General features: G+C 71.3%; 47 protein-coding genes, 2 tRNA genes and 2 pseudogenes. 33 read left to right on the top strand and 18 right to left on the bottom strand.

Annotation, left to right across the window (positions count from 1 at the left end):
• The 10 genes from ACFF45_RS24395 to ACFF45_RS24440 form a co-directional block, all read left to right on the top strand.
• Positions 1-1604: ADP-ribosyltransferase (locus ACFF45_RS24395; protein WP_381348592.1), on the top strand; the 1604-nt coding region annotated here is incomplete at its 5' end.
• A gap of 42 nt (positions 1605-1646) precedes the next feature.
• Positions 1647-2048 (top strand): hypothetical protein, encoded by a 402-nt coding sequence (locus tag ACFF45_RS24400; RefSeq protein ID WP_381348593.1) that lies wholly within the window; start codon positions 1647-1649, stop codon positions 2046-2048.
• A 69-nt stretch (positions 2049-2117) separates the two neighbouring features.
• A complete protein-coding gene (locus tag ACFF45_RS24405; RefSeq protein WP_381348594.1) occupies positions 2118-3230 on the top strand; it encodes a DUF6508 domain-containing protein in 1113 nt (370 codons plus the stop codon).
• Between the two features lie 85 nt (positions 3231-3315).
• Positions 3316-3771, top strand: coding sequence for an HD domain-containing protein (locus ACFF45_RS24410; RefSeq protein WP_381348595.1), 456 nt, complete (start codon positions 3316-3318; stop codon positions 3769-3771).
• Positions 3772-3870: 99 nt separating this feature from the next.
• On the top strand, positions 3871-4170 hold the full coding sequence (locus ACFF45_RS24415; protein WP_381348596.1) for a hypothetical protein: 300 nt from the start codon (positions 3871-3873) through the stop codon (positions 4168-4170).
• A gap of 76 nt (positions 4171-4246) precedes the next feature.
• The gene (gene eccD, locus ACFF45_RS24420; RefSeq protein ID WP_381348597.1) at positions 4247-5602 is read left to right on the top strand and encodes a type VII secretion integral membrane protein EccD; all 1356 of its coding nucleotides are present in this window, start codon (positions 4247-4249) and stop codon (positions 5600-5602) included.
• Between the two features lie 58 nt (positions 5603-5660).
• On the top strand, positions 5661-7199 hold the full coding sequence (locus ACFF45_RS24425) for a MinD/ParA family ATP-binding protein (protein WP_381348598.1): 1539 nt from the start codon (positions 5661-5663) through the stop codon (positions 7197-7199).
• Positions 7200-7233: 34 nt separating this feature from the next.
• Positions 7234-11214 carry a type VII secretion protein EccCa gene (gene eccCa, locus ACFF45_RS24430; protein ID WP_381348599.1) on the top strand — a complete coding sequence of 1327 codons (3981 nt, stop codon included), beginning with the start codon at positions 7234-7236 and terminating at the stop codon, positions 11212-11214.
• A gap of 4 nt (positions 11215-11218) precedes the next feature.
• Positions 11219-12640, top strand: a complete 1422-nt coding sequence (locus tag ACFF45_RS24435; protein WP_381348600.1) for a DUF6177 family protein — start codon at positions 11219-11221, stop codon at positions 12638-12640.
• 278 nt (positions 12641-12918) lie between these two features.
• Complete coding sequence (locus ACFF45_RS24440) at positions 12919-13113, top strand: hypothetical protein (protein WP_189698436.1); 195 nt, start codon at positions 12919-12921, stop codon at positions 13111-13113.
• A gap of 76 nt (positions 13114-13189) precedes the next feature.
• On the opposite strand, the gene ACFF45_RS24445 is transcribed toward ACFF45_RS24440, so the two are convergent.
• Positions 13190-13260, bottom strand: a tRNA-Gly gene (locus ACFF45_RS24445).
• 176 nt (positions 13261-13436) lie between these two features.
• On the opposite strand from ACFF45_RS24445, the gene ACFF45_RS24450 reads away from it, so the two are divergent.
• The 5 genes from ACFF45_RS24450 to clpX all read left to right on the top strand — a co-directional run bounded on the left by ACFF45_RS24450 (position 13437) and on the right by clpX (position 18141).
• Positions 13437-13513, top strand: a tRNA-Pro gene (locus ACFF45_RS24450).
• Positions 13514-13681: 168 nt separating this feature from the next.
• On the top strand, positions 13682-15085 hold the full coding sequence (gene tig, locus ACFF45_RS24455) for a trigger factor (protein ID WP_381348601.1): 1404 nt from the start codon (positions 13682-13684) through the stop codon (positions 15083-15085).
• Between the two features lie 211 nt (positions 15086-15296).
• A complete protein-coding gene (locus tag ACFF45_RS24460; RefSeq protein ID WP_381348630.1) occupies positions 15297-15908 on the top strand; it encodes an ATP-dependent Clp protease proteolytic subunit in 612 nt (203 codons plus the stop codon).
• A 78-nt stretch (positions 15909-15986) separates the two neighbouring features.
• Positions 15987-16667 carry an ATP-dependent Clp protease proteolytic subunit gene (locus tag ACFF45_RS24465; protein WP_381348602.1) on the top strand — a complete coding sequence of 227 codons (681 nt, stop codon included), beginning with the start codon at positions 15987-15989 and terminating at the stop codon, positions 16665-16667.
• A 187-nt stretch (positions 16668-16854) separates the two neighbouring features.
• On the top strand, positions 16855-18141 hold the full coding sequence (clpX, locus tag ACFF45_RS24470; protein ID WP_196462744.1) for an ATP-dependent Clp protease ATP-binding subunit ClpX: 1287 nt from the start codon (positions 16855-16857) through the stop codon (positions 18139-18141).
• Positions 18142-18202: 61 nt separating this feature from the next.
• On the opposite strand, the gene ACFF45_RS24475 is transcribed toward clpX, so the two are convergent.
• Positions 18203-19186 (bottom strand): hypothetical protein, encoded by a 984-nt coding sequence (locus ACFF45_RS24475; protein ID WP_381348603.1) that lies wholly within the window; start codon positions 19184-19186, stop codon positions 18203-18205.
• A gap of 136 nt (positions 19187-19322) precedes the next feature.
• On the opposite strand from ACFF45_RS24475, the gene ACFF45_RS24480 reads away from it, so the two are divergent.
• From ACFF45_RS24480 to ACFF45_RS24530, 11 genes are all read left to right on the top strand, one after another.
• Entirely contained in the window at positions 19323-21974 is a 2652-nt protein-coding gene (locus ACFF45_RS24480) for a valine--tRNA ligase (protein ID WP_381348604.1), read from the top strand.
• 197 nt (positions 21975-22171) lie between these two features.
• Complete coding sequence (gene folC, locus ACFF45_RS24485) at positions 22172-23704, top strand: bifunctional tetrahydrofolate synthase/dihydrofolate synthase (protein ID WP_381348605.1); 1533 nt, start codon at positions 22172-22174, stop codon at positions 23702-23704.
• A gap of 7 nt (positions 23705-23711) precedes the next feature.
• On the top strand, positions 23712-24053 hold the full coding sequence (locus ACFF45_RS24490) for a DUF4233 domain-containing protein (RefSeq protein ID WP_381348606.1): 342 nt from the start codon (positions 23712-23714) through the stop codon (positions 24051-24053).
• A 68-nt stretch (positions 24054-24121) separates the two neighbouring features.
• A complete protein-coding gene (ndk, locus tag ACFF45_RS24495; RefSeq protein ID WP_381348607.1) occupies positions 24122-24535 on the top strand; it encodes a nucleoside-diphosphate kinase in 414 nt (137 codons plus the stop codon).
• Between the two features lie 324 nt (positions 24536-24859).
• Entirely contained in the window at positions 24860-25879 is a 1020-nt protein-coding gene (locus tag ACFF45_RS24500) for a rod shape-determining protein (RefSeq protein ID WP_006133575.1), read from the top strand.
• Positions 25880-26045: 166 nt separating this feature from the next.
• Positions 26046-27020 (top strand): rod shape-determining protein MreC, encoded by a 975-nt coding sequence (mreC, locus tag ACFF45_RS24505; protein WP_381348608.1) that lies wholly within the window; start codon positions 26046-26048, stop codon positions 27018-27020.
• 14 nt (positions 27021-27034) lie between these two features.
• Positions 27035-27712 carry a rod shape-determining protein MreD gene (mreD, locus tag ACFF45_RS24510; protein WP_381348609.1) on the top strand — a complete coding sequence of 226 codons (678 nt, stop codon included), beginning with the start codon at positions 27035-27037 and terminating at the stop codon, positions 27710-27712.
• Between the two features lie 116 nt (positions 27713-27828).
• The gene (gene mrdA / locus ACFF45_RS24515) at positions 27829-30108 is read left to right on the top strand and encodes a penicillin-binding protein 2 (RefSeq protein ID WP_381348610.1); all 2280 of its coding nucleotides are present in this window, start codon (positions 27829-27831) and stop codon (positions 30106-30108) included.
• Positions 30105-31304 (top strand): rod shape-determining protein RodA, encoded by a 1200-nt coding sequence (gene rodA / locus ACFF45_RS24520; protein ID WP_381348611.1) that lies wholly within the window; start codon positions 30105-30107, stop codon positions 31302-31304. The genes mrdA and rodA overlap by 4 nt, the downstream gene beginning before the upstream one ends.
• A 65-nt stretch (positions 31305-31369) precedes the next feature.
• Positions 31370-32872 carry a CYTH and CHAD domain-containing protein gene (locus tag ACFF45_RS24525; protein ID WP_381348612.1) on the top strand — a complete coding sequence of 501 codons (1503 nt, stop codon included), beginning with the start codon at positions 31370-31372 and terminating at the stop codon, positions 32870-32872.
• Between the two features lie 69 nt (positions 32873-32941).
• A complete protein-coding gene (locus ACFF45_RS24530; protein ID WP_381348613.1) occupies positions 32942-34867 on the top strand; it encodes a TIGR03960 family B12-binding radical SAM protein in 1926 nt (641 codons plus the stop codon).
• A 415-nt stretch (positions 34868-35282) separates the two neighbouring features.
• Here ACFF45_RS24530 and ACFF45_RS24535 read toward each other — a convergent pair whose 3' ends face one another.
• Both ACFF45_RS24535 and ACFF45_RS24540 read right to left on the bottom strand, forming a co-directional pair.
• A complete protein-coding gene (locus tag ACFF45_RS24535; protein WP_359845705.1) occupies positions 35283-35648 on the bottom strand; it encodes a hypothetical protein in 366 nt (121 codons plus the stop codon).
• Positions 35649-35662: 14 nt separating this feature from the next.
• Positions 35663-37327, bottom strand: a complete 1665-nt coding sequence (locus ACFF45_RS24540) for a helix-turn-helix transcriptional regulator (protein ID WP_512701200.1) — start codon at positions 37325-37327, stop codon at positions 35663-35665.
• A 215-nt stretch (positions 37328-37542) separates the two neighbouring features.
• Here ACFF45_RS24540 and ACFF45_RS24545 point away from each other — a divergent pair, with 215 nt between their 5' ends.
• The 4 genes from ACFF45_RS24545 to ACFF45_RS24560 all read left to right on the top strand — a co-directional run bounded on the left by ACFF45_RS24545 (position 37543) and on the right by ACFF45_RS24560 (position 40619).
• Positions 37543-37680: a hypothetical protein gene (locus tag ACFF45_RS24545; protein WP_356149248.1), complete on the top strand. Its 138-nt coding sequence runs from the start codon at positions 37543-37545 to the stop codon at positions 37678-37680.
• A 14-nt stretch (positions 37681-37694) separates the two neighbouring features.
• Positions 37695-38882 (top strand): cupin domain-containing protein, encoded by a 1188-nt coding sequence (locus ACFF45_RS24550; RefSeq protein ID WP_381348614.1) that lies wholly within the window; start codon positions 37695-37697, stop codon positions 38880-38882.
• Between the two features lie 29 nt (positions 38883-38911).
• Positions 38912-39784 (top strand): aldo/keto reductase, encoded by an 873-nt coding sequence (locus ACFF45_RS24555; protein ID WP_381348615.1) that lies wholly within the window; start codon positions 38912-38914, stop codon positions 39782-39784.
• A gap of 184 nt (positions 39785-39968) precedes the next feature.
• Positions 39969-40619, top strand: coding sequence for a hypothetical protein (locus tag ACFF45_RS24560; protein ID WP_381348616.1), 651 nt, complete (start codon positions 39969-39971; stop codon positions 40617-40619).
• Between the two features lie 91 nt (positions 40620-40710).
• On the opposite strand, the gene ACFF45_RS24565 is transcribed toward ACFF45_RS24560, so the two are convergent.
• The 14 genes from ACFF45_RS24565 to ACFF45_RS24630 form a co-directional block, all read right to left on the bottom strand.
• Positions 40711-41544, bottom strand: a complete 834-nt coding sequence (locus ACFF45_RS24565) for a recombinase family protein (RefSeq protein WP_381348617.1) — start codon at positions 41542-41544, stop codon at positions 40711-40713.
• A 133-nt stretch (positions 41545-41677) separates the two neighbouring features.
• A complete protein-coding gene (locus ACFF45_RS24570) occupies positions 41678-41959 on the bottom strand; it encodes a hypothetical protein (RefSeq protein WP_359845724.1) in 282 nt (93 codons plus the stop codon).
• Positions 41960-42598: 639 nt separating this feature from the next.
• Positions 42599-42958 carry a hypothetical protein gene (locus ACFF45_RS24575; RefSeq protein WP_381348618.1) on the bottom strand — a complete coding sequence of 120 codons (360 nt, stop codon included), beginning with the start codon at positions 42956-42958 and terminating at the stop codon, positions 42599-42601.
• Positions 42959-43364: 406 nt separating this feature from the next.
• Positions 43365-44939: a recombinase family protein gene (locus tag ACFF45_RS24580; protein ID WP_381348619.1), complete on the bottom strand. Its 1575-nt coding sequence runs from the start codon at positions 44937-44939 to the stop codon at positions 43365-43367.
• Between the two features lie 182 nt (positions 44940-45121).
• Positions 45122-45550, bottom strand: a complete 429-nt coding sequence (locus tag ACFF45_RS24585) for a gas vesicle protein K (RefSeq protein ID WP_381348620.1) — start codon at positions 45548-45550, stop codon at positions 45122-45124.
• The gene (locus ACFF45_RS24590; protein ID WP_381348621.1) at positions 45534-45740 is read right to left on the bottom strand and encodes a gas vesicle protein; all 207 of its coding nucleotides are present in this window, start codon (positions 45738-45740) and stop codon (positions 45534-45536) included. Before ACFF45_RS24590 ends, ACFF45_RS24585 begins: the two co-directional genes overlap by 17 nt.
• Positions 45737-46558: a GvpL/GvpF family gas vesicle protein gene (locus ACFF45_RS24595; protein ID WP_381348622.1), complete on the bottom strand. Its 822-nt coding sequence runs from the start codon at positions 46556-46558 to the stop codon at positions 45737-45739. Before ACFF45_RS24595 ends, ACFF45_RS24590 begins: the two co-directional genes overlap by 4 nt.
• Positions 46559-46562: 4 nt before the next feature.
• Positions 46563-47060: a gas vesicle protein gene (locus tag ACFF45_RS24600; protein WP_381348623.1), complete on the bottom strand. Its 498-nt coding sequence runs from the start codon at positions 47058-47060 to the stop codon at positions 46563-46565.
• Positions 47061-47103: 43 nt separating this feature from the next.
• Positions 47104-48237, bottom strand: a complete 1134-nt coding sequence (locus tag ACFF45_RS24605) for an SRPBCC family protein (protein ID WP_381348624.1) — start codon at positions 48235-48237, stop codon at positions 47104-47106.
• On the bottom strand, positions 48230-48673 hold the full coding sequence (locus tag ACFF45_RS24610; RefSeq protein WP_381348625.1) for a hypothetical protein: 444 nt from the start codon (positions 48671-48673) through the stop codon (positions 48230-48232). Before ACFF45_RS24610 ends, ACFF45_RS24605 begins: the two co-directional genes overlap by 8 nt.
• Positions 48670-48924, bottom strand: a complete 255-nt coding sequence (locus tag ACFF45_RS24615) for a gas vesicle protein GvpG (protein ID WP_381348626.1) — start codon at positions 48922-48924, stop codon at positions 48670-48672. Before ACFF45_RS24615 ends, ACFF45_RS24610 begins: the two co-directional genes overlap by 4 nt.
• Before the next feature lie 42 nt (positions 48925-48966).
• Positions 48967-49680, bottom strand: a complete 714-nt coding sequence (locus tag ACFF45_RS24620) for a GvpL/GvpF family gas vesicle protein (protein WP_381348627.1) — start codon at positions 49678-49680, stop codon at positions 48967-48969.
• 3 nt (positions 49681-49683) lie between these two features.
• Positions 49684-50142, bottom strand: coding sequence for a gas vesicle structural protein GvpA (locus ACFF45_RS24625; protein WP_381348631.1), 459 nt, complete (start codon positions 50140-50142; stop codon positions 49684-49686).
• 5 nt (positions 50143-50147) lie between these two features.
• Positions 50148-50450 carry a gas vesicle protein GvpO gene (locus ACFF45_RS24630; protein WP_381348628.1) on the bottom strand — a complete coding sequence of 101 codons (303 nt, stop codon included), beginning with the start codon at positions 50448-50450 and terminating at the stop codon, positions 50148-50150.
• A 105-nt stretch (positions 50451-50555) separates the two neighbouring features.
• Here ACFF45_RS24630 and ACFF45_RS24635 point away from each other — a divergent pair.
• The 3 genes and pseudogenes from ACFF45_RS24635 to ACFF45_RS24645 form a co-directional block, all read left to right on the top strand.
• Positions 50556-51672: pseudogene (locus ACFF45_RS24635) on the top strand (phosphatidylglycerol lysyltransferase domain-containing protein).
• Positions 51673-51720: 48 nt separating this feature from the next.
• Positions 51721-52452: a TIGR03936 family radical SAM-associated protein gene (locus ACFF45_RS24640; RefSeq protein ID WP_381348629.1), complete on the top strand. Its 732-nt coding sequence runs from the start codon at positions 51721-51723 to the stop codon at positions 52450-52452.
• 248 nt (positions 52453-52700) lie between these two features.
• A pseudogene (locus ACFF45_RS24645) lies at positions 52701-53315 on the top strand (Rne/Rng family ribonuclease); the annotation flags it as partial.

The raw sequence follows: 53315 nt of genomic DNA on the forward strand, positions 1-53315 counted from the left end.
ACATCAGCGCGGCGCTGAGGGGCGTCGGCACCATCGACATCCCCACCCTCCCGGACGGCACCGTCCACCTGCCCGACGGCCGCGTCCTGGACCCCGACGGCAACCTCGTCGCGCCCAACGGGGCCGTCGACACGACGCCGGTCACGCACGAGACCGGAGCGACGGTCCCGCACGGCACCACCGCGCCGACGCTGCCGGCCCACTGGACGGTCCAGGGCGGCCAGCAGCCGGTCTACGCGGGTGCGCACGCGGGCGACGGCGTGACGCACACGGTGGACACCACCGGCGGTGCCGGGCCCTACACCTCACCCGCCGCGCACACCGCCGCCACCGGCGGCCACGTCCCGGGCGGCTCCTTCGACGCGACACCCACAGCGACACCGTACGGCCACACCCCGTCGCCGTCCGCTTACGACTACGGGCCCCCTGCGTCCGCTTACGACTACGGGCCCCCTGCGTCCGGCTACGACTACGGGCCCCCTGCGTCCGGCTACGACTACGGGCCGCCTCCGGCGTCGTACGACCAGGCTCCGCCCGCGACGGCGTACGACCAGACGCCGACCGCGACGCCGCACACCGGCGGTGGTCACCCGGGTGGCACGCCGTGGTACCACCAGAGCGCGGGGGCCAACCCGGTGCACGACCTGCCGGGCACGACGCCGCACACCGGGGGGCCGGACGTGCCGGGCACCGGCGGCCACACCCCGGACGTGCCGCACGGCACGGGTCACGACGTGCCGGGTGCCGGCCACGCCGACGATGCCGTGCACGGCGCCGGCGACGAGGGCGTGGGTCACACGGACGACGCGGCGCACGCCGGCGGCCACGCGGACCTCCCGCAGGGCGTGGCGGACATCGGCGCGCACCACGGCACCGACGCGCCCGTCGCTCCCGGCCACCAGGGCACGGACGTGCCGGGGAGCGGGGCCACGGAGCCGTTCGAGTACAGGCCGACGATGTCGCGGGACGAGTTCGCACACCTCAGCGATGCCGAGAAGCATGCGGTGGCCGCGGCCGAACTGGCACGCGGCACGAACCCCGCGCCGAGCGTCAGCAACGAAGCGGGGCTGGCGTACGGCAACGCGTACTGGAACGACTTCCTGGACGATCTGCCCACCGAGTCGCGGGAGGCGCTGAGGACGTACAGCGGCAACGAGTACGACCTCATCAACAGCCATCTGCGCTTCGGTAACGACTTGGACGACTCGCTCAAGCACACCATCTCCGAGATGGACAAGGTCATGGACACCCGGCCTGTGCCCGAGGACGTCATGATCGTCCGCGGTACCGGGGTCGACCACATCAAGATCAACGGCCACCCGCTGAAATCGCCGCTGGACATGCAGGGCGGTGTCTTCGACGACCAGGCGTACACCTCCACGGCACTCGGCAAGACGCCGCCACCCCCGTTCGACGGCAAGCCCGTGTGGATGCACCTCCGGGTGCCGAAGGGCACACCGGCCCTCTGGATCGACCACCTCTCCAAGTACCCCGGAGAGCGCGAGCTGCTCCTCGCCCGGGGCTCCGAGTACAAGGTCACGCGCGCCTTCATGGACCAGGCGGGAAAGTGGCATGTGTACGGGGAGGTTCTGCCGAGGCCGTAGCCTTCGTCGCAGTTCAGCCCAGAGCAAAGGAATGTGAACACCATGAGCAGCGAACGACCGATCAACGAGCGTTTCAACGAAGACGTGCACTTCAACCTCGTGTCGCCGGGTCCGCCGCGATACCGGACCTACACCGACAAGCCGGTGCGGTACCTCACGGTGGTCGACAAGCAGGACGGCGTGGTGCTCGGTTACGTGTGGGCCAATGACGAGGACGACGCCGCCGCGTGGGAACCGCGCGAGGCCGCTGGACCTCGGGCGTTCTCCGAGGGCAGCATCTGGCATGCCAGGCTGGAGGGCGCCAAGGGGCGGGGCATCCTGCCGTCCCAGGCCCTCGCGGAGCTGTCTGCCGACCCGGAAGGCGTCAGAGGCCGTGTCCTGCCGGACTCCCTCATCGACGCCCCGAACGCGACCGTGGTCGAGGAACTCGCCAAGGGTGACTAGAGAACATCCGGCCGGCCCGGCTCCGGTCCCGGCCGTCGTGGAGGTGTGGGCCCCCAAGGCCTGAGTCGTATGTCCAGCCCCGTCCACTACGTCACCGTCTCCATCCCCGCCGACGAGATCATCGGCTACCTCTGGGCCGACGACACCACCGTCGACCTGATCCACCGGTCGGCGAGCAGCAGCGATGCCTACGAGGCGGGGGCGGAGTGGTACCGCAAGGCCCAGGACGCCCGTGAACGGGGCCTCGCCCCCCTCGGTGTCCTCACCCTGCTCAGCCGGGAACCCGGCGCCGGTCCGGTCACCGGCGCCACCGGCGTCGACGCCGTCAAGGACCTGGCCCGGACCGTCACCCCGGAGGACGACAGGCGTCTGCTCGATCAGCTCGACCGCGACAACGCGGCGGCCTGGCGCGAGCTCGGCGACGCCTACGACGCGCTCACGGACGAGGACCGGACCATCACGTGGGGCGGAGGCCGGACATCGGCCCGCGGCGTGACCCACGTGCCCTTCCCGCGCTACAGCGAGCCGCTGAAGCGCGTCGTCCGCGCCCTGTCCGGCGTCGGCGCCGTCACCCCCGAGCACCGGTGGGCCGACAACCCGCTGCCCGAACCCGCGCCGGACGGGCGGCTGTCCCCGGCGGACGCCGTGCGCGCCGCCACGACGATCGTGCGCGGGGAGCACTTCTCGGACGGCACGATCGCCCAGGCGGTCGGGAACGGCCTCCTCCACGCCGTCGTCACCGCCCTCCGCGCCTGGTACGCCGAACAGCGCGCCACCGCCCCCGGCGTGTGCAGGTTCTGCGGAGGTTCGCCCGCCGCCCACGTCGCCTTCCACGCCCACCGGGGGCTCGTGGTCTTCTTCGGTTCCCGGCGGACGGACGGGCCGATGTGCCTGACCTGCGGGCTGGCCGTGTACCGGGCCTACACCACCCACACCCTGTGCATGGGCTGGTGGAGCCCCCTCTCGCTGTTCGTGTTCGCGCCGTTGACGCTGGTCCGCAACCTCCTCGCGGTCCGCACGGTGAAGCGGCTCCCGGCGCCGGGGCCGGGGACGCTGGGGCCGCGCTACGACCCCGGGGTGCCCGTGCACCGCAGGCCGCGCGCCTACGTCGCCCTCGTCCCCGCGCTGTGGGTGCTGTTCATGGTCGTGACAGGACTGACGGGACTGACGGGAGGGGCGTGAAGCGCCGCGAGAGGCCGCCGCACCCGGGCTGTACGCCTGGCGCGTCCATGTCCTATGTTGCGGAAGCGAAGTCAGGGGGATCCGCATGCCGCAGGACATGAGTCTCGCCGAGGTGGAGGCCGTCGCCCGCGCCGCGCACGCCGGGCAGACGGACAAGGCCGGGCGGCCGTACGCCGAGCACCTGTCGGCCGTCGCCGAGGGGGTGCGTGCCCGGGGCGGGGGAGAGGAACTCGTCGCCGCCGCCTGGTTGCACGACGCCGTCGAGGACGGGGTGCTGACCGAGGAGTGGCTGGCGCGGGCCGCGCTGCCGCAGCGCACCAAGGACGTCGTACGGGCCGTCACCAAGCGGGCGGGGGAGGAGCCGGAGGCGTACGCGCGCCGGATCCTGGACACCCCGGGGGCCCGGCTGGTCAAGGCCGCCGACCTCGCGCACAACGCCGACCCGCGCCGCCTCGCCGAACTCGACGAGGCCACGGCCCAGCGGCTGACCCGTAAGTACGCCACCGTGCGCGGCCTCCTCGGCCTCACCCCTGACGACTGACGCCGTCCTCTGACGACTGATCACCCACGACGACCGACGACCACGACGACCGACCACCCACCACCCACGACGACCCCTACGGCACAGGACGACGACTGAATGGCACGGGACTACGACAGCCAACTGCTGGAGTCGGTGGCGGTGCGCCGACGCCGGATGCGCGACGCGCTGCTCTTCGGCGCGCAGCGCGCGCGGCGTACCGCCGACGAGCGGCTCGGCAAGATCTTCGCGGGCATCGCGATCGCCGCCGTCCTGTGCGCCGGCTGCATCGGCTGGTCCTTCGTCCAGTCCACCCTCGCCAAGCAGCGGGCTGAGGAGGAGCAGCAGCGCCAGCAGCAGGAGCAGCTGTACAACCCGTCGCCGAGCACGTCCGCCGGCGAGGGTGGGGAGGAGCAGTGAGCACGGTGTGCATGACTGACGTGAGCACGTCGCCCGGCGCCGATGGCCCGAACGGCACGATGATAGGTTCCGGTGAGTGGTGAGCACATCAACGACGTCCCGCACCCAACTGAGCCGGGTCACCCTGGTCGGTGAGCGACGACGCGCCGACATCGTCCTGCCCTCGGACACGCCGATCGGCCAACTGCTCCCCGACATCCTGCAGTTGCTGGACGACCGGGCCGCCACCCGGCCGACCACCCGGCAACTCATCAGCACCGACGGCTCGGTGCTGCCGCACGAGGCCACGCTGTCGTCGGCCGGGGTGCCCGACGGCGCCGTACTGCGCCTGGTGCGCACCCATGCCGCGCCGCCCGCGCCGGTGGTGCACGACGTCACCGACCAGGTCGCCGACGACCTCGACCTGCGCGCCTGGCGCTGGCGTCCGGCCGTGCGCCGGATCAGCGCCGGTGTCGCCACCTTCGCCTTCGCCGTCGCCGCGGCCGTGCTGGCCCGGCGGGAGTTCGCGCTGGAGTCCGTCGCGACCGCGCTGCTGGCCGCGACCGTGGTCTTCCTGATCGCCGGTGCGGTGGTGGCGAAGACCGGCGGCGGCAACCTGGGACTCGCCACCGCCCTGCTGCTCGCCTCCGGCGGGCTCGGCGTGCTCGCCGCGTGGACCACGGCCGACGCCCACGACTGGTCCGGCACCGCCCGGCTGGCCGGCGTCATGGCCGCCCTCGTGCTCACCCTGGTGCTGCTCGCCTTCTTCTCGCCCCTCGGCCGCGGCGGACTCATCGGCGCCGGGTCGGTCGCCGTCGTCACCCTCGTGTGGGAGGCCGTCGCCGCCCTCCAGGACCGGCCGGAGCGGCTCGGCGCCGTGATGGCCGTGTTCTCCGTGGTGCTGCTCGGGCTGCTGCCCCGGTTCGCGCTGATGGCCTCGGGCCTCACCGGCCTCGACGACCGCCGCTCCTCCGGCACCTCGGTCAGCCGGCACGAGGTCGGCAACGCGCTCGCCGCCACCCACCGCGGCCTCGCCCTCGCCACCGTGGTCACCGCCGCCTCGGCCGCCGCCGGCGGCTGGCTGCTGACCACGGGGGAGGAACCGGCCGTGTGGTCGGTGGTCCTGGCCTCCCTCACCGCGGTCGTCCTGCTCTCCCGGGCGCGGGCCTTCCCGCTGGTCGCCGAGGTGGTGGCGCTGTTCGGGGCGGCGGCCCTGCTCGTCGTGCGGCTCGCGGTGCTGTGGCTGGACCACGCCGGCGGCGTCGGTGCGCTCGTGCTGCTCGCCACCGCGGCGCTGCTGCCGCTGCTGGTCCTCGCGATCGAGCCGCCGGAGCACGTCCGGGTGCGGCTGCGGCGGCTGGCCGATCTGATCGAGTCCCTCGGGGTGATCGGGCTCTTCCCGCTCGCCGTCGGGGTGTTCGGCATCTACGGGCAACTGCTCAACAAGTTCTGAGGCTTCGAATACCAGACGCCGACGCGCGTCGCTCCGGGCGGGACGACGAGGCAGGAGCGTGGGGGAGAGAAAGGGCGACATGCCGAGCGGGGACAACTGGCAGGGCGACGTGCTGCGCGACCTGAGGGCCGGCGCGGCCGGGCAGCGGGCCGCACGGCAGCCCGGGGAAGAGTCCGGCGCGCAGCCGGACCGGACGCAGCCGCACCAGGAACAGCAGCAGCCGCAGCGGACGGCGGGACAGCCGGGACCGCAGCAGGTTCCGCCGCACGGCCCGGACCCGGCGTACGGCTACCCCCAGGTTCAGCAGCCGGGCCCCGGCCCCGCCTACGGCTACCCGCCGCAGCAGCAGGCCCCTCACGGCTACCCGCACCAGGGGTACACCGACCAGAGCGGCCAGTACGCGGCCCCGCAGCAGTACGGCGAGCAGGCCCCGCAGCGGTACGGCGAACAGGCCCAGCAGCAGTACGGCGAGCAGACCCAGCAGCGGTACGGCGAACAGGCCCAGCAGCAGTACGGCGAGCAGACCCCACAGCAGTACGCCGAACAGGCCCAGGCCCACGCAGCCCAGCCCCAGCCCGCGCCGTACGCCGACCAGGGCCACGCCCAGCCCCGGCCGCACCAGGCCGCGCCCGCCCCGCAGCCCGCGCCCGCCCGCCGCGCCCCCGCCTCCCGCACCACCCCCGACACCCGCCCGGCCGTCGACAAGCGGATCGCCGACGCCGGGCTCAAGCCCCGTCGCGGTGAGCCGTTCGCCGCCCGTGCCCTGCGCGCCGTACGCCGCACCGTCTCCTCCTCCGCCGCGCGCGAGGTCGCCGAGACGACCGCCACCGCCGAGGTGCTCCAGCAGGCCGTCACCACCGGCCGGCAGATCGCGGTGACGTCCATCCGGGGCGGCTCCGGCAAGACGACGGTCGCCGCCCTGCTCGGCACCGCCTACGCGCACTACCGGCAGGACCCGGTCCTGGTCGTGGAGGCGGACCCGGCGCTCGGCTCGCTGCCGCTGCGGCTCGGCGCGGAGAACCTGCGCTGGACCACCGGCGACCTCGCCGACGTGGTCGAGCCGCAGATGTCGCTGCTCGACGTCACCGGGTACCTGGTCCAACTGCCCGACAACGCCTGGCTGCTGCCCGGCAGCCAGGGCCAGGTCGGCGCCATGCTCGACACCCGCGCCTACGAACGCGTCATGGTGTCGCTGCGCCGCTACTTCGGGGTGACCGTCGTGGACTGCGAGACGCTGCCCGCCGAGGTCGCCCGTACCGCGCTGTCCGCCGCCCAGGCCCGGGTGCTGACCGTGCCCGCCACGCTGGAGGGCGTCGCCAGCACGCACGCGGTGCTCCAGTGGATGCGCGGACTGCCTCGGTCCATCACCACCTCGACGGTCGTCGTGCTCACCGAGACGGTGCCGCACACCGGCGTCGACCTGGACAAGGCCGCCGAGCCGCTGAAGGCGACCGGGGCCACCGTGCGCGTCCTGCCGTACGACCGGCATCTCGCGGCCGGCGGCACCATCCGCACCGACCTGCTCGCGCGGGCCACCCGGCAGGCCGCCGCAGGCCTGGCCGCGGAGGTCTTCCAGCTCTCCCAGCAGCGCCGTTGAGCTCCCCGGAAGGGAACCCCCAGAGGCAAGGACGATGAGCACCCGACTGATCCACCGCCCGGCCCGGACCACCCGGCCCCCGGCCGCCCCCGCGCCGCGCACCATCGAGGCCCCGCCCAACCTGCCCGACGGCAAGGCGGGTTCGGTCGCGACCTCGCTGCTGCCCGTCGCCGGTGTGATGTCGTCCGTCGTGATGATGACGGTCGTGCGCAACAGCCAGTTCGCGGCGCTGGGCGCGATCATCCTCGTCGTCACCGTCGTCGGCTCGCTGATCCTGCTCTTCTCCCAGCGCGGCAAGGCCCAGCGCACCCGCCGCACCCAGCGCGAGGCCTACCTCGCCTACCTGGAGGACCTGCGCGAGGAGCTGTCCACGGAGGAACGCGAGCGCCGGGAACGGGCCCAGGTGCTCAACCCGCCGCCGGACGCGTTGTACGACATCGTGCGTGACCCCGCCCGGCTGTGGGAACGGCGGCGCGTGGACGGCGACTTCCTGCGGGTGCGCGTCGGCACCGGCGAGATGCCGGTCCGCGACCTGAAGGTCGGCGACCAGGGCTCCTCCGTGCTCACCCCGCCCGACCAGTTCATGCTGAACGAGGCCTCCGCGCTGGTCGCCCGCTTCGGCACCGGCACCGAACTGCCGCTCACCGTCCCGCTGGACCGGGTCGGCAACATCAGCGTCATCGGCCGCCGCGAGGACACCCTCCGGGTCGCCCGCGCCCTGCTGGTGCAGGCCGCCGCCACCCACGCCCCCGACGACGTGGCGATGGCGCTGGCCGCGCCCGGCGACCGGATCGCCGACTGGGAGTGGGCCAAGTGGCTGCCCCACCTGCTCGACGGCGAGCAGTTCGACGGTCCCGTCGCGGCCCGCCGGATCGCCCCCTCCGTGCCCCAGCTGGCCCGGCAGATCGGCCCCGAGCTGCGCCGCCGCGCCTCCTACGCGGCCGAGGTGCGGCGCGGCCTGTCCGGCCGGGACGCCCTGGCCATGTCCTCCCGGCTGATCGTCGTCGCCGACGCGCACGGCGACGACGCGGTGGACCTGCCGCGCCCGGACGACGCCGTCGGCCTGCGCGACATGGGCGTCAGCGTGCTCCACCTGCTCGACGAGCGGGTGCAGGAACCGGGCCATGTCGGCGTGCGCATCACCGTCGACGGCGAACGCGTCGTCATCGAGGACCTGCGCGAGAGCGAGCCGATCGGCGCCCACGGCACCGTCGACGAGGTCGGCACCGCCTTCGCCGAGGGCCTCGCCCGGATGCTGGCCCCGCTCAGGCTCTCCGCCGACTCCATGGGCGCCGACGCCCCGCTGACCGGCCCGGTCGACTTCGCCGAACTGCTCGGCATCGACGACGTGGCCCGCCTGGACCTGGGCCGGCTGTGGGCGCCGCGCGGCGAGCGGGCGTTCCTGCGCGTGCCGATCGGCATCAGCGACTCCCGCGAGCCCGTGCTGCTCGACCTGAAGGAGTCCTCCGAGCTGGGCATGGGCCCGCACGGCCTGTGCGTGGGCGCCACCGGCTCCGGCAAGTCCGAGCTGCTGCGCACCCTCGTGCTCGCCCTGGTCGCCACCCACCCGCCGGAGGACCTCGCCCTGGTCCTCGTCGACTACAAGGGCGGCGCCACCTTCGCGCCCTTCGCCGGCCTGCCGCACGTGGCCGGCGTGATCACCAACCTGGAGAACCAGGCGGGCCTGGTCGAACGCGTCCACTCCTCGCTGGCCGGCGAGGTCAAGCGCCGCCAGCAGGTGCTCAAGGACGCCGGCAACGTCGCCGACATCGGCCACTACGCCGCGCTGCGCGCCGAGAAGCGCCCCGACCTGGAGCCGCTGCCGCACCTGTTCGTGGTGATCGACGAGTTCGGCGAACTGCTCACCGCCAAACCCGACTTCATCGACCTGTTCCTGTCCATCGGCCGGATCGGCCGGTCCATCGGCGTGCACCTGCTGCTGTCCAGCCAGCGCATCGAGGGCGGCAAGCTCAAGGGCCTGGACACCTACCTGTCGTACCGGCTGGGCCTGCGCACCTTCTCCGCCGACGAGTCGCGCACCGTGCTGGACACCACGGACGCCTTCCACCTGCCGCCGCTGCCCGGCTTCGGCTACCTCAAGGTCGACACCAGCCACTACGAGCGGTTCAAGGCGAGCTACGTCTCCGGCGCCTACAGCGGCCCCGTGCAGCGCGAGGCCGAGGACACCGGCCCGCTCGCGCTGCCCTACGCGGCCTACAACGCGCTCGGTGAGGAGTCCGCCGCGGCGCCCGAGGAGCAGCCGCAGATGCGGCGCCGCGAGACCGGCCCCACCGAGATGGGTGTGATGATCGAGCAGCTGGAGGGCGCGGGCGTCCGGCCCGTGCGGCAGATCTGGCTGCCCCCGCTGCCCGCCGCCACCGCCCTCGACAAGGTCGCCGGCCCCGTGCAGGTCGGCCCGCGCGGCATGCAGCTGGCCCGGCGCGGCGGCCCGCTGCGGGTGCCGCTCGGCGTCCTGGACGACCCCACCAAGCAGTGGCAGGGCGAGTGGTACCTGGACCTCACGCTGGCCGGCGGCCACGCCGCCGTGATCGGCGGCCCCCAGTCCGGCAAGACCACCCTGCTGCGCACCCTCGCCCTCTCCCTGGCGCTGACGCACACCCCGCAGGAGGTCGGCGTCTACGGCCTGGACCTGGTCGGCGGCGGCCTCCAGGCGCTGTCCGGGCTGCCGCACGTCGGCGGCGTCGCCGGCCGCGCCGACCGGGAACGCGCCGCGCGCACCATCGACTCGGTGCGGGCCATGCTCGACCAGCGCGAGGAACTCTTCCGCGTCCACTCCGTCGACTCGCTGGAGCAACTGCGCACCCTGCGCGCCGCGGGCCGCGTCACCGAGCTGGCCTCCACCGAGATCGTGCTGCTCATCGACGGCTTCGGCGCGCTCCGCGACGACTTCGAGGAACTGGACGACGCGGTCGCCGACATCCTCAAGCGCGGCAGCGGCTACGGCATCCACGTCGTCGCGGGCATGCTCCGCTGGAACGACGTGCGCATCGCCACCCAGTCCCAGTTCGGCACCCGCGTCGAGCTGCGCCTGAACGACCCGGGCGAGTCCAGCATCGACCGCAAGCTCGCCCAGACCCTCTCCCCGGAGGAGAAGGGCCGCGTCCTCACCGACGGCAAGCTGTTCGCGCAGGTCGCGCTGCCCCGCGCCGACGGCCTCGCCGACACCGCCGACCTCGGCGCGGTCCTGGAGCGCACCGCCCGCACGGTCCGCGCCACCTGGACCGGCGACGTGGCCCAGCCGGTGCGGGTGCTGCCGCACGTCCTGGAGCCGCGGCAGCTGCCCACCCCGGCCGCCGAACCGCGCCGGGTCCCCGTCGGCCTGGACCAGACCCAGCTCGCCCCGGTCCTGCTCGACCTGTTCCACCACGACCAGCACCTGCTGGTCATGGGCGACAGCGAGTGCGGCAAGACCAACCTGCTGAAGGTGATCGTCCAGGGCCTGATCGAGCGCTACGGCGACGACGAGCTCGTCTTCGGCGTCTTCGACCCGCGCCGCGGCCTGCGCGGCGCCGTCCCCGAGGAGTACCGGGGCGGTTACGCCTACAACGCCAAGCTGTGCGCCGGCCTCGCCGCCGGGATCGCCGCCGAACTGGAGAAGCGGCTGCCCGACGAGGGCGCCGACGGCGAGGACCTGGAACCGGGCAGCTTCTCCGGCCCGCGGATCGTGATCCTGGTCGACGACTACGACGTCCTGACCACCGCCGGCCAGCAGCCGCTCGCGCCGTTCGTGCCGTACATCCCCTCCGCCGTCGACATCGGCCTGCACTTCGTGCTGACCCGGCGCGTCGCGGGCGCCTCGCGCGGCCTGTACGAGCCGCTGCTGCAGAGCCTGCGCGAGTCCGGCGCGACGGCCCTGGTGATGGCCGGCGACCGCAGTGAGGGCCAGCTCTTCCCCGGCGTCTACGCCGGCCAGCAGCCGCCGGGCCGCGGCACCCTGCTGCGCCGGGGCGAGCCCACCCGCCTCATCCAGACCGTCTACGCGGGGACCAGGTGAACCCATGACCAAGGACGTCATCGCCCTCACGAAGAAGATGCCCGACCCGCTGAGCGTGCTCGCGGGCCTGTTCTCCGGCGGCCCCGGCAAGCTGGTCGGCGCCGAGGGCGGCGGAGCCGTGGTGCGGCTGTGCGACGAGCAGGGCCGCCCCCTGGTCTCCGTTGAGGCGCCCCTGCTCGTGCAGGTCCGGGGCGAGGCCGAGCGGCTGCTGGGGGCGTGCGAGCCGGAGGCGCCGTACTGGTGGACCGAGGCCCGCGCCACGACCGGCGTCAAGGAGGCCGAGGAACTCGCCGGGACGTTCGCCGCCCGGCTGGCCACGCTCGTCGGCGGCACCGCCTGGCCGCCGGAGGCCGCGCGGTCGATGGCCGTGGTCACGACGGACGGCGTCAGCGCCGTGCCGGTCCCGGCCGCCGCCCAGCCCGCCGTCGACGTGCTCACCGACAAGGTCGCCGTCGTCATCCAGGACCGCCCCGTGGTGGCGATGACCGCCTGGCTCGCGGACGCCTTCCGCGCCGCCGCCGAGGCCGGACGCGGCCTGCAGATCGTCACGCCCGCCGGCACCCGGATGTCCCCGGCCGTCCGCAACGCCCTGCCGGGCTGGCCCTCGCGCTGGGTGGTGCAGGACGAGCGGGACGGTTACTACGACGGCCTGTCCGGGGCGGTGCTGCGCTGGGACGACGGCCTCTTCGTGACCGTCGGGTCCGCCGAGGCGCCCCCCGAGGACCCGCGTACGCCGGTCGCCCGCACCTTCGGCGAGGAGATCGCCGACACCGGCGAACGGCAGCTCGCGGTCTCCTTCCGCACCGTCCACCCGGCCGACGACCGCCTGGTGCTCGGCGGCGCCGTGGAGGCCGTGTGGCGGGAGATCACCGGGGAGCCGCCGGCCGGCTGGGGCACCGAGGAGCCCGCCAACCTGCCCTGGTCGCTGCGCCAGCTGACCGACGTGGCCCACGAGCGGACGCCCGAGCCGACCTGGCTGGTGGTCGTCGGCACCCCCGAGCGGCCCGGTCTCGCGACCGTGCGCGTCACCCGCACCGAGGCCGGTGTGGAGGAGGACGTCACCATGGCGTTCGGCTACGGCCCCGGCGAGGAGGTGCCGGCCGACGCCGTGCCCGCCGCGGCGGAGGCCCTCGCCACCCGGCACGACCTCCAGTCCATGCTGGTCCAGATCCGCCGGGCCCGCCGCGACCTGTCCGTACCGGCCCGCTTCGAGGGCCCCGGCGTGCCGTACGCCTTCGTCCTGGGCGCCGAGGAGGTCCGGACGATGCCCGGCGACCGGGCCCGGCGCACCCCGCTGCCGGAGCCCCCGCGCGAACTCGGCCCGCGCACCCGCCCGGCCCTGTACTACCCGCTCCCCGGCGACCCGTCCGACCTGTCGGGCTGGCAGGACTTCGAGCGCCTCATGAGGCACCTCAAGGGCACCTGACCCGCAAGAGGCGGGGAACTGCGCCGCGGAGTCGATGTGTGGACATGGGAAAGATTCCGTCACCTTCCGGTGACGGCCGACCGGCGACCGCCCTGCGGGGCGCACGCGACAGGCGTGCGGGGCACGGCCGAACACGCCGGGGTGCGGCGCGGGTGTGGTCGGCGTTACGTCAGGCGCCGCATAGGGAGGGCCTGTTGGTGGCACGATGGTTCTGGCGGGGGTGCGCGGTCTGGTATCCCCCGGCCGGGAGAGCGGACCGACCGAGGGTGTGATCAGTTGTGGCCATTTCACTGTCAGTGGTGCTGCTGTTGGCGATCATCCTGGTGGTGATGATGCGAGGGGGCTCGATCAAGGCGGGTCCCGCCGTCGTGGCGATCCTCTTCGGCTTCTTCCTCGCCTCGACCGGCATGGCCCCGTCGATCAACCGCTTCCTCGACTCGATAGCGGAGACGATCAACTCGATCAGCTTCTGACGACCACCGGGCGGCCCAGGAACGCCGCGGGGCCCGGCGGGAGGACGAACCCCCCCGCCGGGCCCCGGGTCGGAAGAGCGGGCGACGGGAATCGAACCCGCGTAGCTAGTTTGGAAGACTAGGGCTCTACCATTGAGCTACGCCCGCACAGCGCGCGCCGCAGGTCGGTCGCCCGCGGCACTGGAGGCATCGTAGCGGGTCGGGCCCCCTCACCGCACACCCCTTCCGCCCGGGGCGGCCGCGGCGGCCCCGGCGCCGCGGCTCCCGCGGGAAATGCGGCGGCCCCGCTGCCTGCGGGCATGTAGCCTACGTCTCGCACCAGACGGGGTGTGGCGCAGCTTGGTAGCGCGTCCGCTTTGGGAGCGGAAGGCCGTGGGTTCAAATCCCGCCACCCCGACCAGTCACCCGATCACCCGGCGTGATCGCCTTTTGGGCCGTGTAGCCGCTGCCGTTACTATGCAAGCTGCACGCCCGTGTGTCTCATCACTGCAGTCCTCCGGGCGGCCAATCCGCCGGACCCGTCGGGTTCCGGCAGAACCTCAGAAGTCAGCCACAAGGAGACCGAACCGTGAAGAGCGCCGTGGAGAACCTGAACCCGACCCGGGTTCGGCTCACTGTCGAGGTGCCCTTCGAGGAGCTCAAGGACAGCCTCGACGCGGCGTACAAGAAGATCAACCAGCAGGTCACGGTGAAGGGCTTCCGCAAGGGCAAGATCCCCGCCCGGGTCATCGACCAGCGCTTCGGCCGGGGTGCCGTGCTGGAGGAGGCCGTCAACGACGCGCTTCCGAAGTTCTACACGGAGGCGGTCAACGAGGCCGAGCTCAACGTCCTGGGCCAGCCCGAGGTGGACATCACCGAGCTGAAGGACAACGAGCTGCTGGCCTTCACCGCCGAGGTCGACGTCCGCCCGGCCATCGAGATCCCGGACTACTCCGGCATCGAGGTGGAGGTCGACGCCGTCGAGGTCACCGACGAGGATGTCGAGAAGTCCGTCGAGCAGCTGCGTGAGCGCTTCGCGTCGACCTCCCCGGTCGAGCGTGCCGCCGAGGACGGCGACGTCGTCACGATCGACCTGGAGGCCAAGGTCGACGGCGAGGTCCTGGAGGACGGCGTCGCGAACGGCGTCTCCTACACCATCGGCTCCGGCGAGCTGCTGGACGGCATCGACGACGCCGTCAAGGGCCTGTCGGCCGACGAGGAGGTCACCTTCGCCTCCGAGCTCAAGGGCGGCTCCGCGGCCGGCCGCGAGGCCGAGGTCACCGTCAAGGTCACCCAGGTCGCCTCGCGCGAACTGCCCGAGCCGGACGACGAGTTCGCGCAGCTCGCCTCCGAGTTCGACACGCTGGACGAGCTGAAGGCCGACAGCCGCAAGCGGCTGGCGAACATGAAGCAGTTCGACCAGGCCACGCAGGCCCAGGAGCGCGTCCTGGAGAAGCTGCTGGAGCTCGTCGAGGTGCCCGTCCCCGAGAAGCTCCTCGAGGACGAGATCAACACCCGCAAGCACAACCTGGAGCACCACCAGCTCGGCCAGATGGGTCTGACCCTCGACAAGTACCTGGAGATCCAGGGCAAGACCGCCGAGGAGTTCGAGACCGAGACCCGCGAGGCCGCGGTCAAGGGCATCAAGACCCAGTTCGTCCTGGACGAGCTGGTCAAGCAGGAGAAGCTCAACGTCAACCAGGACGAGCTCACCGAGCACCTGATGCGGCGCGCGGCCTCCTCCGGCATGTCGCCCGACCAGTTCGCCCAGGCCGTCGTGGAGCAGGGCCAGGTCCCGCTCCTGGTCGGCGAGGTCGCCCGCGGCAAGGCCCTCGCGGTCGTCGTGGAGGCCGCCACGGTGAAGGACACCAACGGCGAGATCGTCGACCTGGACGACGAGGACGAGACCGGTGAGGCCGGCCAGGCCGGTGAGGCCGCGGCCGAGCAGTCCGCCGAGGTCACCGAGGGTGACAAGCAGGACGACGAGGCGTAAGCAGCCGCAGGAAGGGCCCCGGGACGATCACCGTCCGGGGCCCTTTTGCCTTACCCCCGGACCCGGCCCCCCATGAGGCCGCTACGCCCCCGGCGAACACCCCCGCCTCCGGGATTCGCCAAAGGGAGCAGCGCGTTAGGGTCCATGAATACGACACGTGAGACGGCCCCGCGCCGTCGCAAGACGAGCAGGTGGATACGTGACGAATCTGATGCCCTCCGCCGCCGGCGAGCCTTCCATCGGTGGCGGCCTCGGCGACCAGGTCTACAACCGGCTGCTCAACGAGCGGATCATCTTCCTCGGCCAGCCGGTCGACGACGACATCGCGAACAAGATCACCGCGCAGCTGTTGCTCCTTGCCGCCGACCCGGACAAGGACATCTACCTGTACATCAACAGCCCCGGCGGTTCGATCACGGCTGGCATGGCGATCTACGACACCATGCAGTTCATCAAGAACGACGTGGTGACGATCGCCATGGGCCTCGCGGCCTCGATGGGTCAGTTCCTGCTCAGCGCGGGCACGCCCGGCAAGCGCTTCGCGCTGCCGAACGCCGAGATCCTGATCCACCAGCCCTCCGCCGGCCTGGCCGGCTCGGCCTCGGACATCAAGATCCACGCCGAGCGGCTGCTGCACACCAAGAAGCGCATGGCCGAGCTGACCTCCCAGCACACGGGCCAGACGGTCGAGCAGATCACCCGCGACTCGGACCGCGACCGCTGGTTCGACGCCTTCGAGGCCAAGGAGTACGGCCTCATCGACGACGTCATCCCCACGGCTGCCGGCATGCCGGGCGGCGGCGGCACCGGGGCGGCCTCCTAGGGGTTGTACGGCCCCCTCCGGGTCCCGTATGCCGCCGAGAGCCCCCAGCCACCGCCCCAGCCCCTTTCAGGAGACACCGTGAACGACTTCCCCGGCAGCGGCCCCTACGCCCGTGCGCGCGCCGAGTACACCGGCCCGCAGGCCGAGTCCCGCTATGTGATCCCGCGCTTCGTCGAGCGCACCTCCCAGGGCATCCGCGAGTACGACCCGTACGCGAAGCTCTTCGAGGAGCGCGTGATCTTCCTCGGCGTCCAGATCGACGACGCCTCCGCCAACGACGTCATGGCGCAGCTGCTGTGCCTGGAGTCGATGGACCCCGACCGGGACATCTCGGTCTACATCAACAGCCCCGGCGGTTCGTTCACCGCGCTGACGGCGATCTACGACACGATGCAGTTCGTGAAGCCGGACATCCAGACGGTCTGCATGGGCCAGGCGGCCTCCGCCGCCGCCGTGCTGCTGGCCGCCGGCACGCCCGGCAAGCGCATGGCGCTGCCGAACGCGCGTGTCCTGATCCACCAGCCGTACAGCGAGACCGGCCGCGGCCAGGTCTCCGACCTGGAGATCGCCGCCAACGAGATCCTGCGGATGCGCTCGCAGCTGGAGGAGATGCTGGCCAAGCACTCCACCCAGTCGATCGAGAAGATCCGCGAGGACATCGAGCGCGACAAGATCCTCACCGCCGAGGACGCGCTGGAGTACGGCCTGATCGACCAGATCATCTCGACCCGCAAGATGAACAACGCATCGGTCCGCTGACGCGGATCCGGTAATGTACGCCGCTCCTTGGCACGGTGTGACACTGTGCGTGGCAAGGTGCACGTCAAAGTGAACCGTGCCAAGGGGGGCCCGAACGGGGGGCCCGGCAAGGTACCGTCGGACATAAGGCAGCACCAGGAGCCGCTGGACCAGTCCAGTCGTCTCCCAGGCGAAGGGGAAGCACACCGTGGCACGCATCGGTGACGGCGGCGATCTGCTCAAGTGCTCGTTCTGCGGCAAGAGCCAGAAGCAGGTCAAGAAGCTCATCGCAGGCCCCGGTGTGTACATCTGCGACGAGTGCATCGATCTCTGCAACGAGATCATCGAGGAAGAGCTGGCGGAGACCAGCGAGGTGCGCTGGGAGGAACTGCCCAAGCCGCGCGAGATCTACGAGTTCCTCGAGGGCTACGTGGTCGGCCAGGAGGCGGCGAAGAAGGCCCTGTCCGTCGCGGTGTACAACCACTACAAGCGGGTCCAGGCCGGCGAGAACGGCGGCGCCCAGGGCCGCGACGACGCGATCGAGTTGGCGAAGTCCAACATCCTGCTGCTGGGCCCCACGGGCTCCGGCAAGACCCTGCTGGCGCAGACCCTGGCCCGGATGCTGAACGTCCCGTTCGCCATCGCCGACGCGACGGCGCTCACGGAGGCGGGCTACGTCGGCGAGGACGTCGAGAACATCCTGCTGAAGCTGATCCAGGCGGCGGACTACGACGTCAAGAAGGCCGAGACCGGGATCATCTACATCGACGAGATCGACAAGGTCGCGCGCAAGAGTGAGAACCCGTCCATCACACGGGACGTGAGCGGCGAGGGCGTGCAGCAGGCCCTGCTGAAGATCCTGGAGGGCACGACGGCCTCGGTGCCGCCGCAGGGCGGCCGCAAGCACCCGCACCAGGAGTTCATCCAGATCGACACGACGAACGTGCTGTTCATCGTGGGCGGCGCCTTCGCCGGGCTGGAGAAGATCATCGAGTCCCGGGCGGGCGCGAAGGGCATCGGCTTCGGCGCGACGATCCGCTCCAAGCGGGAGCTGGAGGCCAAGGACCAGTTCCAGGACGTCATGCCCGAGGACCTGGTCAAGTTCGGCATGATCCCGGAGTTCATCGGCCGCCTGCCGGTCATCACCTCCGTGCACAACCTGGACCGCGAGGCCCTGCTCCAGATCCTGGTCGAGCCGCGCAACGCCCTGGTGAAGCAGTACCAGCGCCTGTTCGAACTCGACGGCGTGGAGCTGGACTTCGAGCGTGAGGCCCTGGAAGCCATCGCCGACCAGGCCATCCTCCGCCAGACCGGCGCCCGCGGACTGCGCGCCATCATGGAGGAGGTGCTGATGTCCGTGATGTACGAGGTCCCGTCCCGCAAGGACGTCGCCCGGGTCGTCATCACCGCCGACGTCGTCCACTCCAACGTCAACCCGACGCTGATCCCGCGGGACGCGCGGGGGCGGGGGACGGGCGAGCAGAAGTCCGCCTAGCTCGGCGCACCCGAAGGGGCCCCGGTCGACCGACCGGGGCCCCTTCGGTGCCGACGCGGCGTCAGGCCTTGACGCGCACCTCGGGGCGGAGCTTCGTGGTGATGTCGACCGCGACGTCCTTCGTCACGCCCTTGGTGGTGTCACCGGGGGAGACCATGACGAGGGTGCTGTAGTCGGCCCAGGCGCAGAACCAGTCCGTCTTCTCCTTCTTCGTCGTCGGGTCCGTCGCCTTGGCGGCCTGGCACTTCATGACGGCGCCGTCGATGTCGGCCGCCTCGGGCTCCCCGACCAGTTCGGTGTCGACGCCGCTGCCGGAGTCCTCCTGGGCGGTCTTCTCGAAGTTGGCGAAGAAGGTGTCGAGGGCGGCCTCGGGGTCCTCGATGTCTCCGTAGGCGCCGGCGAAGGTGAGGCCCTTGGCCGCGGCGAGCTCGCTCGGGTCGGGCGCGGTGCTCGGGTCGGCGGGGTCGTAACCGGTCAGGTCCGCCGTGGAGTACACGCCGATGAGGGTCTTGCCGTTCTTGACGCCGCTCTGCTCCAGCTCCGCCACGGACTCGTCGCCCGCGCTCGCACCGTCGTCGGAGAAACGCTGGTACTCGGTGAGCACGGTCGTGGGCGTGGTCAGCTTGTGGGCGCCGTCGTCCTCCAGGCCGCCCGCGCCGCCGCCCCCGGCGAGCACGAAGTACGCGCCCACCGCGATCGCCGCCACGACCGCCACCGCGCCGATGACGAGCCCGGTCTTCTTGCGGCCGCCGCCCGGCGCCGGCGGCATCGGGGCGCCGCCGTAGGGGGCCTGGCCGTAGGGGGCCTGACCGTAGGGCGGCTGCTGGCCGTAGGGAGGCTGGCCGCCGTACGGCGGGGTCTGCGGCGGCACGCCCTGCGGGGGCTGCTGGGGGTAGCCGTACCCCGGCTGCGGCGGGGTGGGCTGCTGGGGGTAGCCGTAGCCGGGCTGGGGTGCCTGCGGCTGCTGGCCGTACGGCCCCGGCTGGCCGTACGGACCGGGCTGCTGGGGCTGCCCGCCGTACGGGCCCGGCTGGTTGTAGCTCATTCCTGGGTTCCCCTCCAGATGCTTATGTGTTCCTGACATCCTGGCCCAGCCACGGGCCACGCACCGCATCGGGGTTGCCACCGTTACAAAGGAATCGGGTTTCGGGACCACGCGGTGACACCCCTAAACTGACCCCGTGACCGACAACGCTCAGCAGCAGCCACCAGCGCCCAGCACCGAACTGCCGACCCAGTACACGCCGGCCGAGGTAGAGGGGACGCTGTACGAGCGCTGGGTGGAGCGGGGTTACTTCGAGGCGGACGCGAAGAGCGACAAGCCGCCGTTCACGGTCGTCATCCCGCCGCCGAACGTCACCGGCAGCCTGCACCTCGGGCACGCGTTCGAGCACACGCTGATCGACGCGCTGACCCGCCGCAAGCGGATGCAGGGCTTCGAGACGCTGTGGCAGCCGGGCATGGACCACGCCGGCATCGCCACGCAGAACGTCGTCGAGCGGGAGCTGGCCAAGGAGGGCAAGTCCCGCCACGACCTCGGCCGCGAGGCGTTCGTCGAGCGCGTCTGGCAGTGGAAGGCCGAGTCCGGTGGCCAGATCTCCGGCCAGATGCGCCGCCTCGGCGACGGCGTCGCCTGGTCGCGTGAGCGCTTCACCATGGACGAGGGCCTGTCCCAGGCCGTCCAGACCATCTTCAAGCGGCTCTACGACGACGAGCTGATCTACCGCGCCGAGCGCATCATCAACTGGTGCCCGCGCTGCCTGACGGCCATCTCGGACATCGAGGTGGAGTACCAGGACGACGACGGCGAGCTCGTCTCCATGAAGTACGGCGAGGGGGACGACACCATCGTCGTCGCCACCACCCGCGCCGAGACCATGCTCGGCGACACCGCCGTCGCCGTGCACCCCGAGGACGAGCGGTACCGGCACCTGGTCGGCAAGCTCATCAGGCTGCCGCTGACCGACCGCTCCATCCCGGTCGTCGCCGACGAGCACGTCGACCCCGAGTTCGGCACCGGCGCCGTCAAGGTGACCCCGGCGCACGACCCGAACGACTTCGAGATCGGCCAGCGGCACGACCTGCCGGCCATCACGGTCATGGACGAGCACGCGGTCATCACCGCGCACGGCCCCTTCCAGGGCCTGGACCGGCTGGAGGCCCGCTCGGCGATCGTCGCCGCGCTGCGCGCCGAGGGCCGGATCGTCGCCGAGAAGCGGCCGTACGTCCACTCCGTGGGCCACTGCTCGCGCTGCAAGACCACCATCGAGCCGCGCCTGTCCATGCAGTGGTGGGTCAAGGTCGGCCCGCTCGCCAAGGCCGCCGGCGACGCGGTCCGCGAGGGCAAGGTCGCCATCCACCCGCAGGAGATGGAGAAGCGGTACTTCGACTGGGTCGACAACCTGCACGACTGGTGCATCTCGCGGCAGTTGTGGTGGGGCCACCGCATCCCGGTCTGGTACGGCCCGAACGGCGAGGTCGTCTGCGTCGGCCCCGACGAGGAGCCGCCCGCCGGCGAGGGCTGGCACCAGGACTCCGACGTCCTGGACACCTGGTTCTCCTCCGGCCTGTGGCCGTTCTCCACGCTGGGCTGGCCGGAGCGGACCGAGTCGCTCGCGAAGTTCTACCCGAACTCCGTCCTGGTCACCGGCTACGACATCCTCTTCTTCTGGGTCGCCCGGATGATGATGTTCGGCCTCTACGCGATGGACGGCACCCCGCCGTTCCACACCATCGCGCTGCACGGCATGGTCCGTGACCAGAACGGCAAGAAGATGTCGAAGTCCTTCGGGAACGTCGTCAACCCGCTGGACTGGATGGACAAGTACGGCTCCGACGCCCTGCGCTTCACCCTGGCGCGCGGCGCCAACCCGGGCGTGGACGTGCCCATCGGCGAGGACTGGGTCCAGGGCTCGCGCAACTTCGCCAACAAGATCTGGAACGCCACCCGCTTCGCGCTGATGAACGGCGCGACGGTCGAGGGCCCGCTGCCGGACGCGTCCAGGCTGTCGTCCACCGACCGGTGGATCCTGTCCCGGCTGAACTCGGTGGTCGCCGAGGTCGACGCGCACTACGAGGACTACCAGTTCGCGAAGCTCTCCGACGCGCTGTTCCACTTCGCCTGGGACGAGGTCTTCGACTGGTACGTCGAGCTGTCCAAGACCACCTTCCAGGCGGGCGGCGAGGCCGCCGAGGTCTCGCAGCGCGTCCTCGGCGAGGTGCTGGACGTCACCCTGCGCCTGCTGCACCCGGTGGTCCCCTTCGTCACGGAGACCCTGTGGACCACGCTGACCGGCGGCGAGTCGCTCGTGGTCGCCGAGTGGCCGGCCGCTGTGCGCGTTCCCGGTGCCGACGCACCGGGCGGCTTCCGCGACGCGGACGCCGAGCGGGAGATCGAGACCCTCCGGTCCGTGATCACCGAGGTCCGCCGCTTCCGCGCCGACCAGGGCCTCCAGCCCGGCCAGCGGGTCCCGGCCCGGCTGGGCCTGGACGGCACGGCGCTGGCCTCGCACGAGGCGGCCATCCGCCAGCTGCTGCGGCTCCAGCCGGAGGGCGAGGGCTTCTCGGCGACGGCGACCCTGCCGGTGGCGGGCGCCGAGGTCGCCCTGGACCTCTCCGGCGTGATCGACGTGGCCGCCGAGCGCAAGCGGCTCGCCAAGGACCTCGCCGTCGCCGAGAAGGAGAAGGCGCAGGCCACCGCCAAGCTCGGCAACGAGGCGTTCCTGTCCAAGGCCCCGGAGCCGGTGAAGGAGAAGATCCGCACCCGCCTCGCCAAGGCGGAGGAGGACATCGCCCGGATCGCGGCACAGCTGGAGAGGCTGCCGCAGGCGTGAAGCCGTGACGGAGGGTCCCCGGCGCCACACGGCGCCGGGGACCCTCCGTCAGCGACGCCCGGTGCGCCGTCGGCGCCGGGACCCTCACGTCCCTCAGGGGCGCGGGGAACTGCCCGAGCAGTCACCCCGCACCCGCACCCGCACGACCGGACAAGCCACCCCCGCCTCCGCCGGCGCGGCTCCGTAGACTGGGCCCCGTGAGCGACATCCCCGGCACCCCCGACACGCCCGACCCCTCGGACCCCCTCGACTCCTTCGACTCCTTCGACGAGATCATCGAGGCGGAGACGACCCGCGACCCCGACCTCGCGGTGATCGAGGCCGGCAGCCGCACCCTGCGGACCCAGGGCGCCCCGCCGGAGGCCGCCGTGCCGGCCCGTCCCGAGGACCCCGAGGTCGACAAGGCGCTGCGGGAGGTCGAGGCGGAGCTCGCGACGCGCTGGGGCGAGACCAAGCTGGAGCCGTCCGTCACCCGCATCGCCGCGCTGATGGACGTGCTGGGCGAGCCGCAGCGGACGTACCCCTCGATCCACATCACGGGGACCAACGGCAAGACCTCCACCGCCCGCATGGTCGAGGCCCTGCTGGGCGCCTTCGAGCTGCGCACCGGGCGGTACACCTCGCCCCACGTGCAGTCCGTCACCGAGCGGATCAGCCTGGACGGGGCGCCGATCTCCGCCGAGCGGTTCGTCGAGACGTACCAGGACATCAAGCCGTACGTCGAGATGGTCGACACCCGGCAGGAGTACCGGCTGTCCTTCTTCGAGGTGCTGACCGGGATGGCGTACGCCGCCTTCGCCGACGCGCCGGTCGACGTCGCCGTGGTCGAGGTGGGCATGGGCGGCAGCTGGGACGCCACCAACGTCATCGACGGTGACGTGGCCGTCGTGACGCCGATCGACCTCGACCACACCGACCGGCTCGGCGGGACGCCCGGCGAGATCGCCGGGGAGAAGTCCGGGATCATCAAGGCCGGCGCCACCGTGATCATGGCCCAGCAGCCGGTGGACGCCGCCCAGGTGCTGCTGAAGAAGGCCGTGGACGTCGACGCGGCCGTGGCCCGCGAGGGCCTGGAGTTCGGGGTCGTGGCGCGCCAGGTCGCCGTCGGCGGGCAGCTGCTGACGCTGCGCGGGCTCGGCGGCGAGTACACCGAGGTGTACCTCCCGCTGCACGGCGCCCACCAGGCGCACAACGCCGCCGTCGCGCTGGCCGCCGTGGAGGCGTTCTTCGGCGTCGGCGCGCAGCGCCCCCAGCCGCTGGACGTCGACACCGTGCGCAAGGCGTTCGCGGCCGTCGCCTCGCCGGGCCGGCTGGAGGTCGTACGGCGCTCGCCCACCGTCGTCCTGGACGCCGCGCACAACCCGGCGGGCGCCCGGGCCGCCGCCGAGGCGATCGGCGAGGCCTTCCAGTTCAGCCGGCTCATCGGGGTCGTCGGCGCCAGCGGCGACAAGAACGTGCGCGGGCTCCTCGAGGCTTTCGAGCCGGTGTTCGCGGAGGTCGTCGTCACCCAGAACTCCAGCCACCGCGCGATGGACGCCGACGAGCTGGCGGGCATCGCCGTCGAGGTGTTCGGTGAGGAGCGGGTCCAGGTGGAGCCGCGGCTGCCGGACGCGCTGGAGGCGGCGATCACGCTCGCCGAGGAGGAGGGCGAGTTCGCGGGCGGCGGCGTGCTCGTCACCGGATCCGTCATCACCGTCGGCGAGGCCCGACTGCTCCTGGGAAGGGGCTGAGTCCCCCATGCGTACACTCTGCGCTTCGACCCTGATCGGCGAGTTCTTCGTCATCGGCTTCGCCGGACTGGTCGCGATGAAGGATCCCGACCTGGCCGCGTCGACGGTCTGGACGGTCAGCGGCATCGCCATGTTCCTCTGCCTGGTGCTGTGCGGCCTGGCCACCCGGCCGGGCGGCGTGGCGCTGGGCTGGGCGCTGCAGCTCGGGCTCGTCGCCGCCGGTTTCGTGGTGCCCACGATGTTCTTCCTGGGGGCGATGTTCGCCGCGCTGTGGTGGGCCTCCGTCCACTACGGCAGGAAGATCGACGAGGCCAAGGCCCGCTTCGCCGCGCAGGCTGACACTGCGTGACGTACGCCCGGAAGGGCCCTGTAGCCTCATCACCCCGCACATCGCGTGATCCGAGAAGGAGCCTCGTCGTGACCCAGCGCACCCTCGTCCTGCTCAAGCCCGACGCCGTCCGTCGCGGCCTGACCGGCGAGATCATCAGCCGTATCGAGCGCAAGGCCGGCTGGCGGATCACCGCGCTGGAGCTGCGCGCCCTGGGCCAGGAGACCCTGGAGCAGCACTACGGCGAGCACCAGGGCAAGCCCTTCTACGAGCCGCTGGTGGAGTTCATGTCCTCCGGCCCGGTCGTGGCGCTGATCGTCGAGGGTGAGCGGGTCATCGAGGGGCTGCGCGCGCTGGCCGGCCCGACCGACCCGATCGCCGCCGCGCCCGGCTCCATCCGCGGCGACTACGGCGTGATCGTGCGTGAGAACCTCATCCACGCCTCCGACTCCGAGGAGTCGGCCGAACGCGAGGTGAAGATCTTCTTCCCCGGCCGGGCCTGACCCGTCGCCGAAGAAGCGGAGCGAGTTCACCGCAGGGTCCTTCTGAGGGACCGTCACCTCCGCACACCGCCTGACCTGGGACGGCCGCTCATTTCCGGCCGTCCCGCCGCATATCCGTGCCGATCGGGGGAACGAGTGCCCCCGATGGCCCGTCTCCACAAGCGGGGCGGCGCGCCATCTGATGACAATGGCGAAGACCCTCGCGCAGTGTTCGCGAAGGCGCGTCTACGATGGAAGCCTTCACGTCACAGCACCCACCTCGCCGACCTGAAAAGCTTTCAAAAGCTCCGCGGGTAGGCCAGACGAATCCTGATGGGGAACTCAATGTCGTTCATCGGCCGTGACATGGCTGTCGACCTCGGGACCGCCAACACGCTGGTGTACGTCAGGGGTCGCGGGATCGTACTCAACGAGCCGTCCGTCGTCGCGATCAACACCAACACCGGTGGCATCCTCGCGGTCGGTGCCGAAGCGAAGAAGATGATCGGGCGCACGCCCGGCAACATCGTTGCCGTCCGTCCGCTGAAGGACGGCGTGATCGCCGACTTCGAGATCACCGAGCGGATGCTCCGCTACTTCATCCTGAAGATCCACAAGCGGCGGTATCTGGCTCGTCCGCGGGTCGTCGTCTGTGTGCCCTCGGGCATCACGGGCGTCGAGCGCCGTGCCGTCATCGAGGCGTCGTCCCAGGCCGGCGCCCGGCAGGTGCACATCATCGAGGAGCCCATGGCGGCCGCCATCGGCTCCGGCCTGCCGGTCCACGAGGCCACGGGCAACATGGTGGTGGACATCGGCGGCGGCACCACGGAGGTCGCGGTCATCTCCCTCGGCGGCATCGTCACCGCCCAGTCCATCCGGGTCGCGGGCGACGAACTGGACAACGCGATCATCCAGCACATCAAGAAGGAGTACTCGCTCCTGCTGGGTGAGCGCACGGCCGAGCAGATCAAGATCACGATCGGTTCGGCGTACGACCTCGACACCGACGAGCACACCGAAATCCGCGGCCGGGACCTGGTCTCCGGACTGCCCAAGACCGTCGTCATCTCGGCCGCCGAAGTGCGCAAGGCGATCGAGGAGCCCGTCAACGCGATCGTGGACGCGGTGAAGACGACGCTCGACAAGTGCCCGCCGGAGCTGTCCGGCGACATCATGGACCGCGGAATCGTTCTGACCGGCGGCGGAGCGCTGCTGCGCGGTCTGGACGAGCGGCTGCGCCGCGAGACCGGTATGCCGATCCACATCGCCGAGGACCCGCTGGACAGCGTGGCGCTCGGGTCCGGCAAGTGCGTCGAGGAGTTCGAGGCGCTCCAGCAGGTGCTGGACGCCCAGCCGCGCAGATGAGGCAACTCTTCGACTCCGCCGTACGGGACCATCGCCTCTCGTACGGCGGATCGTCGATATCGAGGCATAAGCTGCTCCGAACAGCCCGTGGGATTCCGCCGTCCGGCTTCCCGTCGGGCCACCTGGATTTCCCGCATTCCTACGAGGAAGGGCACGGCCGCCGCACGTGAGGGACACACGAGAGAGCCGGCTGCTTCTGGTGCTGCTGGTCGCCATCGCGTTCGCGTTGATCACGGTGGACATCCGCGGCGGGGAGGACTCACCGGTCGACGGTGCCCGCGGTGCCGCGGCCGCGGTCTTCGGCCCGATCGAGAACGGCGTGTCGTCGGCGGTCGACCCGGTGGGCAACGCCATCACCGCCGTCCGTGACTCCGGCCAGCGCCACGACCGGCTGGCCCAGCTGGAGCAGGAGAACGCGGCGCTGAAGGCGAAGCTCGGCAGCGACGACCGCAGCCGCAGCCGACTGCGGCAGCTCGACAACATGCTGAGGATCGCCGGCCAGGGCCAGTACGGCATCAAGGGCGCCGAGGTCATCGCGATAGGAGCGGCCCAGGGCTTCTCCTGGACCATCACCATCGACATCGGCGCCAACGACGGCATCAGGCGCGACATGACCGTCCTCAACGGCGACGGCCTGGTCGGCCGCGTCACCACCGTCGGCCCCGACACCGCGACCGTACTGCTCGCCAGCGACCCCGACTTCACCGTCGGCACGCGCATGGAGGGCAGCGACGAACTCGGGTTCGCCTCCGGGCAGGGCGACCGCCCGCTGCGCGTCGAACTCCTCAACGGCAAGGCCCAGATCAAGAAGGGCGACCGGCTGGTCACCTTCGGCTCGCAGGCCGACCGGCCGTTCGTGCCCGGCGTCCCGGTCGGCGTGGTCTCCCGCGTCGACCCCTCCGGCGGCGACCTGACCCGCACGCTGTACGTCACGCCGTTCGTCAGCTTCAGCAAACTCGACATCGTCGGGGTCGTCGTGCAGACGCCCGAGCGGGACCCGCGCGACACGGTGCTGCCGGCCAGGCCCAGGCCCACGCCGACGCCGACCGTGACGGTGACCGTGACGCCGGGGGCGCAGGACGCCGAGGCGCCCGCCGACGCCCCCGGCGAGGGCGAGTCCCAGCAAGAGCAAGACCAGTAGGGGGAGCTGTACCCATGCGCTTGAACCGGATCCTGCTCTCCTCCACCCTGGTCGTCGTCGCCCTGGTGCTCCAGGTGTGCGTCCTGGCCCGGCTGCACCTGCCGGGCGCCGTCCCCGATGTGGTGCTGCTCGCCGTGGTGGCCTTCGCGCTGGTCTACGGCCACGTCGGCGGCGCCCTGATCGGCTTCGGCGCCGGGCTCCTCGCCGACCTGGCCCCGCCCGCCGACCACGCCGCCGGCCGCTACGCGCTGGTGCTGTGCGTCATCGGCTACCTCGCGGGCCTGGTCAAGCCGGAGAACGGCCAGCTGAAGTCGGCCAGCGGACCGATGGCGGTGGTGGTCGCCGCCGCGATCGGCAGCACCCTGCTGTACGCCGGGGTCGGCGCCCTCGTCGGCGACACCGCCGCCCGCCATGTCGGGCTGCCCGGCCTGCTGTTCACCGCCGCCCTGTACGACCTGCTGCTCGCGCCCTTCGTCGTGCCCGGCCTGATGGCACTGGCCCGGCGCGCGGACAACGACCCGCTGGAGGCCAACGCGTCGGCCAAGGCGACCGACATCTCCTCCGGCTGGCTCTCCTCCGGCACCGGACTGCGCATCGGCGGCCGGCGCGGCGGGCTCGGCACCCTGAAGGTGAAGGCGGCCAGAGCGCGGGTGGCCCGCGCCGGGCGCATCAAGGGGGTCAAGCGGCTGTGAGGCCAGGGCAGTTCACCCGAACGAGGGAGCTCGGGCGGAACCCGGCCGCGCGGGCCGGCCGTTCATCACTCGTACCCGCACACGCGTACGCGCTCTGAGAGGGGGAGGAAGCCGCAGTGACCAACATTCCCGAGACCGGACGGACCCAACGGGTCCAGACCAGGCTCGTCGTCATCCAGATCCTCGTCCTCTCCCTGCTGGCCACCCTCGGCGGCCGGCTGTGGTACCTCCAGATCCGCGAGGGCGACGCCTACGCCAAGGAGGCCTCCGGCAACCACGTGCAGCAGGTCGTCCAGCCCGCCGTGCGCGGCTCGATCCTGGACGCGCGCGGAGTGGCGCTCGCCGACAACGAGACCCGGCTGGTGGTGTCCGCCTCCCGCACCGACCTGCTGAAGATGAAGGACGACGGCAAGGGCGTCCTGACCAAGCTCGCCGGTGTGCTGGGCATGACGCCCAAGGAGGTCACGGAGAAGGTGCGGCTGTGCGACGCCGAGACGCCGCAGCCGTGCTGGAACGGCTCGCCGTACCAGCCGATCCCCATCACCGACGAGGCCACCCCGCGCCAGGCCCTGCAGATCCGCGAGCGCGCCGAGGACTTCCCCGGCATCACCGCCGAACCGCAGGCCGTGCGCCGCTACCCGAGCCCGGGCCAGGCCAACACCGCCCAGGTGCTCGGCTACCTCTCCCCGGTCACCGACCAGGAGATCCAGCAGGCCCAGGACACCGACTCGCCCTACCTGCGCTCCGACATGGTCGGCCGCAGCGGCCTGGAGCGCACCTACGACCGGCAGTTGCGCGGCAAGGCCGGCGTCACCCGCTACGAGGTGGACAACCTCGGCCGGGTCATCGGCCAGGCCGAGTCGGACGCCGCCGAGCCCGGCTCCAACCTGGTCACCAGCATCGACGCGCGGGTGCAGCGGGTCGCGGAGTTCGAGCTGAACGAGGCGATGAAGGCCGCCCGCAAGGAGTGGGACCGCAACACCAACGAGCGGTACAAGGCCGACTCGGGGGCGGTGGTGGTCATGGAGGCCAAGACCGGCCGGATCGTCGCCATGGCGTCCAACCCGACCTACGACCCCAACGCCTGGGTCGGCGGCATCTCCGCCCAGGACTACGCCCGGCTCACCGGCAAGCAGTCCAACTACCCGCTGCTCAACCGGGCCATACAGGGTCAGGCAGCCCCCGGCTCGATCTTCAAGGTGGTCTCCACCGCCGCCGCCGTCCAGGCCGGCTACGCGTTCGACGGCCGCTACAACTGCTCCAGCGCCTACTCGGTCGGCGGCCAGGTCTTCAAGAACTTCGAGTCCCAGAACCACGGCCCGATCGACCTCGGCCGCGCCCTGGAGGTCTCCTGCGACACCGTCTACTACGCACTCGCGCACAGCGAGTGGAAGAAGGACGGCGGCATCAACCCCAAGGGCCGGCCGAAGGACCACTTCTTCCAGGCCGCCCACCAGTTCGGCCTCGGCAAGGAGACCGGCATCGACCTGCCCAACGAGGTCACCGGCCGCGTCCCGGACCGCCAGTGGAAGCAGGACTACTGGGAGGCCAACAAGGACGCCTGGTGCAAGACCGGCAAGAAGGACGGGGACTACGTCCAGCGGATCTCCTACGAGAACTGCCTCGAAGGCAACAAGATGCGCGCCGGTGACGAGATCAACTACTCCATCGGCCAGGGCGACACACTGGTGACGCCGATTCAGATGGCGACGATCTACGCGGCCATCTCCAACGGCGGCACGCTCTACGACCCGACCGTCGGCAAGGCGATCATCAGCGCCGACGGCAAGCGGGTCAGCGAGATCGCCCCCGAGTCGCACGGCAGGCTGCCGGTGACCCAGCAGACGCTGGCCCAGATGGACGAGGCGCTGGAGGGCGTCGCCACCCGGGGCACGGCGGCGTGGCGGTTCGGCGGCTGGCCGCAGGACAAGATCCCGATGCACGCCAAGACCGGTACGGCGGAGGTCTACGGCAAGCAGACCACCTCGTGGTTCGCCACCTACACCGACGACTACGCGATCGTGATGACGATCTCGCAGGGCGGTACGGGTTCGGGCGCCTCGGGACCGGCCGTGCGCAACATCTACGACGCGCTGTACGGCGTCTCCGACGACGGCACCATCACCCAGCGGAACGCCCTGCTGCCCACCCCGCTCAAGAGCCTGCCGAAGATCCAGGCGGACGGTTCGATCATCGCGCCGAGGATCTCCGAGGACCCGGCGAAGGACGCGCAGGCCGGCCAGAAGGTCCCGGAGGACCAGGGCGGGCAGGTGCAGGCGGCGACCGTGCAGACGCCGCCCGAGGGCAGCCGCGACACACGCCGCCGGCAGCGCCGCCGGGGCGGCCGCGGCCACCGCGGCCGCCGAGGGACGCTCAGCCGAAGGATGCTCACATGACGGGCGCGAACAGCTTCCACGTCTCCGGTTACGGCCCCGAACGCGCGGGCTGGACCCGGCTGTTCGCCCGGGACTCGCCGGCCCGGCGGCTGGACTGGCCGATACTGCTCTCGGCGCTGGTGCTGTCCATGATCGGCGCGGTCCTGGTGTACTCGGCGACCCGCAACCGCACCGAGATCAACCAGGGCGACCCGTACTACTTCCTGGTCCGCCACCTGCTGAACACCGGCATCGGCTTCGGGCTGATGCTCGGCACGGTCTGGCTCGGCCACCGCACCCTGCGCGGCGCGGTCCCGATCCTGTACGGCGCGTCCGTCTTCCTGGTGCTGATGGTGCTGACCCCGCTCGGCACCACCGTCAACGGCGCCCACTCGTGGATCGCGGTCGGCGGCGGCTTCTCGCTCCAGCCGTCGGAGTTCGTGAAGGTCACGATCATCCTCGGGATGGCGATGCTGCTGGCGGCCCGGGTCGACGCGGGCGACAAGCCGTACCCGGACCACCGCACGGTCTTGCAGGCGCTCGGTCTGGCCACCGTGCCGATGATGATCGTGATGCTCATGCCCGACCTCGGGTCGGTCATGGTGATGGTGGTGATCGTGCTGGGCGTGCTCCTGGCGTCCGGCGCGTCGAACCGGTGGGTCTTCGGGCTGCTGGGCACGGGCGCCCTGGGCGCCGTCGCCGTCTGGCAGCTGCACATCCTCGACGAGTACCAGATCAACCGCTTCGCCGCGTTCGCCAACCCGGACCTCGACCCGGCGGGCGTCGGCTACAACACCAACCAGGCGCGCATCGCGATCGGTTCGGGCGGACTGACCGGGTCGGGCCTGTTCCAGGGTTCGCAGACCACCGGCCAGTTCGTGCCCGAGCAGCAGACGGACTTCGTGTTCACCGTCGCGGGCGAGGAACTCGGCTTCGTCGGTGGCGGACTGATAATCCTTCTGCTGGGTGTGGTGCTGTGGCGGGCCTGCCGCATCGCGCTGGAGACGACCGAACTGTACGGCACGATCGTCGCGGCCGGGATCGTGGCCTGGTTCGCCTTCCAGTCCTTCGAGAACATCGGCATGACCCTGGGCATCATGCCGGTCACCGGTCTGCCGCTGCCCTTCGTCTCCTACGGCGGATCGTCGATGTTCGCGGTCTGGGTGGCGGTCGGGCTGCTGCAGTCGATCCGGGCGCAGAAACCCATGTCGGCGTGAGGCCCACCGCGCTTCGGCCCCGGGGCGCCCTGCCGTAGCGGCCCGAATCGCACTAGATTCTTTTTATGGCGGATACGAAGCGTGAGATCGAGCGCAAGTACGAGTCCGATGACGGTGGGCTGCCCGACCTGACCGGCGTCGCCGGGGTGGCGAACGTCCTCGACCAGGGCGTGACCGAGCTGGACGCCGTCTACTACGACACCGCCGACGAGCGGCTGGCGGCCTCCTCGGTCACCCTGCGCCGCCGCACCGGCGGCTCGGACGCCGGATGGCATCTGAAGCTGCCGGTCGCCGACGGGGTCCGGGACGAGATCCACGAGCCGCTGTCCGACCAGGTGCCCTCCACGCTCGGCGCGCTCGTCCGCTCCCGGGTGCGCGACGCCGAGCTGACTCCCGTGGTGCGGCTGCGGTCGACGCGTGACGTGCGCCACCTGGTCGACACCGACGGACGGCTGCTGGCCGAGGTCAGCGTGGACGCGGTGCGGGCCGAGCGGCTCACCGGGGGCGGCGGGCGGGCCGAGTGGACCGAGATCGAGGTCGAACTGGCCGACGACGGGGATCCGGCGTTCCTCGGCAAGGTCGACAAGCGGCTGCGCAAGGCCGGGGTGCGGCCCGCCGAGTCGCCCTCCAAGCTGGCCCGGGCACTGGCCGAGACCGGCGGCCGGGGGCAGCCCCGCACGGAGGACCGGGCCGCGCCGGTCACCGCGGGCGAGCACGTGCTGGCGTACGTGCGGGCCCAGCGGGACGCGATCGTCGCGCTCGACCCGGCCGTGCGCCGGGACGCGGCGGACGCGGTGCACGACATGCGGGTCGCCACCCGCCGGATGCGCAGCACCTTCCGGTCGTACCGCAAGGTGCTGGACCGGGCCGTCACCGATCCCGTGGGTGCCGAGCTGAAGTGGCTGGCGGGCGAGCTCGGCGCGGAGCGCGACCAGGAGGTGCTGTCCGAGCGGATCGGCGACAGCGTCGGGGAACTGCCGCCCGAGCTGGTCGCCGGGCCGGTCCGCGACCGGCTGCGCACCTGGTCGCGGGCGCGCGGTGAGCAATCCCGCCGGCAAATCACCGACGTGCTGAACGGGCCGCGCTATCTGGCGCTGCTGACCTCGCTGGACGCGCTGCTCGCCGACCCGCCGCTGCGCCGGGCGGCGGCCGGGAAGCCGTCGAAAGTGCTCGCCAAGGCCGTGCACAAGGCCTACGGCGTGCTGTCCGGGCTGGTCGAGCAGGCTCTCGACACCCCGCCCGGGCGCGACCGTGACGTGGCGCTGCACGAGGCGCGCAAGAAGGCCAAGCGGGCCCGGTACGCGGCGGAGGCGGCGGACCCCGCGCTCGGCAGGCCGGCGTCCGGCCTGGTGTCGTCGCTGAAGAGCCTGCAGAAGCTGCTCGGCGAGCACCAGGACAGCGTGATGAGCCGGGAGGCGCTGAAGGAACTGGCCGAACAGGCGCGTGCGGCCGGGGAGAACGGCTTCACGTACGGCCTGCTGTACGCCAGGGAGGAGCAGCGGGCGGCCGAGGTGGAGCGGGAGCTGCCGGGTGTGTGGAAGGAGACCGGGAGCGCGGCCGGGATCTGAGCGTACGGACGGGGGTCCCGGCCGCGTTAGGCTTGGTGGTCAGCCCCGTCCGCTCACGAAAGTCCCGCGATGTCTGTCGAGTCGGTTTTCCCGCAGCTCGAAGCCCTGCTCCCGCATGTGCAGAAGCCGATCCAGTACGTCGGTGGAGAACTCAACTCCACCGTCAAGGACTGGGACGCCTGTGACGTGCGCTGGGCGCTCATGTACCCGGACGCGTACGAGGTGGGCCTGCCCAACCAGGGCGTCATGATCCTCTACGAGGTCCTCAACGAGCGTGAGGGCGTCCTGGCCGAGCGGACGTACAGCGTGTGGCCGGACCTGGAGGCGCTGATGCGGGAGCACGGCGTCCCGCAGTTCACCGTGGACAGCCACCGTCCGGTGAAGGCGTTCGACGTGCTCGGCGTGAGCTTCTCCACGGAGCTGGGCTACACCAACCTGCTGACGGCGCTGGACCTGTCCGGAGTCCCCCTCGAAGCCAGGGACCGTACGGTCGACGACCCGATCGTCATGGCCGGCGGCCACGCGGCCTTCAACCCCGAGCCGATCGCCGACTTCATCGACTGCGCGGTGATCGGCGACGGCGAGCAGGCCGTGCTGGAGGTCACCGACATCATCCGCGCCTGGAAGGCCGAGGGCCGCCCGGGCGGCCGCGAGGAGCTGCTGTTCCGGCTGGCGCGGACGGGCGGGGTGTACGTCCCCGGCTTCTACGACGTCGAGTACCTGCCGGACGGGCGGATCGCGCGGGTCGTGCCGAGCAAGTCGGGTGTGCCGTGGCGCGTGTCCAAGCACACGGTGATGGACCTGGACGAGTGGCCGTACCCGAAGCAGCCGCTGGTGCCGCTGGCGGAGACGGTGCACGAGCGGATGTCCGTGGAGATCTTCCGCGGTTGCACGCGCGGCTGCCGCTTCTGCCAGGCCGGCATGATCACCCGCCCGGTGCGTGAGCGGTCCATCACCGGCATCGGCGACATGGTCGACAAGGGCCTGAAGGCGACCGGCTTCGAGGAGGTGGGCCTGCTGTCGCTGTCCTCGGCCGACCACTCCGAGATCGGTGACATCGCCAAGGGCCTGGCCGACCGCTACGAGGACGACAAGATCGGCCTGTCGCTGCCGTCGACCCGCGTGGACGCCTTCAACATCGACCTGGCCAACGAGCTGACCCGCAACGGCCGCCGGTCCGGTCTGACCTTCGCGCCCGAGGGCGGCTCCGAACGGATCCGCAAGGTCATCAACAAGATGGTCTCCGAGGACGACCTGATCCGGACCGTCGCGACGGCGTACGGCAACGGCTGGCGGCAGGTGAAGCTGTACTTCATGTGCGGTCTGCCGACCGAGACCGACGAGGACGTGCTCCAGATCGGCGACATGGCCACGCGTGTCATCCAGAAGGGCCGCGAGGTCTCCGGTTCGAACGACATCCGCTGCACGGTGTCGATCGGCGGTTTCGTGCCCAAGCCGCACACGCCGTTCCAGTGGGCGCCGCAGTTGTCCGCCGAGGAGACGGACGCCCGGCTGACCCGGCTCCGCGACAAGATCCGCGGCGACAAGAAGTACGGCCGCTCGATCGGCTTCCGCTACCACGACGGCAAGCCGGGCATCGTCGAGGGCCTGCTCTCCCGCGGCGACCGGCGGATCGGCGCGGTCATCCGCGCCGTGTACGAGGACGGCGGCCGCTTCGACGGCTGGCGCGAGCACTTCTCCTACGACCGCTGGATGGGGTGCGCGGACAAGGCGCTGGCCCGGTTCGGCGTGGACGTCGACTGGTACACGACGCGTGAGCGGACCTACGAGGAGGTCCTGCCCTGGGACCACCTCGACTCCGGGCTCGACAAGGACTGGCTCTGGGAGGACTGGCAGGACGCCCTCGACGAGACCGAGGTCGAGGACTGCCGCTGGACACCGTGCTTCGACTGCGGGGTGTGCCCGCAGTTCGACACATGGCCACAAGTAGGACCGACGGGCAAGAAGCTGCTTCCGCTTGAGGTCAAGAAGTAGCCGTGACCAGCGGCGATGCCGTCCAGAGGATGGCTGAGACGCTCGCTGGCATGAGCGAGGCGGAGCGTGCCGAGATTCTTCGAGGGCTCGGGACGAAGGGGCGCGAGCAGGCTTCCCGCCCTGTGCGGCGCACGCCGCTCCCTGCTCCTCGGCAAGATCCGGGCATCGTCTCGGCGGTCGAGTGGGTGTAGCTGAAGAGAGGCGTCCGGGCAGTCACAGCCGGGCGCCTCTCGCCTGTCCTGAGTGAGGCGGGCTCACCGGCTGCGAGAGGGGCTGTACGCCCCCACCGGGTCGGATGTCACCCTCGGGGGCTGTTCGCCCGGCACGCGCCCGCGTGGCGGTCCTGGGCAAGGCTCAGCCCCCGGCCCGGCGGGTATGCACCGCTCGCTCCGGGGGCTGTCTCAAGGGGCCAGGATCAGGAGGCAGCCTTCTCGATGGCCTCGAAGATGTCGGCGTCGGTCTCCTGCTGCCACTTCGGGAGGTCGGGCCAGTCGGCGACGTAGCCGGGCTTCGGGTCCTCGAAGTGCTTGAACATCTGAGCGGTCCAGCAGGTCGCGACGAACCGGCCCTTCTGCTCCCGGGACAACCGGGCAGCGTGGCCACTGCTGATCTCGATGAACTGGCGGACCTGCTCGTAGACAGAGCCTGCGGCGTCGCGCTCCCACTGCGGGGTGTCGTCCCACGGGGTCACGTAGCCGGGCTTCGGCTCGCCTGGGAAGTGCTGGTGGACGCCCGTAATCCACGCTTCCCGGAACAGTCGTGCACCATCGATCTGCGACATGCCATCCCCTCTCGTCACTGCGTGCTCAGCGTGGCGATCTCTGCCCCCAGCTCCGCTACGCGGTGGTCCCCGGCCAGGGGGCCGAACTCGCTGCACAGGGCTTGGAGTCTACGGGCGACGTAGCCCGAGGCTGAGGCTTGCGCCAACTGGATGGCTTCCCGCCCGTACAGGACGACTTGTTCGGGGTCACGTCGCTTGGCACCGATGGCGGCGAGATCAGCCAGCACGGCACCCCTGCGCCGGTAGGACTGTCCGGACGCAAGCGCGGTCTGTTGCAGCGCTTCGGTCAAGGTCTCCTCTGCCAGGTCGAGGCGGCCGAGCTGGACGTACCGTGCCCCCCGTTCCTCCGCCAACCGGGTGCCATCGAAGCGCAGCCATCCACCGTTGGTGCTGTCCGTGGTCAGGTCCCTGACCCTCTCCGCCTGGTCGAGTGCCCGTTCACACCCGGTCAGGTCTCCGAGGCCGGCATACGCCTCGGCCTGCACTGAGGCGACCCAGTGCCGCGTAGCGAGGGTGCTGTCTCCCCTGCTTGCCAGTCTCTCGGCCAGTGACAGGAGCTGCGCAGCCTGACGGTATCGCTGCTCCGACATGTCCACGTAGGCGTGCCGCACCAGGGCACAGGCCCACAGGTCGAAGGCTCCGGCATCCTTGCTGACGGAAGCTGCCAGGGCGTAGGACGCTGCCGCGTCGGTGTACCGGTTGGCGTCGAAGGCGACTTCTCCGGCGAGCTGGAAGAGGTCGGCTGCCGCGTTCAGGAGTGGCCGGGAGTTGCCTCGGGTGTCCGCTGCCAGGGCTTCGTTCAGGGTGGTGAGCTGGTCGCGGACGATGGGGTAGACGGAGCCCTTCGAGCGGGCCAGTTGGTAGACCTGCCACAGGTGGCCGTTCATCCGCGCGAAGTCGGATGGTGCGCCCCTGCGCACCCCGTCCGTGAGGGCTTCGGCCTCGTCCAGCGGCAGGGTTGTGAGGGCTCCGCTGACGGTGAGGATGCGGAGGAATTCGCGGCGGATCATGTCGTCGGGGTCTCCCGCGCCTGGGTGGTCACTGGACTGCTGCCCTGTGGCCTCCTGGCTGGCTGCTCGTGGCTGCGGCAGGAGGACGTCAAGCTCGATGAGAGTGACTTGGAGGGCACTGGCCAAGCCCCGTCGCTGGGGTGGCTGGGGTTCGATCCTGCCGCTCTCCCAGCGTCCGACCGTTGTTCGGTCTACCCCGAGTAACTGAGCCAACTTCTCCTGACTGTAGCCCAGGGTCTTGCGCCGTTCCGCCAGTCCCATCAGGGCCCCTTCCCATGACCTGAACCTGCGTCGTTGCCGTGCACGGATCTGCGTCAAGACTGCCGCATCGATGCCGTGGTGAGTCCCGACTCCCGGCGGTTTCCTTGGGGTTGTCGCAAACGGCACGGGCGAGAACCTGCGGAAGGGCGCGGACATGGGAATGCAGAACGGCATGGGGAACGATGGTTTCGGCTCCACTCGGGCTGTAGACCTCGGCACTGACCGCCGCGTTCTCATGAGCCTTCGGGTATCCCGTGACTCCGGTCGCACCTGGGAGCAGAGCACCAGGGTTCGAGAGGGTGACCCGTTCGTCATCCTTTCCGACCCGGGCCGATACCCGCCCTGCGCGTGTGCCCGCTGCACGGGGCACGACGCGCTGTCCGCCACTTCGCTGCGCCCGGCTGGCATCGAGCCGAGGACGGCGTGAGGTCTGGCTTACGGAACTGGGTGCTGCGCCGATTCGGGCGGTATGCAGGTCCGCTCTACCTGGCCATGATCCTCGGCGGCTCGGCGGTGTTCCTCGCTGGAGCCCTTGCGGCGCGGTAGCTGCCTCGAAGGTTGCTGCCCTCCCGTTCCTCCCGCCGGATTCCCGGCGGGTGTTTCCGAGTAGAGAGGTAAGTCCGATGGTGGAAGAGAACACCGGTTCGGTGGCCCCCGAGGGGGGTGGCCTGCTCGTCGCGAAGCGCAAGATCGTGGCCGCGCGGACGCGTGCCGAGCAGGAGTCGGACGTCAGCGGTGGCCGTTCTGACGGCAACGACTGACGGGAGCGCCCGCGTTGCTTGACACAGCCTCGTGGGCGGGGCGTCTGGGCGGGGACACGTTCCTCGCCCAGACGTACCACCGCTCCTACGCGCACTTCCCTGGCGTTGCCGACACGGCGGGCCTGTTCTCCTGGGACGACCTGAATCGGATCATCGCCACACAGCGGCTGGAGCCGCCCCGGCTTCGCCTGTCGGCGGACGGCGAGATGGTCCCGCTCCACCGCTACGCCATCCCCACCACGAACCGCCGCGCGGTCACCTGGTCCCGCATCCTGCCGTCCGAATTCCATGCGCAGCTCAGGGACGGGGCGTCGCTGGTCCTCGATGCGGTCGAGAAGATCCACCCGCCCGTGGGCGTGGCTGCGGAGGGGCTGGCTCGCTTCCTCGGAACGTCCGTACAGGCCAACGTGTACGCGTCGTGGACCGAGCGGGAGGGCTTCGGCCGGCACTGGGACGACCACGACGTGGTGGTGGTCCAACTGCATGGCTCGAAGCGGTGGCGCCTGTGGGGCGTGACCCGCGAGGCACCCACCTTCCGGGACGTGGAATCGCCGGAGGAGCCGGAGGGCGACCCGGTGGCAGACCTCGTTCTGTCCCCGGGTGACGTGCTCTACCTGCCGCGCGGCTGGTGGCACTCGGTCACCGCAGACCAGGGGACAGAATCCCTTCACCTCACGTTCGGCATGGTCACGCACACGGGCGCGGACCTCATGCTCTGGGTCGTGGATCAGCTTCGGTCGTCTCTCGCACTGCGCGAGGACATCCCGCGTTTCGCCTCCCTGCCGGAACAGTCGGACTTCATCGAGGCCGTACGCCGCGAGGTGCTGGACATGATGGCGGACCCAAGGCTCGTGGAGCGGTGGGCGGAGTCCACCGACACGACCGACCTGGGTCACGCGATCCCCTCACTGCCGTACGTGGACGGGTTGCCCGCACGGCCGGAGGTCACGGTGAAGCTCACGGCCCCGAGGGGCCGCCTGACGGCGAACCCCGCGCACAGCACGGTCACGTTCTCGGCGGCCGGTACGGCCTGGGACTTCACCGAGTCCGCCGCTCCCGTCCTGGGCACGCTGCTGATCGGTCAGCCGGTCTCCCTGGGCACCCTGGCCGACTCCGCCGGACTGGACGTGAAGGACGTAGCCGAACTGGTCTGGGTCCTCATCGAGGGCCAGGCGGCTGCGGTCGTAGGGACGGGCCTGTGACCGCCGCTCTCTCCCTGGGGACATACCGCGTGCGTGCCGTCAGTCAGGCGGCACGCACCGCCCTGGCTGCCGGTAGCCCCTGGCTGGACACGGCACCCAACTACGCCCACGGCGGAGCACATGAGGAGCTGCGCCCGGTCCTCGGGGACTACCCCACCGTTCGGGTAGCCACGAAGACAGGGTTCTTCACGGAGGAGCAGGGGCGCACCGCGCTGGCTGAGGGTGCGCTCACCCGGGAGGAGGCGGCCGGTAGGCACAGCCTGGAACGGGGCTTCATCCGCTGGCAGACGGAGCGCTCGTTGGCTGTGCTCAGCCGCGCCGATCTGATCTTCGTGCACAACCCTGAGCACCACGGGCACGGCCTTGACCGTGCCGCTCTGCACTGGCGTGTACGGGAAGCCTTCACCGTGCTGGAGGAGTTCGCCCATGCGGGCAGGATCGGCGGGTACGGCGTCGCCACCTGGACGGGCCTGACCTCCGAAGCGTTCACAGTCCCCGAGTTGCTCGCCCTTGCCCAAGAGGCGGCCGGTTCGGCCGCACACCACTTCACGGGGTTGCAGATGCCCGTCAGTCTGATCATGGATGACCTGATCAGGCAGGCACTCGACGGCGGCGGACCGCTGGTGCAGGCGAAGGATGCTGGGCTGATCACGTTCGGCTCCGCCCCACTGCATGGCGGCGAACTCCTGGATGCCATGACACCCGAACTCGTGAACTTCATCCGCCCCGGCCTGTCGGCCGCAGCCGCTGCCCTGCTGGCTGCCGGATCGTGCCCCGGCCTCGATGTCGTCCTGACTTCCGCGAGCACCCGCGAACACTGGGACGATGCGGCGAAGGCTCTGGCTGCGCCCCTGACGGCCGAGGAACTGAGGAGGGTGACCGATGAACTCGCCACCGAGTGAGGACGTACAGACCCTGATGGAGGCCGCTCACGACCGTGCGGCCAAGGCTCTCGGCCTCACGTGTACGGGGCCGCTGGCATGGGGGTTCCAGGGTGTCACCCTCGGTCGGCAGGCAGGGGACCGCTGGGTACGGGTGAGCCGGACGGTGAAGGGGAACGCGGGCAGGAAGCAGGGAGAGGGGATCGTGGGCGCATCCCTGCTGGTGCCTGACGCGGTCCCGCGTCCGCGCCTGTACGACGTGCACGACTGGACTGACGGGGAGTGGGCCTTCGAGGCCGAAGTCCTCGACTACGTGACGCACCCCGTTGTGTCCCCAGAGCGGGCCGACCTCGGCCACGATCCCGCCTTGCCTGACGAGTGGTGGGCCGAACTGCGCCGAGCCCTGGCCGTGCTCGCGGAGGCGGAGGGAGCGAAGGTCACTGTCCGGGACGAGTGGATCGAACGCGCCTTCCCCCAGTTCCTCGGCATCCCTGCTCCTGCCAAGGTCCAGCGGGTGACCGGTCACGGTGACCTGCACTGGGGCAACCTCACGACCATGCCCCTGACCCTGCTGGACTGGGAGCGGTGGGGCCGCGTGCCCTACGGCTACGACGCGGGTCTCCTCCACGCGAACAGCCTGCTCGTCCCCGACGTGGCGGACCGTATCCGGCTGGAGTTCGCTGCGGTCCTGGACACCCCCGCCGGCCGAGTCGGGGAGCTTGCGGCTCTGGCGGAGATGCTGCAAGCCGTAGCCCGTGGCTGGTACCCGGAACTGGCCCCGCGCCTACTTGCCCGCGCAGAGTCCCTCACGGGTGTTCGGCCCCCGGTCCCGGTGCACTCCGAGGTCACTGCCTGAGAGTCCAACGCCAGTACCGGCCCCGCATGACAGAGGTCCCCGACGTGATGCCGGGGGCCTGTCTGTCTGTCTGTGTCCGTGTGCGCCCGTCTCAGGCGCTCTCTCCCAGGTGGCGGTACAACGTGGCACGGCCGATTCCCAGGGCCTTGGCGATGGCTGTGACGCTGTCTCCCCTGGCGTGCCGAGCACGGGCCACGGCAAGCGTGTCGTCGTCCACCACGGACGGACGCCCACCGACGTTGCCCTTACGGGCCGCAGCGTCCAGCCCTTCCAACGTCTTCTCCCGGATGCCTTCCCGCTCCACCTCTGCACTCACGGCGAGCACGGCGAACACGATGGCACCTGCCCCGTTCGGGTCGTACACCCCTTGCAGGGGGCCGGACAGGAGTTCCAGTTGGATGCCGTCCGCCTGAAGGGTGGAAGACAGCGTCATCAGCTCTGCCGCACTGCGGGCAAGACGCTTCATCTCGACCACGGTCAGGATGACCGGCTGATTCGGTGCGGCTGCCTTGATCTCCCGTGCCAGCGTGAGCGCCTTCTCAAGCTCCGGCCGCTCCTTCACACGGGTACTGATCTTCTCCGAGAACACACGGGTGCAGTCCGCACGGGCGAGCATGTCCAACTGGGACTGGAGTTCCTGCCCGACCGTGGAGCAACGGGCGTAACCGAGTCGGATCGCTGCGCCCGGTATCGCGTCGGGTGCCTGTGGGACGGGCGTGCCTTCCGTCCATGCCTTACCGGGGTTGCGGTCGGCCGGGGTCTTCACGGTGAGTTCCGCTTTGAGCGCGGGCACCAGGGCGAAGCGGCCCGTGTGGTAGTTCGCTGTCACCTTGCCCGTGCCCGTACGGCAGGGGCTACCGGCGGGAGCATCGCACTTCGGGCAGGCGTGACGTTCGACCTGTGCGGCTGGGTTGTTCGTGGTCATGCCCAGACCGTCTCACAAACGTGTCCCGAAAGCCAGTCCCGAGGGACATGTTTCGGGACGGGTTACGAGACGACGGAGCGGGGGCGAAACGGACATGCCCAGAGTGCGGGCCGTCCGTCCCGAAAACGAAGGTTTACGAGACGGCCAGGGCGGGCGAGACAGACACGAGCATCGGACCGGCCGCCTTGCTCCATGTCGCGCCTCGCGAGATGGCTGCCTGCCCCTCTGTACGTAGAGCCTCGACTACGGGGGCGAGGAACGTGGACCGCCAGTGCTGCGCCGTCTCGGCTGTCATGCCGCTGTCCTCGACCACGGCCGTGAGCCTGTCTTCCAGTACAGCCGCGCCCTCTTGGGTGTCGGCCCCGGTCCACTCGTCTGCGTGCTCACCCATCAGCGCCCAAGACAGCTTGATCATGCCGCGCATCGTAGGGCGACGGCGGTGGGATGCGAAGGCCCAAGGGGTGGGGGTATGACCCCCGAAGGGGGCCTTGCTCGACCGCCATGTCTTGGCGGCTCAAATCCTGCCACGGTTTCAGACCCCGTCAGGGCGGCGCCGGAGTGAGGCAACGGCGAAGAAGATGCAGGTAGGAGGGCTGTGCCCCCTGTGGCCGGCGCTCAGAGGCTGCACAAGAGTGAAGCTCCTTCGAGGCTTGCCGTCTGTTGCTTCCCGTTGTGGCCGAGTAGCGGCCCCTTGCCCGAGCGCCTTGCCGTGGAGCCTTGGGTAGTGGGGCGCGGTAGCGCCCCCACTTGTCCAGCTCCCTGGTCTTCCTGATGTCGGCTCCTTCGGGGCCGCTTACGGCAAGCCTGCTTCCGCCTGTGCGGCCGGAGGCCGCGTCTGCCCTTCCTCTTCGCCGATGTGCTTGCGGTGGGGCGCTGCGCGCCCGCTTCCATTCGCCGCTGACATGTAAGTACGTACGTGCCTTGCTTCCTTCGGCCCCTTCGGGGCCGCACTGTGAGGCCAAAAAGAAAAGAGAGGGTGCGAACGTTTCCGCAGGTGAGATGCCGACTCGGTACACGTGAGGCGTGTGCTGGCTACACGTGAGCGATGTAGCTGTCACCGGTCACGGTGAAGGCGGCACGGTACGGGTGCGCCCTTCCTCTTCTGGAACAGGTGGTAGGAGAGGAGCAGACAAGCAGCCCCCGACCGGGGAGAGACAAGATCGAGTTGCTTGGCGCGGGCCAGAGCGTTGTTCGTGCTCTGATCGGACAGGGGCTTGCCGTCCGTGCCCAACAGTGCGGCGAGCTTGCCGGGACCGAAGCTGGCGTGCCCGTGGCGGTCGGCCCATCCAAGTGCCGCGAAGTGGATGCGGTAGGCGAGCGGGTGCCGGGGGTCTCGGGCCATCCGCTGGTACTCCTGCTGGCAGACACCGCCCCAGGTGCGGCCCAGTCCGAAGTCGATGCTGCTCGAAGTCATCGGCTGGTCGCCTCGATGCCGGCGCAGTCGTCGTGGGTCTCCACGTCGTCGAGAGGCGACGCGCAGACCTCACAGGTCCAGACGATTTCGATGGTGATGTTCAAGGGTCGGCGACCTCCCGGCGGCGGCCGAGGTCAGCGCGTGGCTGTCCCTCGGCGGGTGAGTGGAAGTCGCGCAGTACCGTCCTGCGCTTCGGGGTGCCCTCGGCTTCCCCTGCCAGCCCCTTGGGATGGCGGCCCCTCGCGGAGTGGCCAGCTCTACCGGCGTCGCACGTCGGGAGCTACGGTGTCCGCTCCTCGAAGGAGCGGGAGGATCTTCTTACACGGCAGGTTGTTCGGTCGTCAACCTGATCGGCCGAGCCCCCGCCCTTCGCACGGTGGCGAGGCAGGGCGGGGGCATACGTCCGTCAGAGCTTGGCGGCGAAGTCGTCGCCCTTGATGACGAGACGCTCGCGCACGTCGCGAGGGATCTTCAGCCGCAGGTGCACGGAGGGAGCGCGCACGCCCTTGACCTTGGTTCGAGTCACCTCGCACGTGACGCCGACGCGGCGCAGATCCTCGGCCATGGCTTCCATGCCTCCCGACTCCCACACTTCGCGGAACGTCTTCCCGTTGTGGACGAGGGTCCAACGGTCCTGCGTGGTCTCGGGGTCGATCGCGCTCAGCTCGTCGGTCAGCTTGTCGAGCGTCTTCTCCGCCTGCTCCTGAGTGAACCGCGTCTTCGTGTAGCGGCCTCCCGGCTCAAGGCCCGTCATGTAGTAGGCGATGGCCTCTTCAAGCCGCTTCACCTCGGCCCGAGCCTCCGCCCCCTGCGCGTACTCCCGAACCTGTACGGGGAAGTCGCCGAGGACTCTCAGTACGTCGTTCACGAGCACGTCGTACACACCCTGTGGATCGGGTGCGCCGAGCCCCCCGCTCTTGCACTTCTGGCACCGGAGGTACTGGTACTGGCCGAACTTGTTGGTGGTGACGTGCACGGTCATGTTCGACGTGCAGTCGACACAGGTGAGGACTCCCAGGAACTGCGTCGCGCCGTGCGTCTGGCGCTGGGGTTGGTTCTTGCCGCGCCGGTCGATGGCCTCCTGGAGTTCGTCGTACTCCTCCTTGGTGAAGATGGGATCGGCCACCCTGATCGGCTTGCCGTCGTGCCCGAGTATCAGCTTCGAGCGGCGTACGCCGCCGTTCTTGTTCTCCTCGACCCGGTAGCCCATGAGCGCCGGGTTACGGAGGCGCCGGAGGAGAGTCGAGGTAGTGAGCCCTGGGGACATGAGCCCGGAGCGGACAAGGCACAGAGCCATGCGCCGGGCGGATACGCCCCGAAGTGCCATGCGGCGAGCCCAGTGCAGCGCCTTGTATGCGTTCGGCTCGATGGCGAGGGACGGCTTGCCGTTCTTCTTCGTGGTGACGAAGCCGTACGCAGGCTTGCCGACGAACCACGCGTCCTGAGTCCGCGTGTAGTCCCACAGCGACGCGACCCGGGTCGACGTATTCGCCGCCTCGATCTCGGCGATACCGCCGATGAGCGTGACCATCATCCGGCCGACAGTCGATTCGAGGTCGATGCTGTCGTTCTTCGACACGAGGTTCTTCCCGTACCGCTCGCACCACTCGATCATGGTCGAGAGATCCGACATGCGGCGGATGAACCTGTCGAGCTTCCAGAAGAGCAGGACATCGAACTCCGGGGCCCGGTTGTTGAGCCACTCGCCCAGCTCCTTCCGCTTCCACGGCGGAACCTTGGTCGCCGACACGTTGAGATCAGAGGCGATGCCGACGACTCGGCACCCCTTCTCTCTGGCCAGGAGGCGGAGGTCCAGCTCCTGCCGTACCGGCGATGTGGTGTCCTCTGTAAGAACGGACAGGCGGATGGACAGCAGGGCGCGCGGAGCGTCCGCAGGGAGTAGAGCCTCCGCCTTCTTCAGGTCCTCCAAGAGGGCCAGGTCTGAGGCAGTCCACTCGGTCTCGACGGCGTACGTCTTCATGGGCCGGAGCGTAGGTATGGATGTACCCCTGTGTCCATCTGTCCGCAGATGGACACGGCCATCCAGACGGTCCGACCGGGAAGAGGCTGCTTCCGCTCACGGTCAAGAAGTAGCGGCGCCGGGTCGCCCCCCGTCCGTACGAGCCGCGCGGGCCGCGGGTCACCGGCGGTCGGTGGCCGGTGTCAGGGCGGGGGCAGCAGGGGGCCCAGGGGGCCCAGGTCGAGGTTGAGGTCCTCCATGGTGAGGTCGTAGCGGCGGCACAGTTCCGTCATGCGGTCGTGCAGGATCATCAGCGTCAGGCCCAGCCGCTCCTCCTGTTCCTCGGTGAGATTGCCCTGGTCGACGCGGTGCAGGGCCTGGCGCTCCATGAGCTGGCGCAGCAGCTCGACGATCGTCAGGACCAGTTTGACCAGGTCCCGCTCCACCGACTCGGGGTCGGTGCGCAGGCGGTGCGCCACCGTCGACCGGTCGCCCTGCTCGCCCAGGGGCGGGGGCACCTCGTCCGGCCGGGCGGGCAGCAGGGCGAACGCGCGCGCGGCGGCGTCGGCCACCTCGTCCAGGCGGCCGCCGGGCGCCGGGCGGCCGGTCGGGCGGTCAGCGGAGTTCGTCAAGGGTCACCCCCCACTGCTGCTCCTGCACGGAGACGAACACCGCCCGCAGCGAGACCCTCACCAGGTCGATGTCCGCGATCGACAGGACGATGTCGCCGGTCAGCACCACCCCGCCGGTGAGTAGCCGGTCGAGCAGGTCGATCAGCGCCACCTGGCGCTGGGCGAGTGGGGGGTCCTCGTAGGCGGTCACCGCTGCGGCGCTCCCTCCGGGGCGGCCTGGGCGTCCGGCACCTGGGCGAAGGAGTACGGCACCCAGGGGCCGGTGACCTCCACCCGGATGCCGGGCAGCCCCTGGGCGGTGTCCAGGATCAGCGCGCGGAACTCCTCCGCCCGCTCGCGCGGGACGAGATAGGCGTCGTTGGACACGTTCTCGCCGGCGCCGCCGGCGCCGCCGGCCAGGCGGCCCCGCTGCGGCCGGTGCCGGGCGTGCGCCACGGCGAGTGTGCCGGCCTGCCCCTCGATCCGGCGGACGGCCTCGGCGGCGGCCGACCAGGCGTCCTCGCGCGCGTGCCGCTGCTGCCGGCGTTGTCGCAGGTAGGCGCGGCCGGGGTCGGCTGCCTCCGCGGTGTCGGCCGGGGCCGGCCGAGCGGCCGGGGAGGAGGCGTCGGCGTAGACCTTCACGCCCCACTCGACGTGGTCGGCGAGCCGGTCCAGCAGCGTGGTGAGGGTCTCCTGCCGTTCCCCGAGCATGTCGCGGACCCGGGCGTCGTCCAGGTACACCGTCGCCAGGCGCAGCGGCAGCACCGTGGCGTGCGCGCCCAGCGTCTCCACGACGCCGTGGTGCGCCCGGGCCACGCCCTCCAGCCACTCCAGGTCCTCCAGATGGGCCTTCAGGGCGGCCTCGGAGAAGTCCGCCCGGGGGACCGGGCTGACCGCCGCCGCCAGGTCGTGGTGGCGGACCAGCGCGACGGGGGCGTCCGCGACCCCGCGGACCGCGGAGAGCGCGTCCCGCTCCAGGGAGGGGGCGGGGCGCAGCACGCCGTACGCATAGCTGAGCCGGTCGTCCACGGCGTCACCTCCTGCCCTCGTCGTCCTCGGTGGTCCGGCGCTTCTTGCGCCGCGGCTCCGCGCCGGGCTCGCGTTCCCGCTCCCGCTCCCGCTCCCGCTCCTGGTCGGGGTCCCGGTCGCGGGCACGGCGGCGGCTGCCGGCAGCGCCCTCCGGCAGCTCCGTCTGCGACGCCATCTGCCTGCGCAGCTCCCTGACCTCCTCCCGCAACCGGGCGTTCTGCTCCTTCAGGTCGCGGGTGCCGTCGGCGCGGGACGACAACGCCGGATCGCGCTCCCACCAGTCGATGCCGATCTCCTTGGCCTTGTCCACCGAGGCGACCAGCAGACGGAGCCGGATGGTGAGCAGCTCGATGTCGAGCAGGTCGATCTTGATGTCGCCGACGATGACGATGCCCTTGTCGAGTACGCGCTCGAGTATGTCGGCGAGGTTCGCGCTCGATCCCTGGCCGTACGGCTGAAGCGTCCGCGCCGGGGAGGGACCGGTGGATGGTGGATCGGTCACGGCGTCCTCGACCTCGTTCCTGGAAGGGGCACGGCTGCGCCGGCTACCGGGGGCGCCGACGGCTCCCGGCCGCGGCTTCCTCGTCGTCGCGGTCCTCGTCGTCCTCGTCGTCCTCCTCGTCGTCGTCTTCCTCGTCTTCTTCGTCCTCGTCGTCCTCGGACTCGGGTCCGGTCCCTGACGCGGCCCGGGCCCCGTCCTCGTCCCGCTCGTCGTAGCGGTCCTCGGGCTGCTCCTCGTCGTCGCGTTCCTCGTCCTCGTCCTCGTCCGGCTCGTCGCGGGCCTCGCGGTCCTTCTGCTCGCCGCGCGCCTCCTCGTCCTTCTCCTCGCCCTCGTCGCCGCCGGCCTCGCGGTCCTTCTCCTCCGGCTCCTCGTCCGGACCGCGGACCACCTTGCCGTCGCGGATCTCCCCGCGCCAGGCGCCCGTGGCCTCGCCCCGCATCATCACGAACTTGCGGTAGAGCTTGAGGTCCAGCCGGGCACGGCGCCCCTGGGCCCGCCAGATGTTCGCCGTCTTCTCGAACAGTCCCTTGGGGTAGTACTCCAGGACCAGCAGGACCTTGGTGAGGTTCTCGCCCGCCGGGTGGAAGGTGACCACGCCCCGGGTGGTGCCCTTGGCCCCTTCGGACGTCCAGGCGATCCGTTCGTCGGGCACCTGCTCCATGACCGTGCCGGTCCACGCGCGGCTCGACTTGGCGATCTTGACCTCCCACTGGCTCGTGGTCTCGTCCTTCTGCTCGACGTTGACCACGCCCTTGGTGAACCGGCTGAACTCCGTGAACTGCGTCCACTGGTTGTACGCCTCGCGCACCGGCACACCGACGTCGATGTCCTCGATGACGGTGATGCTCTTGGCCCCGCCGCCGTGTGACGGTCCGTGCTTCAAACCGATGGCTCCCTTGATCTTGTCCTTGACGGCTTCCTTGGCGTGGGAGGCGACCTGCCCGCCGATCAGCTTGCCGCCCTTGCCGAGCACGCCGACGAGGTTGCCGGGGCTCACGTGGGCGGAGCCGAGCCGGGTCGCCGCGTCGCCCACCTTGGTGCCCATGCCGGTCAGCATGTGCTGCAGACGGGCCTCGGCGTACGCCCCCAGCTCCTCCACCAGCTTGTTCGCGCCCGGACTGTTCAGGAGCCCGGTCACGGCCGACGAGCCGTGTCCGGATGCCTTGCCGTCAGTCATCGTCCGACTCCCTCGCTCGCTGCGACGAGGGGCGGCCCTCCGCCTTGCGGGTCCGGTCCTGCTCCTCCTCGCGCGGCCGCTCGTCCCGCGGTTCCTCGTCCCGCGGTTCCTCGCCCCGCGACGCCTTCTCCTCGCCGCCGCCCTTGGCCCCCGGCTGTCCCTGCAGGCCCAGGGTGCGCTGGTGCAGGGCGTCGGCCAGGTGGCCGGCCTGGGCGTTGAGCACGGACCCCACCGCGGCCCTGGTCGCGTCCGTCAACTCGGTGCGGGCCTGCCGGTTGAGGTTGCCGAGCGCGGGGGCGAGGGCCTCGGCGAGGTCTCCGCTCTTCGCCCGCCTGGCGGCCATCGCCAGGGCGAGCCCCATGGCGGTCTTGGCCCTCCTCTTGCGGCCCAGCAGATAGCCGCCGACGAGGGCGGTCCCGATCTTGGCGTTGTTCATGATGCCGTCTTTCCGAGCTGGTACAGCCTGATCTCTTCCAGCCGCCGCAGCAGCTCCTCCTCGCGTGCCGTGAACTCCTCCTCGTCGATGCGGCCTTCGAGCCGCGCGCGCTCCAGGTCGGCGAGCGCCGCCTGTACGGGGGTGGGGTCGTAGTACTCGCGCTCCGCGATCTCCACGACCCGGTCGAGCACCCAGCCCACGCCCCGTACCGGGGCGAAGGGCAGGGCCAGGACCTCGAAGACCAGTCCCACGGTGCCTCCTCGTGTCGGTCGGCCCGGTGCCGTCGGCGTCCGTCAGGCGAAGCTGTAGGGCGGCAGCGGGCCGCGGAGCCGCAGCTCGACTCCCTCGGGCAGTTCTTCGTTCAGCTCGCCGCAGGAGCCGGTGAACTCCTCGGCCTTCTCCCGGTCCACCAGGAACGAGGCGTTGACGAAGTACTGGTCGGACGGCGGCGCCAGGCTCTCCGCGTACACCAGCGGTCGCAGCGCGGCGACGACCTGCTCGGCGAGCGCCTCCTGGCGGCCCTGGACCTCCTGGGCCACGAGCTGGCCGAGTTCCATCCGCTGCTCGTGGCTCCCGCCGCCCTCGCGGGTCGCCTCGTTCAGCTCCCGGATCCGGCCGGACTCCGCGACGATCTGCCGCAGCAGGGTGTCCTCGTCCTGCACCCCCTTGACGTTGAACTCGACGCGGTCGGTGAGTTCGGACAGCCGCTGGGCGTACTGCTCGGCACCCTGTTCCAGCACGGCGCGCACGGCCTCCTCGTCCTGGGCGACGAAGCCGAAGCCCAGCGGCAGCGAGACGCCGTCGGACCAGAGCCGTTCCTGCACCGCGTGATGGGCCGCCAGATTCCGGCGCGCGATCGACAGGTCCTGCGGCGCCTCGCTGACGACGGCGCACAAGGAGTCGCCGCGCACCACCCGCAGCTCGGCGGGCGACTCACCGACGCCTTCGAGGTCGTCCAGGCGCAGAGGGTGCGACGCCTGGGTGATGGCGTAGACGTACAAGGACATCGCTCACTCCTCGCGCTCCCTCGAGGCACGGCGTTCCGCACCGCGCTCGACGGTTTCGCGCTCCCGCCGTTCCTCCTTGCGCCGGGGCCGTTCACTGCCCTCCAGCTCGTCGCGGCGGCCCTTCTGGAGCGACTCGGTGAAGGCCTCGACGGCGCCGGTCAAGGCGCCCTTGCTCTTGCCTCTGGCGCCGCCCTCGGTGACGCGTTCCATGACGTCGGGCAGCTGGGCCGGGGCCTTGCGGCCCGATTCGAGGTCCAGCCGGTTGCAGGCCTCGGCGAAGCGCAGATAGGTGTCCACGCTGGCCACGACGACCCGGGCGTCGATCTTGGCGATCTCGATGCCGACCAGGGACACGCGGACGAAGGCGTCGATCACCAGACCGCGGTCCAGGACCAGTTCCAGTACGTCGTAGAGGTTGCCGGAGCCCGAACTGGGGGCGGGTGCCGCGCCACCGCCCGGCATCACAGTCACGATCTGCTCCCTTCGTTGCGGTCGATCTGGGCGCGCGTGTAGCGGCGCCCGCGCTTGTAGGCGAGCAGTTGGCCGGCCGGGTCGAGGGCGACCTCGTAGCTGGCCATCACGCTCGTGGTCTCCGGGACGCGCTCCAGTTCCAGGACCTCGACCTCGGCCTGCCAGCCGTCGTCCGTCGGCCTCAGGGCGGAGACGGACTCCGGTCGCCTGCCCAGCAGCTCGGCGAGCTGCTCGGTCGCCTGCCGCATGGCCTGGGCGGCGGAGACTCTCTGATTCTCTGGCATATCCTCACCAACCATCGTCAACCTTCTGTGTCTCCCAAAAGCGGCGTGTCTATCTCAAAGACGGACAAGTTTTCGCGAGGTATCCGGATCCGGGCCGGGGCCCGCGGCGTCTACGCCGGTATTGATCTGGAAGAACCGCCTGCTCGGCAGCGACCGGACGGACCCGACGGGTGCCTCGGGGTCGCGATCCGCCTCCCGGTGCGGGTCGTGGTGCTCCTCGTCGTCCTCCCGCTCCGCATGGCCCGGGACGCGCTCGTCGTCGCCGGGCGGGTCCTGCGCCACGCGGTGCTCAGGCCGGCGGGGCGGGCACTGGCGTGGCTGGGGCGAGCGGCGCTCGTCCGGCCGTGCGCGGCGCTGTGGCGCCGGGTGCTGGTACCGGCCGGCCGGGCGCCGGCCCGGCTCGGAACCGGCTGGTCCTCCTGGCGTGCGGCCGGCTGTACCGGTGGGTCCTGACGCCGGCCGGGCACGCGCTCGCCTGGACGGGGCGCGGGATCGCGGCCGGGCCGGCGTGGCTGTACGCGCGCGTGCTCACGCCCGTGCTCCACACGGCGCTGTGGGTCCTCACGGGCGTCGGCGCCGTGCTCGCCGCCGTGGGGCGGGGCGCGTCCACCGCCGTGGCCCGGCTGGCGCGGTACCTCGCCGTCCTCCCCGCCGTCCTGCTGTACGCGTGGGTCCTCGCGCCGGTCGGGCGGGCGGTCGCGTGGTGCGCGACAGGGCTGGCGCGGGTCGTGGGCGCGCTCGTCACGGGCGTCGCCCTGGCCCTGTACTGGACCGGCCGGACCCTGGTCGCGCTGCCCGCGCTCGCCGCGTGGCGGTGGGTGCCCGGGCCGGCCGGACGGGTGCTCGCGGCCGTCGGGCGGGAGGCCGGGGCCGCGCTGGGGCACGCCTGGCGGGTCGCGGGCCGCATCTCGGGCGCGGTCGGGCGGTTCCTCGGGACGCTCCTGCGGTGGGTCTTCGTGGAGCCGGTGCGCCGGGTGTACGCGCGCGTGCTGACGCCGGCCGGACACGCGGTCCGGGACACGGTCCTGCGGCCGGCCGGTCAGGCGCTGCGCGCCGCGGGGCATGCCGCCCGGCAGGCCTGGCGTCCGCGTGGGAGAGCGCGCGGCAGGCGCGCGCCGACGTCCGGCGCGTGCTCCTCGGCGACCCCGGCCGGCCGCGGGCGGCGGCCCGGCGGGAACCCGCGGCCGCCGACACACGTACTCTTGGTAGCAGTACGACCGCTCTCACGAAGGACTGAACGACACTGGGCAAGCGACAGCCCGAAGGCCCGCCGCCGGCACCCGCGGTGCAGCGCGTCCGACTGCGCTACACCAAGCGCGGCCGCCTCCGGTTCACCAGCCACCGTGACTTCCAGCGCGCCTTCGAGCGTGCGCTGCGCCGCGCCGAGGTGCCCATGGCGTACTCGGCGGGGTTCACCCCGCACCCGAAGGTGTCGTACGCCAATGCCGCACCCACCGGTACGGGCAGCGAGGCGGAGTACCTGGAGATCGCGCTCACCGAGCCGCGCGATCCGGAGAAGCTCAGGCTCCTGCTCGACGAGTCGCTGCCCACCGGGCTCGACGTCGTCGACGCGGTCGAGGCCCGTACACCGGGGCTCGCCGACCGGCTGACGGCCTCCGTCTGGGAACTGCGCCTGACCGGCGTGGACCCGGCCGACGCCGCGCGTGCCGTGGCCGCCTTCACCGCGGCCGGGACCGTCGAGGTGCAGCGGCTGACCAAGAACGGCGTGCGCACCTTCGACGCCCGCCCGGCCGTCGTGAGCCTGGAGACAACAGAAGGGCACACTTCGCAGGCTGATAGGCCGACGGACCAGCCCTGTGCGATACTGCGGCTGGTTGTTCGGCACGTGACGCCTGCCGTACGACCCGACGACGTCCTGTCCGGTCTCCGCGCCGTGGCCGACCTGGCGCCGCCGGTCCCCGCAGCGGTGACCAGGCTGGCGCAGGGGCTGTTCGATGAAGAGACCGGCACGGTGACAGACCCGCTCGCGCCTGACCGCGAGGCGGGTCCCGCGTAGGACGGACGTCGAAGCGCCGCCCTCGGACTCGGGAGCCACCTGGGTCGGGCAGCGCACCGACCAGCAGACTTTCGCCAGGCCGTCCGCAACACGGCGGACGGAACCGGCGAGACAGGACAACAGAGAGCTCCCGTGCGGCGCCCGCGCCCCGGACGGCGGCAGTCGCGCATCGCGCGAGCCGCGGACGTCACCGGCACCACCGCCGGACCAGGCGCGGCGCCCGGGAGCCTGACGGGAGAAACGCCCGCATGCTCGAGCCGACCGAACCCACCGAGGGTTCCGAACTGAACACCCCCAGCGACACCCTGCCGCCGCGTCGTCGGCGCCGTGCCGCATCCCGACCGGCGGGTCCGCCCGCCGCCACGTCCGAGACGCCGGCGGAGACCGTCGCGCCGGCCATACCGGCCGCCGACGCCGCCGACCTCGCATCGGGCGACGTTCCCGCCGAGGCCGCCGGCCCCGCTGCCACCGACCTGTCCTCCGCGGCCGCCGAGGAGGCCGGAGAGGCTGACGAGGCGCTCGCGGCCAGTGCGGCCGAGACCGCCGAGGCCGACGAGGTTTCGGAGAGTGCTGTGACTGCCGAGGCCGACGAGGTTCCCGCGCCCGCCGAAGAGCCCGCGCCCGCCGGGCGCACCCGTCGGCGGGCCACCCGCCGCGCGTCCGCGCCCGCCGGGTCCCCGGCGTCCGCGCAGACCGCGGAGGCCGCCGAGACGGTGGTTCCGGCCGCCGCGCAGGCCGCCGAGCCGGTGGACGAGAGCCCGGTCGCCCGGGTCGCCGAGGAGCTCGCCCCGCCGCAGCGCCGCCGGGCCACCCGCCGCGCGTCCGCGCCCGCCGGGGCTCCGGCCACCGAGACCGCCGTCCCC

The sequence above is a fragment of the Streptomyces cinereospinus genome, from assembly GCF_042430725.1.
GTDB classification, from domain to species: domain Bacteria; phylum Actinomycetota; class Actinomycetes; order Streptomycetales; family Streptomycetaceae; genus Streptomyces; species Streptomyces cinereospinus.

Excerpts from the sequence above, each read along its gene's own strand:
- ACFF45_RS24400 (WP_381348593.1), top strand. The coding sequence starts at position 1,647 with ATGAGCAGCGAACGACCGATCAACGAGCGTTTCAACGAAGACGTGCAC.
- ACFF45_RS24405 (WP_381348594.1), top strand. The coding sequence starts at position 2,118 with ATGTCCAGCCCCGTCCACTACGTCACCGTCTCCATCCCCGCCGACGAG.
- ACFF45_RS24410 (WP_381348595.1), top strand. The coding sequence starts at position 3,316 with ATGCCGCAGGACATGAGTCTCGCCGAGGTGGAGGCCGTCGCCCGCGCC.
- ACFF45_RS24415 (WP_381348596.1), top strand. The coding sequence starts at position 3,871 with ATGGCACGGGACTACGACAGCCAACTGCTGGAGTCGGTGGCGGTGCGC.
- eccCa (WP_381348599.1), top strand. The coding sequence starts at position 7,234 with ATGAGCACCCGACTGATCCACCGCCCGGCCCGGACCACCCGGCCCCCG.
- ACFF45_RS24435 (WP_381348600.1), top strand. The coding sequence starts at position 11,219 with ATGACCAAGGACGTCATCGCCCTCACGAAGAAGATGCCCGACCCGCTG.
- ACFF45_RS24460 (WP_381348630.1), top strand. The coding sequence starts at position 15,297 with ATGCCCTCCGCCGCCGGCGAGCCTTCCATCGGTGGCGGCCTCGGCGAC.
- ACFF45_RS24475 (WP_381348603.1), bottom strand. The coding sequence starts at position 19,186 with ATGAGCTACAACCAGCCGGGCCCGTACGGCGGGCAGCCCCAGCAGCCC.
- ACFF45_RS24490 (WP_381348606.1), top strand. The coding sequence starts at position 23,712 with ATGCGTACACTCTGCGCTTCGACCCTGATCGGCGAGTTCTTCGTCATC.
- ACFF45_RS24500 (WP_006133575.1), top strand. The coding sequence starts at position 24,860 with ATGTCGTTCATCGGCCGTGACATGGCTGTCGACCTCGGGACCGCCAAC.
- mreD (WP_381348609.1), top strand. The coding sequence starts at position 27,035 with ATGCGCTTGAACCGGATCCTGCTCTCCTCCACCCTGGTCGTCGTCGCC.
- rodA (WP_381348611.1), top strand. The coding sequence starts at position 30,105 with ATGACGGGCGCGAACAGCTTCCACGTCTCCGGTTACGGCCCCGAACGC.
- ACFF45_RS24525 (WP_381348612.1), top strand. The coding sequence starts at position 31,370 with ATGGCGGATACGAAGCGTGAGATCGAGCGCAAGTACGAGTCCGATGAC.
- ACFF45_RS24530 (WP_381348613.1), top strand. The coding sequence starts at position 32,942 with ATGTCTGTCGAGTCGGTTTTCCCGCAGCTCGAAGCCCTGCTCCCGCAT.
- ACFF45_RS24535 (WP_359845705.1), bottom strand. The coding sequence starts at position 35,648 with ATGTCGCAGATCGATGGTGCACGACTGTTCCGGGAAGCGTGGATTACG.
- ACFF45_RS24540 (WP_512701200.1), bottom strand. The coding sequence starts at position 37,327 with ATGCCAGCCGGGCGCAGCGAAGTGGCGGACAGCGCGTCGTGCCCCGTG.
- ACFF45_RS24545 (WP_356149248.1), top strand. The coding sequence starts at position 37,543 with ATGGTGGAAGAGAACACCGGTTCGGTGGCCCCCGAGGGGGGTGGCCTG.
- ACFF45_RS24565 (WP_381348617.1), bottom strand. The coding sequence starts at position 41,544 with ATGACCACGAACAACCCAGCCGCACAGGTCGAACGTCACGCCTGCCCG.
- ACFF45_RS24570 (WP_359845724.1), bottom strand. The coding sequence starts at position 41,959 with ATGATCAAGCTGTCTTGGGCGCTGATGGGTGAGCACGCAGACGAGTGG.
- ACFF45_RS24575 (WP_381348618.1), bottom strand. The coding sequence starts at position 42,958 with ATGACTTCGAGCAGCATCGACTTCGGACTGGGCCGCACCTGGGGCGGT.
- ACFF45_RS24580 (WP_381348619.1), bottom strand. The coding sequence starts at position 44,939 with ATGAAGACGTACGCCGTCGAGACCGAGTGGACTGCCTCAGACCTGGCC.
- ACFF45_RS24605 (WP_381348624.1), bottom strand. The coding sequence starts at position 48,237 with ATGACTGACGGCAAGGCATCCGGACACGGCTCGTCGGCCGTGACCGGG.
- ACFF45_RS24610 (WP_381348625.1), bottom strand. The coding sequence starts at position 48,673 with ATGAACAACGCCAAGATCGGGACCGCCCTCGTCGGCGGCTATCTGCTG.
- ACFF45_RS24620 (WP_381348627.1), bottom strand. The coding sequence starts at position 49,680 with ATGTCCTTGTACGTCTACGCCATCACCCAGGCGTCGCACCCTCTGCGC.
- ACFF45_RS24625 (WP_381348631.1), bottom strand. The coding sequence starts at position 50,142 with ATGCCGGGCGGTGGCGCGGCACCCGCCCCCAGTTCGGGCTCCGGCAAC.
- ACFF45_RS24630 (WP_381348628.1), bottom strand. The coding sequence starts at position 50,450 with ATGGTTGGTGAGGATATGCCAGAGAATCAGAGAGTCTCCGCCGCCCAG.